A 57,671-nucleotide genomic window follows, 5' to 3' on the forward strand; every position below is an offset into this window, starting at 1 on the left:
ATTTTGGACTGTATTTATGTCCCAGCCCCTTTTCCAAGAAACAACAATATATCATTATCTTAATTTTCCCTTCTATTTTATATTGGGGATAAAGCCAAAAAAGGAAAAAGCAAAGAAAAAAACACTTTACAAAGTGTAAAGTGTTTAATAATCAATAAAAGCCATCTATTAATTATAGTTTAACAACGTTTGCAGCTTGAGGACCGCGGTCGCCTTCAACTACTTCAAATTCTACTGATTGACCTTCTTCTAATGATTTGTAACCTTCTTGGTTAATTGCTGAGAAGTGTACGAATACATCGTTTTCTCCTTCAACTTCGATAAAACCGAATCCTTTTTCAGCGTTGAACCATTTAACTGTACCTTGTTTCATAATTTGTGAAACCTCCAAGACTAAAATTCAATATGCTTATTCGCATATTACAAAAAATACTTACGATAATTAGAGTATTGTAAAACCACAAAAGTAAATCTTGATATCTATATCATTCTAATCACTTTTCAACAGTCTTATGTATATGCTGCAGGTGGGTTAATAACTGTTCATGACTCAATATAAATCCTACGATACCACCCTTAGTTGCAGATCACGCAAAAGCAATGTTATCGGTATGTTCTATATGTGTTTGAGCTAAATATTCTTTGCAATATGGAATAAAACTATTGCTTAAAACCCATTATAGTGCATTCCCCATATCATTGCAATACAAATAGTAAAAAATAATTAGTCAATAATTGGGAGGTCGTAATATACTTCGTTATTATATAATACGATAAAGCTATAAAATATTTGCATATCTTCATCGCAATCTTCACAAAACCCCATATCACAATTATTGTAGAATGCATAAATGTTGTACTTACCTTTTATGAAATTATCAAACTTCATTTTAGACAAACAAATCAGTTCTCTGTATTTTTTAAGCATATCCTCATATTGTTCAAATTGAAATTGTTCATAGATATTATCGCGCCAATCATCGAACAACCACCATCCCTCATAGTCAGCTCTGATTATATTGACTGTCCACACTTTAAAATCCCCTTTTTAGAAAATCATTTCTCTTTATATTTTTAACTATTGAAGAGATAATTTCAAGAAATGTGTTTGTATTTATAGATATTGGGTTGTGTAGTAAATATTAGTTTTTTGCCCTGAAAATTCGTATAATAAAACAAAGAGGTGATCTTATGCAACGTAGAAAAATTCAAGTATTTGGACAAGTACAAGGTGTCGGATTCCGTTATTTTACTGAACGCCTTGCACAGAAATATCATATTACAGGAACAGTACAAAATGTTGAGCAATATGTAGAAATATATGCCCAAGGTGAAGAACAAGAACTCGAACAATTCACACAAGCGATAATCGAGGGTGCTTCCCCTGCTTCCAATGTCACAGACTACAACATTGAACATCTAGATACAGATTCATCTTTAGAAAGATTTAGAACTATTTAAAAAGGAAGATGTAAATTGAGATATTATATTTCTCGAATTTATGGAACACTTGTAGGTGTTCCAGCTGCTATTGTCGCTTGGCTCACAAGTATTTATGCATTCGATATATTATTTGTATATGATTTAGGAATCGGTATTGCAGCATTCTTTGCTTTTTACCTTCCTACTCAATTTTTCACATCCAAAAAATATTTAAATGAAATAGGATTAACACGAAGAGACTTTAGATTTGTGCGTCACCATTTAAATAATGCGCAAACAAAAGTTAGAAAACTACTAAAATCCTTTATCAACGTGCGATCAATAAAAGATTTCAAGCAAGTTAACGAAATTCATAGGTTAGCACGAACGATATATTTTACGGTGAGACAGCAACCACAAAAGTTCTTTATTGTTGATAGCTTTTTCTATTCGCACTTAGACAATGCGTTGAACTTGATTGAAAGCTATACAAGATTGGCAAAAATGCCAGCAAAATCTAAAGAAGAAAAACAAAAGTTAGAACAAACACGTATTACCTTAGATGAAGTTAAAAGAACTTTAGTTGCTGATTTAAAGCGATTAAATGAAGAAGACTATACACGTCTTGATGTTGAAATGGAAATGAATAAAATAGAGCAACAACGTCACTTACAAAGAAAGGAGCATGATTAATGGCTAACGAAAATGAAATGCCGACACATCCAGAGTTACAGAGCCAGATTTCAAATGACCAGACACTCATGGAGGCTAATAAAGATTTCACGCCAGAACAACAAAAGAAAATTCAAGAGTTGGCAAATCAGATTGAACCGATGAATTATGACTCACTGATGAAATTCGGTTCTAATGCACAATCTAGTATGTCGACTTTCGCACATAAAATGCTGACTGAAGTAAAGTCTAAAGATACAGGCCCTATCGGAGATACATTAAATCAATTAATGGTAAAACTTAAAGAAGTACAACCCGAAGACTTTAAACAAGAAAAAGATTCTTTCATAAAGAAAATTTTTAAACGCGCTAAAGCTTCTGCGAATGAAATTTTCTCAAGAATGCAATCAGTTGGCTCTCAAGTAGACCGTATTTCTGTTGAATTAAAAAATCATAAAGATGGATTGAACAGAGATATTCAATTATTAAACGGTCTATATGATCAAAATAAAGACTACTTTGAAGAACTTAATCTTTATATTGTAGCGGCACAAGAAAAGAAACAAGCAATCTTAGAACAAGAATTACCTGAGAAAAGACAAAAGGCATATGAATCAGGCAATCAAATGGATATTCAAGAAGTAGCTGATTTAGAACAATTTGCGGATCGTTTAGATAAACGTATCTACGATTTACAGTTATCTAGACAAATATCACTACAAACTGCACCACAAATTCGTATGATTCAAAATGTGAACCAAACACTTGCCGAAAAAATTCAAAGCTCCATTTTGACAAGTATTCCATTGTGGAAAAACCAAATGGCTATTGCGTTAACATTGATGCGTCAACGACAAGCAATGTCAGCCCAACGTGCAGTTACTGATACTACCAATGACCTGTTAACTGCGAACTCAGAGTTATTAAAACAAAATGCAGTGGATACAGCTGTTGAAAATGAACGTGGAATTGTTGATATTGAAACATTAAAATCAACACACGAGAATATTATTGAAACAGTTGAACAAACATTGCAAATTCAAGCTGAAGGTCGTGAAAAACGTCAACAAGCTGAACAAGAATTGCAACATTTAGAAGCGGATATGAAAGAACGCTTATTAACAATGAAAGAAAATAAAGTACAATAACAAACAAAAACGATTATCTCCCCTACCGTTTTGGTGAAAGATAATCGTTTTTTCTTTTGTATGATTGAACAATATTAATTTTTGGGTAAGTATAACGAGATAAGTTCAAAGGAGTCTGGTAACTAATGACACAACACTTCAATAAAGGTGTTTTGTTTTATCATCAAGCTGCAGGTCAAGGCAACCTGTATAAATCAATTGGACAAGTAACAGAAAGCTTAGTTCAAATGTGTGATGATTTAACAATTAAATTAAGTAAAGAAGAAGGAGATATTAAAAAGTTTTGTGATACTGTAGCACAAAATGATGACCATTCATATGATATCTTCTTTATCTTAGGCGGCGATGGTACAGTTAATGAGTTAGTAAACGGCGTCGTAAAAAATGAGTTGAATATTCCTATCGGCATTATTCCAGGCGGAACGTTTAATGATTTTGCTAAAACATTAAATTTGGCTGCTAGACCTGTACAAGCAGCACAACAATTGCTTGAAGCTAAAGTGAAATCTTTTGATGTATTAGATATTAATGGTCATATTGCGTTAAACTTTGCCGGAATCGGTATGATGGTAGAAAATGCAGAAAATGTAGATTCAAACAGTAAGAAAGTTTTTGGTAAGTTAAGTTATATCTTTACTACTTTAAAAGTAATTGCTGATCCTGAAACCTATAAATATGAAGTTAAAGCAAATGGTGAAAGTTATTCAGGAGAAACATCCATGATCCTCATCGCAAATGGTAATTTTGTCGGTGGAAGCAGAATTCCTTTAGAAGACTTATCCCCTTGCGATGGTAAAATGAATATCTTCCTATTCAAAAATCATAATATGAGTTTAATTAAGGATTTCTTCCACGTGAAAGACAGTATGAATTGGAATGATATCACTGAGAATATCACATTAGTATCCACTGATGAAGCAACTTTAGAAACGACTCCAAATACTAAAATGGACATTGATGGAGAAATATTATTTGATACGCCTGCTGAAATTAAATTGTTAAAAGACAAAGTAAAACTATTGTATGTAGATATAGAAAACGAATAAGCATAGAAAACGGGAGTGTACGTATGATTTGTACACTCCCGTTCTAGATTTATAGAATTATTCTTTTTCGTAAACGATTGGTTTTTGATTTTTTGCGCCTAAGCTGATTAAGTACCCGATAATTACAGCTACAATCGCAATTGGGAACCATTCTAGGCTGTTGCTAGCAAGTGGTAATTTGCTCCAAGCTCCAAAATGAATCCATTCTTTAGCAACCGCTACACTAATTAATGATGTAATTGTAATCACAATAATTGTAAATTGTTGGACGATTGGTTTCATTGGAACAAATCGTGCCATCAAAATTAATAATACAGTTGTAATTCCGATTGGATATAAAATCATCAATACTGGAATTGAAAGTTGAATAACTTGGTTTAAACCTAAGTTAGCAAGTACTAAACTGATACCAGTAAAGACTAATACATAAGCTTTGTAAGAGATTTTAGGGAAAATACTATTAAAGTATTGACTTACTGATACTACAAGTCCACATGCTGTTGTTAAACATGCAAGTGCAACGATAATACCTAATAAGTATTTACCAAACTCACCATAACCAGTTCCGGCAATTGTAGTCAGTAAGTATGTACCGACGTTTTGGTCATGTGCTGCTAAATCTTTTAATTTCTCTGGAGATACAACCATATGGTTACCGATATAACCTAGAGAAATATAAATGAACATTAAACCAGCTGCTGCAATTACACCTGCCATTGCTGTTTGTTTGAAGATTGTATCAGCATGTGTCACTCCTGTTGCTTTAACTGCATTTACTACAATCATAGAGAAAGCAATTGCGGCAATTGCATCCATTGTAAGGTAACCTTGTGTAAAACCTTGAGAGAAACCTGTTAATGTTGATGTATATGCTTCTGTACCATGGCTAGATGGATTACCACCGAAGTCCATAAATCCTTTGATAATCATAGCAATGATTGTAATCAACAATGCTGGCGTTAATAATGAACCGATACGGTCTACCATTTTACCAGGGCTCAAACAAAGATATAATACTACTGCGAAATAAACAACTGAGAAAATAAATAACGCAATTGGGCTGCTTGTATTAATGATCGGTGTAACAGTCATTTCAAATGATGTTGACGCTGTACGCGGAATTGCGAACAACGGTCCGATTGTTAAATAAATAGCCACTAGGAATACTACTGAGAAAATAGGTGATATTTTATTAAATGATCCGATATAACCTTGTTTATCTAAAGCACCTACTACCACACCTAATAACGGAAGCCCGATTCCCGTTAATACAAATGCGAGAATAGCTGGCCAGAAATAATGACCGCTATCTAGTCCTAAGTTTGGTGGGAAGATAAGGTTTCCGGCGCCAAAGAAGATGGCAAACAAGGTAAACCCGATAATCCATGTGTTTTTATTCATTTTGATGTGCTCCTTCTGTTACTATAAATCTTAAATATTGCTTTATTTTAGCATAATGCACTAGGAATTGCCATATAAACTTTCAGAAAATTTAAAAAGTATCACGCGAAATTTGTTACATAATCAGTGAAATATGTCATTTTACTAATTTTAAAACAAAATAATACGCATACAATCAACAAGATAATGTCTTATTGTGTTTTGTATGCGTATTGTATAAGGTCTTTAAACAGACTTCAATAATAGTTTTTTCAATAAAGGTGAAAGTTGACTCGGTAAGTTCTCAACACCTTCTACAAATAAAGCGTATTGTCCATAAATATTATGGATGGTACGTTCAATATCTTCAGTAATTTCTTCTTGACTTAAGAATACGTTAAATATCTCAACACCATATTTTCTAGCTTCTTCAACAGCTTCGTACGTGTCAATAATACCATCTTGATCATAATTATATGCTGAAGGTTCACCATCAGAAAAGATGATTAAAAATTGTTGGTGATGCGGTCTGCTTAATAAGCGTTCACTTGCAATTCTGATTGCGACACCATCCCTATTATCATCTTGTGGCGTTAATTCCATTATTCTAGCGCTGTCTTTTGAACCGATAGAATAATTATAATTGATAATTTCATCAATAATATTAGGTTGCGATTTGTCATCAGCATCAAATGCATCCTCATTAAATGCTAAAACTTCATGTTTTACATTCAGTTTTTTCAAGGTTTCATGGAATAATACGACACCTTTGATTGTTTCTTCCATTTTATCAATCATACTTGCTGATGCATCAACAAGTAACGTGAATGTCGCATCGAAGGAACGACTTAAATCTTGTTTTTTATAGAACATTTTATATTGGTCATCAATAAACCAATTGATTAAGTCTCTTTGTAAACGTCCTTTAGTCAGATTATGACGTTCATCAACTTGTTCACGTTCTATCGTTTTTTCAATGATTTGTGTTAAATCCTTGATTTCGTATTGTACTTCTCGTTCTACTTCGTGATATGCTGCACGATCCTCAGCTGTTATTTCCGGCACATTCCATTTAATTTCCACATTTTCATTGATACCTTTTAAGGCAAAAGGTTGTGATGAAGCACCTGTTTGGCCACCCGACTCATTATTTATGGTCTCATTTGATCCTTTACCCTTTTTAGTCATCATATCTGTCATATCATCAGAAGCATCACCTTCACGTGCGTTGTCATTATCACTGACAGCTTCACTGTTCTCGCCTTCATGGAGTTCCATTTCTAGGTAAGAACCACCTTGCGATTTAGAGTCTTGTGCTTTGGTGTCAGCTTCAGCTGTCTCGATGTCATCATCTTCATCTGTGTCATCTTTACCGTCAACATTTGCTGCATCCACACGTTTAAGGTCATCGAAAGTTTCAGCTTGGATTTCTTTATAAACTTTACGTGGAATGTAATAATACTCATTTAGCATGTCTTCATCTAATAAGTCATCAAGCTGATACATAATACGTTCAGCTAAGAACTTATTGTCTTCTGATGTGTAGTTCATAAAGAAATTAGGCAGATACATATACATACTTTGTAAGATTGGATCTAAATCAGGTCTAATACTAGGCACTTCATAAAAGTCTTCAGTTAATAGTGATTTCTCTAAATATAAGAAGATTAAATCAGTATAAGTTGTTTTTGTGCGATAAACACTGATTTGCGACTCAGTATAGTTAAGACGAATTTGTTTGCGCAAAGCGATTGCATCTTTCATACTTGGGCGAATTTTAACAATCGCATTCAGGACACGCATATCTTCTAATAGCTTGAAGACTTGTTTAAAGAAACTTGGATGTTTAAATTCTTGATTGTCTAATACTTCATTCACAATAAATTCATCCATTAATCGATAACCATAGGTCGCAAGTAAAACATCTGTCTTTAGTCCAGTAATTTCAATATGACTTGGACGGTGTGTCCAGAAGACACTAGCGATTAATTCATTTTCGATCGGATCATAATAAGGGAATTTTTGAATTTTGACATGCGTTTGATTATTTTCCAAAAGTAAGCGTGCAAGGTCTTGCAACATCATCACTTTTTTAGCGTCTAAGATTTCATCATTAAACTTGATAAATCGATTGGTCATAAAAATCCCTCACTAAAAGTTCAATTCTATTGCATTAATAATCGCTTGTTGTTCACGTTCATCTTCTAACTTGTCAATAATCGCACGTTGGATTGCACGTTCAATCGGCATGACTGTTGCTAAATCACTCATATCAATCAATGCACGGATACTTGCAGCTTCTTCAGAAATTTGCCCTTGTTTTGTCATAGTACGTAAGTCTTCATTAAATGCGACAATTTTTGAAATAAGTGCATCATCGTCTAAGCGGCTTTGTTCTTTAATAACTGTTTTTAATGTTTCGCCATCAATATAGTCTACATGAATAACAACGAAACGGTTTTTTAATGCTTCGTTCATCGGTAATGTACCTACATAACCTTCGTTAATTGCTGCAATGACATTAAAACCAGGTTTTGCTTTAATAATTTCACCAGTAAACGGATTTGTAAGACTGCGACGATAGTCTAGCACACCGTTTAAGATAGGAAGTGTTTCAGGTTTCGCCATATTGATTTCATCAATGTATAGAATGTGTCCTTCTTTCATCGCTTGGATAACAGGTCCATCAATAAAGACAATTTCTTGATTGCCATCTGGACTTGTTTGGATAGTTTTGAAACCTAGTAAACTTTCAGCATCTAAATCAACAGAACAATTGACTTGATGCATTGGAATATTAATATCTTCACTTAATGATTCTGCGAGTTTCGTTTTACCTGACCCTGTCGGTCCTTTTAATAAAATGTTTTTATTTAAGCGCATCATTGCATATGCGTCACCAAATACTGTTTTATCGGCATTAATATACTGATGTTGTGCCATTTAAAATTTCTCCTTTTCATACATCAAAAAATAGACCGAGGCACATCATTGTGCCCAAGTCCCTAATCGAATATTTAATTCAAATTGCTTATTAAACTTCTTTAAAATACTCTTTATAATAACCGCCAACTTTACCTGAGTTATCAATGATTTGATAATATTCTTCAGTTTCGTTAACGACATCGTATTGTTTTCCAATAGTCAACATATCAGATACTGTAAATTTTTTAGCGTCTGTATGCAGTACTTCTACCTTTTTAATTGGTTGTTTGTCTTTCCATTCTTCGTGTAACATATGTTCACAATCCTTTCTGTGCAGGTTATGCTTTTTCTAAAGTTAAGATGAATGACAATCCGCTATTTTCTGTAATACGAACTGATTCTGAATCTTGTTGTTCAAGTGTTTGATATGGAATGCCAATTGTTTCTAGCTGTTGGACCGCATTGCGGTATTCTTGTTTAGATTGCGTACTAAATTCGATTTGTTCGACCGAACCATATTCTGGTAAATTAATTGGTTCTGTAGCTTGGAAGATGTGTAATTCTCCACCTAAGCCGCCTTCTCCAATTCGAAATACTTGTACTTTAAAGTCATCATCTGTAGTCGGTGTGTATTCAGCAAAATGATCAAGGCCGAATACTTTAGATAAAATCGATGAAGTCAGCAACATTTCGTTAACTTGAACAATCACTGGTCCAAGTCCTTGGATTTGGTGAAGCGGATTCACCGTACCTTCATCGGTAGGCATACCTAATGGTACACCACTATTATTTTCATTAGAATAGATATCAAAGAATTGTCCGTTACCATCTTTAAATTCAAAATGTTTATTATTATTCATTTCAGTAACGTCACCATATTTGATTTCATTTTGGTCTAAAATTGATTGATACTCTTCTAATCCTAAATCTGATGGTGTTCTTAAACCGACACTTAAGACATGATTATTTTCTGTCGAATAGTTTGGTACTTCAATAAAGTGTATTCTTGTACCCGGACTTAAAAATGCATCACCAAAACGTACTGCATTTTTTGAACCTTGTCTTTCATAATTCAATCCTAAAATATCATGAAATAAATAAATTGATTGTTCTAGATTTCGAGTACCTATTGTGACACTTCGTAAACCTGCCATTTTACCCACACCTTCTTTTGTGATTTCTCATTCATTATAACTTAAATGAAGTGGTTTTTGTATGATGAAGTGTTCAATGAATGAATTCAGTCAAAATAAGGTATAGTAATAGTATATAGGATTAGAAAAGGCATGTTTGATCTGAAAATTTGGATCAAAGGAGATGATTAATAATGCTTACTTTCTGGATATTATTCGCTTTAACGATACTTGTAGCAGCGTACTCCGGTATTAACTACTTCACAGGTCGAATTAAAGAAAATGCGAAGTTTAAAAAGCAACATTTCGGAGTTTTATGTATCGTATTTGTCATCCTTGCGATTATAGAACTTGTCGTTTTCAATATGTTATAGAATTAAAAGCAGCGATGATTGATTTTAATGAGTTAAATCAATCACGCTGCTTATTTTTGTTTCTAAATTCAAAAATCAACATAAAAATACGACGGCAAAACTGCCGTCGTATTAAGGTTTGTAATATGATTTACTTTATAGATTAAGATTCTAATAATAAATCTTCAGGGCTTTCGATAAGCTCTTTGATTGTTTTCAAGAATCCTACTGCCTCTTTACCATCAATAATTCTGTGGTCGTAGCTTAAAGCAAGGTACATCATAGGACGGTTCTCAATTGTATCTTTATCAATCGCGATTGGACGCGTGATGATTGAGTGCATACCTAAAATAGCTGCTTGGCTTCCGTTAATGATTGGTGTAGACATCATTGAACCGAAGATACCACCGTTTGTGATAGTGAATGAACCGTTCATTAAATCACCAAGTGATAATTTGTTGTCGCGTGCTTTAACTGCTAAGTCTGCGATTGAACTTTCGATTTCTGCGAAGTTTTTCTTATCACAGTCACGTACGAATGGCACGATTAAACCATTATCTGTAGATACCGCAATACCGATATCATAGAATTGTTTAGTAATCATGTCTTGTCCATCAATTTCAGCATTCACTGCAGGGTATTTTTTCAATGCTGCAACGGCTGCTTTTGTGAAGAATGACATGAAACCTAATTTTGTTCCATCATGATCTTTGATAAATTGTTCTTTTTTACGTTTACGTAAGTTCATCACATTTGTCATGTCAACTTCGTTGAATGTAGTCAGCATTGCTGTGTTATTAGATACTTCTAATAATTTTTTAGCTGCTGTTTGTTTACGACGAGACATTTTTTCACGAATCACTGGTTTGTTTGGTGTGCTGCTTTGTGGTTTAGCTGGTGCTTCTGATTTCGCTGGCTCAGCTTGTTTTTGGTTACCTTGTTGTTGACGATCAATGTCATCTTTACGTACAACATCGTTACCTTTAGAAGAAACTTCTGCTAAGTCGATACCTTTTTCACGCGCATATTTACGTGCAGATGGTGTTGCATTGACGCGTTGGTCACTAGAAGCACTTTCTTTTTCTTCTGATTTGTCAGCTTCTGCTGGTTCAGATTTTGATTCTGATTTTTCTTCTGATTTGTCTTCAGATTTTGGTGCTTCTTCTTTTTTGTCATCAGATGAAGCTGAAGATGATGAACTGCCGCTGCCTTCCCCTACAGTTGCGATTGCTTGTCCTACTTCAACAGTATCACCAGGTTCTGCTAAGTGTTCTTGTAAAACACCTGCTTCTTCAGATACAACTTCAACGTTGACTTTATCTGTTTCTAATTCGACAACAGCTTCACCTTTGTCTACTGAATCACCTGGATTCTTCAACCATTCAGCTATTGTACCTTCTGTAATAGATTCTGCTAACTCTGGAACTACGATCTCAGACATACTAATTTCCCCCTAATTTTTGTTAAGACTCTCTTCGATAATAGATTTTTGAACGAGTTTATGATTTTCTCCGTCACCTTCAGCTGGCGCAGAACGTTTAATACGACCGCTATATTGCAATTCGTATTGATCGCTAGCGATATCACTTAAGTAAGGATATACGAACAACCAAGCACCTTGGTTTTGCGGTTCTTCTTGAACCCATGCAATTGTTTCAAGGTTTGGCAACTGATCAATAACTGCTTTGATTTCGTCAGCTGGGAATGGATATAAGCGTTCTACCGCAATCAATAAAATCGATTCATCCGGTTCTTTTTGCAGACGTTCCTTCAAATCAATAAACATTTTACCTGAAGCTAAAATCACTTTTTTGACTTTGCTTGCTTCATGCTCTTCTGGCAAGATAGGTTCGAAATGGCCTTGTGTAAATTTATCGATTGTGTCAGCTACAGTTTTATTTCTTAATAAACTTTTCGGTGACATGACAACTAGTGGACGCATTGCATCAGTATCCAAGCTTGCTGCTTGTGCACGTAATAAGTGGAAATAGTTACTAGAGCTAGATAAATTTACGACAGTCGCGTTATTCTCAGCTGAGAGTTGTAAGAAACGCTCTAATCTTGCTGATGAGTGTTCTGGACCTTGTCCTTCATATGAATGTGGTAAGAACAATGTTAGACCTGAGCGTTCGCCCCACTTCGCATAACTGCTGAATAAGAAGTTATCGAACATCATTTGTGCCATATTCGCAAAGTCGCCGTATTGAGCTTCCCAGATATTCATAGTACCCTTGTTTTCAACATTGTAACCGTATTCGAAGCCTACAACAGCTGCTTCAGATAACGGTGAGTTATGAACATCGAATGATGCACGTTGATTTGGTACATGTTGTAAAGGCACATATTCTTCGCCAGTATCAGGGTTATGCAATACCGCATGTCTGTGACTGAAAGTACCACGTTCACTGTCTTGACCTGTTAAACGAATTGGTGTGCCATCTTGCATGATTGTCGCAAATGCAAGTTGTTCAGCTTGTGCCCAATCTACTAAACCATCTTCTTTTTCAAATGGTTCTCTACGTTTTTCTAAAACTTTGTTCAGTTTTTTCAAGACTTCAAAACCTGTTGGATATGTTAATAATGCATCATTGATTGATTTCAATTCTTCGAAATCAAATTGACGATCATCAGGTTGAAGCGGTAAGTCAACATTGTCTGGTTTAGACATATCTTGTGTTGTTGTTTTATCATTTTTATCGATTTTATCATGTGCTGCACGTAGTTCTTTTTGAACATCATCTAAGATGTCATTCTTTTCATCCTCAGAGATAATGCCTTCTTCAACCAATTGGTCACCATAAATGTGATCTACAGTTGGATGCTTACGGATGGCATGATAAGGAATTGGGTTTGTAATAGATGGTTCATCCATTTCGTTATGACCATAACGACGGTAACCGACTAAATCGATAACAACATCTTTGTTGAACTCTTTTCTGAAGTCCATTGCAATATCAATTGCTTCAATTGTTGCTTCAACATTGTCTGCATTAACATGCATAATCGGTACATCATAACCTTTAGCAACATCTGTAGAATATGTTGTTGAGCGACCATCTTGTGGCTCTGTAGTGAAACCGATTCTGTTGTTAGTAATCAGATGCAATGAACCGCCTGTTGAATACCCCTCTAAGTTGCCTAAGTTCATTGTTTCAAAGTTGATACCTTGTCCTGGATAAGCAGCATCACCATGAATTAAAATCGGCATAGATTTGCTGAAATCTGTTTGTACTTTACCGCTTTGATGACGGTCATCTTGTACAGAACGTGTTTTACCTAATACAACCGGTGACACGATTTCTAAGTGACTTGGGTTGTTTGCTAATGAAATGCGTTGTTCTATACCATAAGTGTCTGTTGTTTTCGTACCGCCTAAGTGATATTTAACGTCACTTGTCCATGCTGAACCTGAAGTTAATTCTAGACTGCCGTCTTGTGGTAGGAACTTCATTGGATCAGTATGCATGAATTCAGAAATCATCATTTCATAAGGTTTTTCTAACACATGTGTTAAAACGTTGAGGCGTCCACGGTGTGCCATACCTATTTGAATATTTTGAATTTCTTCTTTAGCTGCACGACTTAAGATTTGTTGCAGCATTGGCACAAGGGTATCTACACCTTCAATAGAGAATCGCTTTGCCCCTACAAAGTTTTTATGAAGATATTTTTCGAAACCTTCAACATGTGCTAATGTCTTGAATAATTCTAGCTTTTGGCTTTTATTTAAGTTTGCTTTATATGGCGTTTCAATACGTCGCTTGAGCCAAGCGCGTTCTTTATTGTTGTTAATGTGTGTGTATTCAAAAGCAATCGGCCCTTTATAACGCTTTTCCATGCGTTGGATTGCTTCGTAGGCATTGTCATAAATATCAGAAAAATGATCTGACACAATGCCTGAAGAAATTTGTTCTAAATCTTCTTTTGTTAAATTGAAATCTTCAAGTGTCAATCTAGGAACATTTTTACGTTCTGGTCGATTGACTGGATAAATATCTGCCTGCAGATGCCCATATTGTCTGATGTTATCGATTAAACGCATAACTTGTTTAATTGTCATATCATCAGAACTTGATGAAGGTGCTGCAGCCACCTCTCTGTTGTCATTGTTAATTGTACTAAATAGAATTTGTAAATCTTCAGAGACAGAAGTTGGATCTTGTAGATATTGATCGTATAAATCAATAATTACCCCTAAGTTAGCTCCGAAATTTACAGGTGCTTCACTAACCTGTGTATATTTCGTCATATTACTCCCTCCACAATATATTGAAACGCTTACAAATAAATAATATCATTAAATGTTCACAAATTAAAGGGAGAATGACGATTTGATGGCATGAAAAAGAGCCGATATGACGGCTCTTTATACACATATATAACCTTAAATATAATATTGTACAATAATAGACGAATTATCATTAAAATGTAATTATACGTTGAAGGTAATTTTGAATGTTGTAAACGTATCAACTTCACTTTCAACTTGAATCGTACCGCCATGTAAATTCACTATATTTTGAGCAATCGATAATCCTAAACCATTACCTCCACGTTGTCTAGAACGTGATTTGTCTACGCGATAAAAACGGTCAAAGATAAAGTCTAAGTCTTTTTTAGGAATGCCTGAACCATGATCGGTAATTTCAATAGTTGCTTGTCTATTTTTAAGTGCAGTACAAATTTCTATTCTTTTCTCTCTTGTATCATATTTAATCGCATTATCCAAAAAGATAAGTAATACTTGTTCAAGTTGATAACGATTAATATTCAGCCATATTGGTTTCACTGACGGTGTAAATGTAAAACTATAATCAGGATGTAATTGTTTGAGAGATTTTAGTCTAGATTTAATCTCGTCATTCACATCAACAGGTTCTACATCTAAAGCATCCTTATAGGTTGATTCTTTCGTTAATAGTAACAACTCTTCTACTAACTTGGTAATACGATTCATTTCTTCGATTGTTATATCTAATGATTCTTCTAAAATTGCTGGGTCTTTCTTACCCCATCGTTGGATAAGATTTAAGTGACCTTGAATGATTTGAAGCGGTGTTCTCAGTTCGTGTGAAGCATCTTCTACGAACTGGCGTTGTTGATCAAATAGTTCTTCAATTTGAATCATCATATCGTTGAATGTATCAATCAAGTCAGTTGTTTCATCGTATTCAGTCGGTAGTTCTAACTTTTCCTGGAAACCATCTCTACGGATTTTACGCATTTTGTTAGCCATAATTGTAATAGGTTTTGCGATTTGTGCAGAAAAGATATAACTGATAGTGGCAGTAATAATAATGGCAATAATACCAAATAACACCGATAAGATGATTAATGAATGCATAACACTATCATAACTTGCGAGCGAATGGATAATCACAGAATAACCATGAAACTTTTCAGTTTCGACTGGATGAGAAACGATTAAAAAGTTTGCATCTTTAATACGTTGCACGTAAACACTGTGATACTGAGAAGGTTCAATACCTTTTGTGCTATTAATAAAATCACTCATAGTCGATGTTTCGGTTATCTTTTGTTTGTCATTATCAAACAGAATCACTTTTTGGAAATTACCGAGTGATGCGTTTAAATCTAAAGGTTTAATATCAACCAAAGATTTCGTCGCAAGTAAAGCAGAAACGTTATCAGCACTTTTTTCTGCATCATTAATTTCACTGTCTCTTAAAGTGATGCTCAAAAAGTAAATGATGACTAAGCTGAAAATGAAAACAATCAAAAACGTAATACTCGTAGTAATTAGCATCCATTGAGTTTTTAATTTTCGTTGCTTCATTTGCGTATCACATAACCGACACCACGTACTGTTTCGATTACCTTTTCTTTACCAAACGGTTTCAATTTATTTCTCAGATAACGAATATAAACATCCACTACATTGGTTTCTACTTCGCTGTCATAACCCCAAACATGATTTAATATTTGTTCACGTTGTAAGACATGATTTAAGTTTTCAGAAAGCAATTGCAACAAGTCATATTCGGTTTTAGTTAATTCAACCTCTTGACCATCAATCGTAACACGAAAGGCTTCTTTATTAATTTGAATGCCTTTAATATCGATGATGTCTTTAGCTGGTTGACGTCTTAATGTTGCACGAATACGTGCTAATAGTTCTTCGATATCGAATGGCTTTACGATATAATCATCTGCACCATAATCTAAACCTGCTACTTTATCGTATGTATCACCTTTTGCTGTGATGATAATAATTGGAGTAGATTTGACTTCACGTATTCTCTTACATATTTCTAAACCATCCATATGTGGCAACATCAAATCGAGTAAGTACAGATCATATTCTTTTTTTAATGCTGTTTCTAATCCTTCTGCACCATCATTTTCAATATCAACTTCATAATTCTCATGTACTAATTCTAATTCAATGAATCGAGCTAAGTTTTGCTCATCTTCTACGATTAATATTTTTGTCATTGAAAGCACCTCAATCATGATTTTATCATAATCAAAACGTTTAAGAACGAATGAAACGAATCAAATGATTAATTGTGACAAAAATATGGAGTTGAATAAAAAAGTGAAATTATTTTTGATTTCTAATTGACAACCATTCTCAATCATGTATAATATTAATTGAAAATGATTATCAATCACAAATGAGACATCCCCCCACATTTCGTTCTTAATTGGATTGGTCATTTTCGATTTATCCCCTTTTATATATGCCCGTAAATACTGACGTTACACTAAAAGTAACGTGACATACTTAACCGATTCTCAATTAAGCAGAATCGGTTTTTTTCTATTATAAATTAAAAAAAGCGAGATTAAGCAGCACTTAATCTCACTTTAATTCTCATTTAGCAAAGGCTTTGAATTTACCTTTGAACAATAATGATACAGATAAAATACATACAGCACCTGCAAGTACACCTGCAATGACATCAGTAGGATAGTGTACACCTAAATAAATTCTAGACATACAAATCATCGCAATCATGAAGATGCAGAATGAAGTCATCATCACACGTGGTGTCCCGTGTAAGTAATGGCTTGAAATTGCAATCAAGCTACCGAAGAAAGATGTAGAACCTTGCGCGTGACCACTTGGGAAACTATAGCCGCCAATTTCTACAAGTCTTAATTTAGTAGGACGCTCTCTATCAATTGTGTTTTTCATAATTGGATTAGAGATACTTGAAACTGCCATCACAATCGCAAAGAATAAAGCTTCTATTTGCATTTTACGCATTAATAAAAATGCGACAACACAAAGTGAAAGGCAGATCATTGACCATACTTCGCCTATCCAAGTTGCACCCATAAAAATACTAGTTGTAATGATGCTGTGTGAGGCATAAATAAAATCATAGACTTCTGTATCAATCCAATTACCGATTCTATTTTGATGGAACACAGCAATCGCGCTGAATATCAATGTAAATACTAGAATCAGTGAAATTCTTTTAGCTCGACTCAACTCAGCTTTCCCTCGTTTCCTTTTGGTTTGTATCTTTAAGAATCTTGTCTAATAAATCTTCTTTAGTAAATAGCTGGTGATAGTTCGACATTTGTTGTTCAATAGTTGAACGATTATTTTCAATCTCTTTTAACGCATCCATGAATTTTTGTTGAGAAGCTTCATCTTCTGGTAATGTTTGCGCATACCCTTTAGATTGGAAATATTTTGCATTATCAATCTGATCGCCACGAGACTGGTCTAATCCTAATGGAATCAGCAACATAGGAATGTTTAATGTTAAGAATTCATAGATTGCATTAGCACCTGCTCGGCTGACTACCATGTCTGTAATCGCGAGTAAATCTGTTAATTCACTCGTCACAAATTCAAATTGACGATAGCCATCTTTTTGAATAGTTGAATCAAGTAGTCCTTTACCAGTTAGATGAATGATTTGATAATCTTTTAATAATTCGTCAAGATTGCGTCGAATTAAATCATTAATCGTTTTACTGCCTAAACTGCCGCCCATGACTAATAACACTTTTTTCTCAGCGTTAAATCCTGTCAGTTGATAACCTTTTTCTTTGTTACCCTGTTTTAAATCATCTCTAACAGTTGCACCGACAAAATCTGCTTTTGCTTTTGGCAGATATTTTAATGTATCTTCAAATGTTGTATAGATTTTATTTGCGAATTTTAGAGAAATTTTATTCGCAAGACCTGGAGTGATATCTGATTCGTGAATAATCACCGGGATATTTAATGAACGTGCCGCGATGACTACAGGTACAGATACAAATCCTCCCTTAGAAAAAAGTAAATCTGGTTTTTGTTTCTTTAAGATTTTACGTGCGTCTAAAATTCCTTTGAGTACTTTAAATACATCCTTGATATTTTCAAATGATAAATATCTGCGTAACTTCCCGCTGGATATCGGGAAATACGGTGTATTTGGTAATTGTGATGAAATCATATCTTTTTCAATTCCATTTTTAGAACCTACATAAAAAGTTTGGTAACCTCTTTCATTCGCAATTGGAATCAAACTTAAATTGACTGAAACATGTCCGACTGTTCCGCCGCCAGTAAATGCAATTTTCGTCATGATAAATACCTCTATTCTTATTTTAAAATTCTATAATAGGCATAGAATGATTCTTCCTTATCGTAAGGAGGATAATTTAAATTGGCTTCGCCTGCTTTATGAAAACCAAATTTTTCAAATAAGTTTTGCGCGCGTTGATTCGCAGCATACGTATCAGTGAGTAACACATCAACGCCGTGATCTAACGCGCGTTCAACAGCAAAGTTAAACAATGCTGTTGCTGCGCCTTTATAATTAGCAGAACCTGCAAGTCTATGAATGACATAAGCATTGGTTCTATCTATCGGCCATTCTAGTTCATCATACCATTTTGATTGATTTTGGTCGATAACAATATAACCATAAATTGTATTCTCCTCTTCTAATACAAATAATGATTTATTTGTAATATCTTCCTCAAAATGCTCTAGTAATGGATAGGCTTCATCCCATTGTGGATTATTATCTTCTGCCATAATTTTTTTGGCTTCTTCTGTCAATGCGGCTACCGCATTTAAATCTTCTTGTGATGCGTTTCTGATCATAAATTGTGCCCCTTTATTTTAATTTTTTGATTAAAGTATCTAACATTTCATCATCTTTATTCGCTTTATCTACTAACTTTTCTGCGAATTTTTGATTCGTTTCTTTATCAAATTTGCCTGTTACTGGTAATTGATTATCTTTTTGGAAATCTTCAACTGCAGATTTGAGTTTTGCATCATAGTCATTGTTTTCTTTTCCAACTTGATAATCCAAAGCTTTTAAACCAATTTTTATAGATTTGACATTTTTATCTTGATCGCCTTCTTTAAACACTTTGTCATCAGGAATCATTGATAATGATTGATACTTAGGAGATGCAATTTCGACATCTGGTTTGATTCCTTTACCATGGATATAAGTACCGTGTGGTGTTAACCATTTCATTTCAGTATATTTTAATAACGAACCATCTGAGTATTCTTGTGTGGTTTGTACAATACCTTTACCAAATGTCTTTTCACCATAAACCTTCGCTTTATTATAGTCTTTCATTGCACCAGTAAAGACTTCAGAAGCACTGGCTGAACCTTCATTGACAAGGATAGATACTTTCATATCTTTTGCTTCTTTTAATGGATCGGTCGGAGTATTCACCGATTCTATTTCTTTCCCTTTTTGCAACTTCACAACCGGTTTATTTTTATCGATGAAGATATTCGACATTTTAACGGCTTCATTTAATAATCCGCCTGGATTATTACGTAAATCTAATACAATTTTTCGTATGCCTTGTTTATGTGCTTTCATAATATTAGTTTTCAATTCAGCGGCTGTATCTTCTTGGAATTTATTAATCGTGAAGACACCAACATCGCCTTCTTTTTTGTATTCAACACTTTTAACGTGGATTTTTTCTCTTTTGATTTTAATGTTTTGCTCTTGGTTGGCACGCTTAATAGTTAACGTAACTTCAGTACCTTCTTTACCACGTACCATTTTGACTACTTCTGTCAGTGACTTACCTTTAATAGATTTCCCATCTACTTTAGTTAAAACATCTTTGGGTTGTACACCTGCTTTTTCTGCAGGAGATCCTTTCATGGGGCTGGTTACACTGATTTCTTTATTACGTTGCTGCATTTCAGCGCCGATACCTACGAAATCACCTGAAACGTCTTCATTAAATGATTTGGTTTCATCTTTTGTCATATATTGTGAATAAGGATCTTTTAATGATTTAACCATACCGTTAATGGCAGCTTCAGATAATTTTTCTGAATCTTGTTTTTTATAGTAATCATTGGCTAATGTTTGATATGTACTTTCAACTTTACTGAATGATTTTCTTTGTGAGTCGTCTAGCCCTGAAAATTTGTGTGCTATCGCGATTGTCGCAAAGACTGTAAGGATAATTGTTAACAACAATGCGAGTATACTAAATGTGATGAATTTCCATCTTTTAATTTTAAAAAACTTAGGTGCCTTTTTTGAGTCTTGTTCATCTGAAGGTTGATTAGTTTCATCATTATGTTGTGTCACTCGGATATGCCCCTTTCTTAAATTACGTTGATGTGCATAAATAAGTTCTAGTTTGAATGGATAATTCATTTTACCAAATTCAGCACGTTCATCAACTTATATATGGCTATATAAAAAATAAAAAGGGCTGGTGCCTCACACCAACCCTACGTCAAAAATTTAAAATTTTAACCATTCCTGATATTCATCAAATAAGTCATCAAATACATACATTGGTGAACTGATAGAAGCTTCAGTCTCTATATAGTCTGACAATGTATGAAAGTCTGACTCATGTTTTGGAAAAGCTAAATCATCAAAAATCTGTTCTGCTAATTGACCTTTTCATCAGGTCTGCCTCGCACAGTAAGCGCAAATTGATAAAATGAATAATCTTTCATTAACCCATTGTCACATCAATTACTTTTGTTTCACTTTTAACTAATTGATCTTGCGGGTGGATATCGATTTTATCTGCTTGATCTGTATTAGTAATAATAATTGGTGAAATGACTGATTTAGCGTTATTTCCAATATAGTCTAAATCAAATTCAACTAGTGGATCTCCAACTTTTACTGTATCGCCGCTTTCAACCAATACATTGAATCCTTCACCATCTAATTGAACTGTATCTAGACCGATGTGAATTAATAATTCTAAACCGTTATCAGCTTTTAAACCTAACGCATGTTTAGTTGGGAAGATATTATCAACTTTACCTTCAATTGGTGAAACAACGACACCTTCGCTTGGATTAACACCAAAGCCATCACCCATCATTTTTTGCGCAAATACTGGGTCTGGAATATCTTCGATTTTAACGTATTCACCAGAAATCGGTGCATAAACCTCGATTGACTTATCTACTTTATCCTCTTTGCCAAATAATTTTTTAAACATATTATTTCTCTCCTTGGTTCTTGAAATGTGGAATCAAATCACCATATCCAAGTTCTTCTAATTTATCATAAGGAATAAATTGTACAGCAGCTGAATTGATACAATATCTTAATCCGCCTGTTTCTTTTGGTCCATCATTGAAAACGTGACCTAAATGGCTGTTTTCAGAACGTACTTCAGTTCTTACCATACCAAATGACTTATCTACAAGTTCAATGATATCATCGTCACTTAGAGCTTTAGAGAAGCTTGGCCAACCACAATCAGAATGAAATTTTTCTTCTGAAGTGAATAGTGGTTTACCTGAAAGTTTATCGATATAGATACCTTTTTCGAAATGATTCCAATATTCATTTTGGAAAGGAGGTTCTGTACCATTTTCTTGAGTAACAAGATATTCCATATCTGTTAATTCATTTTTACTTTTTTTAAGCATTTTGCTCCCCCCAATGTCTTTCTATAAAGTCTTTTCTTCCTGAACCTTTTTGATACTGTTCATAATGCATTGGATTCTTTTTATAATAATCTTGATGATAAGATTCTGCCGGGTAAAAGTTTTTATATGGTTTTACCGGTGTAATCACAGGTTTATTAAAAATCATTTGTTCGTTTAACTGCTGGATTTTAGATTGTGCAGCTTTTTCTTGTTCTTCGTCATGGTAGAAAATGACCGGTTGGTAACTTTCACCGCGATCGAAGAATTGTCCACCATTATCTGTTGGATCGAACGTCTTGAAATAAACATCTAATATATTTTCAAATGAAGTGATTTCAGGATCATATTCAATTTGTACTGCTTCAACATGTCCTGTTGTGTTCGTACATACTTCTTCATAAGTTGGATTTTCTACGTGGCCGCCACTGTATCCTGAGACAATATTCTTAATACCAGGATAAGATGTGAATGGTTTTACCATACACCAGAAACAACCGCCAGCTAATGTTGCATATGCCAAAATATTACCTCCATTCGGCGTTTAGTCAATTCTAAATTTATCATGACTGCACTTTATTTTCTATTAGTTTGCTTTAACCCGATGATTTTCATGAGAATTATCGATTATTGACGCAAGACAACGAATCCTACTGCACCTTGTCCAGTATGTGTTGAAATAACTGGTGTTGTCGTATTGATTTCAACTTCAGTATTATTTTCTTCAATCGCAAATTGTTGTTTAAACTTATCTACAAAATCTAATGCATTTGCATGAGCTAAGCCGATTTTTTTAATCGAATGATTTTCAATGAACTGAGCAAGCTCTTTTTTAATAATTTGAATACTCGACTTTTGTGTACGTGCATTATGAAGGATTTTGATTTGTCCATCATCAAGAATGCCCACTGGTTTTAAACGCATCATATTACCTATCATACCTTTAGCTTTACCGATACGTCCGCCTTTAATCAGTTGGTTTAATTGGCCAATCACTACAAAGAGTTTGATATTGCTTTGTAAATGTTTTAATTTTTTAAGAATTTCTTCTGTTGATAACCCTTCGTTATTCCATTCAACAATATGTTCCAGTTGGAAACCAAGGCCGAATGAAATGGATTTTGAATCAATAACTGTAACTTTTGAATCAGTCATTTGACTAGCTTGATACGCAGTTTGATACGTACCGCTTAATCCAGATGTCATATGAATACTAATGATTTCTGAGCCGTCTTTTCCTAATTCATCGTACATTTCAATAAATTTACCAATAGGAGGTTGGCTGGTTTTGATATCTACATCTTCTTCTATTAACTCAATTACACGTTCAGAAGAAATGTCTTGTTGGTCGATATAAGATTTGCCTTCAATCGTTAAATTAAGAGGAATCACATGAACATCGTGCTCTTTTAGATATGATTGAGGTAAATCTGTTGTTGAGTCTGTGACAATTTTTTTACGCATTTCCATACCTCCTATTACTTTTTACGAACAAGATGTAAGAACGTGTGCGGAATTTTATTGCGTTCATCTTGTTCTCCTTTAACTGAAGATTCAACTTCCCAATCTTCAAAAGTATAAGGTGGGAAGAACGTATCTCCTTGGTATTTATCTTCAATGACAGTGATGTACATGTCATCTACTTTATCGATAAATTCTTCAAACAATGCTTGGCCGCCGAAAATGAAGACATGGCCAGGCAAATCATAAATATCCTCAAAATTGTGTATGACATCTACACCTTCAGGATGAAAAGATTCATCACGTGTTAAAACGACGTTACGTCTGTTTGGAAGCGGTTTGCCGATAGATTCATATGTTTTACGGCCCATTACGAGTGTATTGCCAGTACTTAATTTTTTGACATGTTTTAAATCATTAGGCAAATGCCATGGTAGTTGGTTATCCTTACCGATTACTCTGTTTTGATCATGCGCAACAAGAATAGAAAGCGTCATATTCTTATCCCCTTTCAAAAATTCTAATTGTTTTTATACTGCGATAGGTGCTTTAATACCTGGGTGTGATTGATAATTTACAATCTCCAAGTCTTCATATTGAATATCAAAAATTGAACGATCTGTATTGATTTTTAATTGAGGTGGTTCGTAACTTGAACGACTTAATTGTTTTTTAACCGCATCGATATGATTAGAATAGATATGTGCATCACCGATCGTATGCACAAACTCACCGACTTCTAAGCCGCATTCTTTTGCTACTAAATGTGTTAGTAAACTATAACTTGCGATATTAAATGGAACTCCTAAAAATACATCTGCACTACGTTGATATAATTGGCAACTTAGTTTGCCGTCTTGTACATAAAACTGGAACATCGTATGACATGGCGGTAATGCCATCGTATCAATTTCTGCTGGGTTCCATGCAGATACGATGTGACGTCTAGATGTAGGGTGAGTTTTGATTTGTTCGATGACTGTAGCAAGTTGATCATAATGTTGACCATCTGCACCAACCCAATCTCGCCATTGCTTACCATATACATTCCCTAAATTGCCGTGTTTTTGCGCAAAATCATCATCGTTTAGAATGCGTGATTTAAATTTTTCCATTTCTTGTTGGTAAACTTCGTTGAATGCTTCATCTTGTAATGCACGATGTGCGAAATTCGTCATGTCCGGACCATGATAATCTTCTGATTCAACATAGTTTTCAAATGCCCATTCATTCCAAATATTATTGTTGTATTCTAGTAAATATTTGATATTTGTGTCGCCTTTCATAAACCAAATCAGCTCAGTCGCAATCAACTTAAAGAATACTTTTTTAGTTGTTAATAAAGGGAAGCCTTTACTTAAGTCATAGCGTGATTGATGACCGAATTTTGAAATGGTACCAGTACGTGTACGATCATCGCGTTCGTTCCCGATAGCTAAAATTTCCTTACATAGGTCATGATATGCTTCGTCGAATGAATTCATACCTATCTCCTCCTCAAATCGTATGTATCTCCAATTATAAAAAATGGGACAATTGATGGACTGAGTCAGCCATCAAATATTGTCCCGTACCTTCGATTATGAAATCAATTCAAATTGATTAACAGTTTTCATCAAACATATCTTTGATATCCATACAGATATCTTGAATATCGCGTCCCTCAATATATTCACGAGGCATAAAATGTTTTAATTCTGTACCTTTAAATAAAGCGAAAGAAGGACTTGAAGGTACTTGTTGTATGAACTCTCTCATTTCTTGTGTTGCTTCTTTATCTTGACCTGCAAAGACAGTTACTTTGTGATCAGGCTTTTTATCATTTTGCTCAGCAACTGCTACAGCTGCTGGACGAGCTAATCCAGCTGCACAACCACATACTGAATTAATAACAACAAATGTAGTTTCCTCAGCACCTACATTGTCCATATATTGATCAACTGCTTCTGCAGTTTCTAAACTTTCAAAACCATTTTGTGTTAACTCGCTACGCATACCTTGTGCGAGTTCTTGCATATATGCTTCATATGGATTCATAATATACACTCCTTGTTCATTTATAGTTTATTTTACATGAAATAATCAGAAATGTAATCTAATTAATTTGTTGATTCATCCTAATTCCGCTTATTTATTACGGTTAGCAATTTGTTTCCAAACAGATCCTAGTGCTTCGTCACCTTTTTCAATACGAGAGATGGCCATTTGAATCTGTAACTTCACTTCGTAAGCGTCATCATCTTCATGTGCTTTCAAAGCTGGTAATTGTGCTTCGCCACCTTCATCAAAAATAAACATCGCGGCACGCCAACGCACAATCTTTTGTGGATCATCTAAAGCTTTCTCCATTTCTGGTAAAGCTGCTTTAAATCCTAAATCACTTAATCCATCTCCGGCAGTTCGGCGTACACCAGGATTTTTATCCTGTAAACCTTGGTACATATATGGAAGAACTGACTCATCTTCTACCATACTTGCTAGCACAATAGCTTCGCGTCGAATTGGAATTTTAGGATGATTTAATGCAGTTTCGATAAGAGGATAATCTTCTTTGGTTGGTGTCGGGAAAGATTTCAACATTCTAAGTTGTGCTTTCCAATCTTCTGCCGCATTAAATTCATCAACTGTCACATGTTGATAGTGTGCTGTTGGAACCACAATATCCGTATTTAATGCTTCTTGTTTTAATTCATTAAGTTTATTTTCAGGATATAGTGCGACAAGTTCTTCTTCAACATTATCCATAACTTCTTCTAGTTCGCCATAACGCGTACCTAAATCTTCCCACTTACGCATAAATACTACATTGTCATCATCTTTTTGTGCTGCTAGCATTGTATCGACAAAGTAGTCTGGTAATTGTCTGCGTTCTTCATCCTTAGTAGTAGTGAGTTTAATCTGATACGGGATACCTTTAAATTTGAGCACTTCCGCTTTAATTTCGCCGAAATGTTCATCAGGTGCAGGTGTATCATTTGTTTCAGTTTCAGATTCATTACTAATTGCAGCTGTAATATTAGGCAGTAATGCCTCCCAATCTGCTTTTGGTACTTTATCCACAGCTAAAAAGTCGATGACATGGAAAATGGATTTAACACCTTCAACCTCTAAAAGTCTATTGATAAAATCAGGTTGGCCTTCTTTTACTTTTGTATAGGTGGAGGATTGATTGTCCTCTCTTTTCTTATTCAATACCACTTTCATGGTATTCGGACTTGGTGTCGGTTCAATACGAACGATTTCCATCAAAATAACCCCCAATTATTGTAGTTCGTTACCAAATTGCTTGATTTGTTTACCTACTGAACATTCGTAAATACAAAAATGATGTGCATATGTTTTCCCTTTTGTTTTACGATTATATGTTTTTAATTCACAATTTTTGCAGTAAGTGCTTAATAAATCATCTATGGAATCAAGCGCTCTTTTTTCGGATTTTGAAAAAATAATCGTCACTCCCTTTACATAATTAATAACACCTTAAATGGTTTAAGGACGATTAATTTAGCCTCATTATATCATGCGACACGGTTAACTTCATCTCTCTACTTTGTAGTTGTAACTAAATGGCTATTGCATTTAATGTACGATTTCTATAGAATATATGAGTTGAGTTGCGGTTTCTAAACACCCGCATTAACAAAATTTAGGAGGTTAATTATGTTTTACAATGAAATATTAGGTATTATTGCCTTTCTAGTGACCTTTACATTAATGGTCGCAATGTATCGTTTGTTCGGTAAGCAAGGTTTAATTGCTTGGGTAGCTATCGGAACTGTAATTGCTAACATTCAAGTAATTAAAACTGTAGACATCTTTACGATTTCTGCGACTTTAGGAAATGTAATGTTTGCGTCTATTTATTTAGCGACGGATATTTTAAACGATATCTATGGACGTAAAGTAGCTAAAAGAGCAGTATGGATGGGCTTTAGTTCATCATTAGTAATGATAATTTTAATGCAACTATCATTACATTTTATTCCCGCTCCAGAAGATATGGCACAAAAAGCGCTAAGTACAATTTTCAATATAGTACCTAGAATCGCGTTAGGTTCGATTATCGCTTATATCATCGGACAACATATCGATGTCTTTATCTTCAATGCGATTAAAAAAGTATTCAAGTCAGATCGCACATTTGCAATTCGTGCATATGGGAGTACGACATTAAGTTCTATTATTGATACTGCCCTTTTTGTAAGTATCGCGTTTATTGGTTTGCTGCCAGCAGGTGCAGTCTTTGAAATCTTTATTACGACTTACTTCTTAAAACTACTTGCTACAATCTTTAATGTGCCATTTGGTTACTGGGCTAAATCAATGTACCGAAAAGGTAAAATTCAATCCAAAGATGAAGGTTACTGATTGAGGGTATAGATAATATAATATTTTGATTAAGGATGGAATGATGTATGGCTAAAATATTTTTTGATGCAGCAGTTAAAGGTAATCCAGGACCAGCATCTATTGCAGCAACAATTATTGAAGAGAGTAACCATCAAACTTTCACGCAAGATATCGCACCTACTGACAATCATTCAGCAGAATGGCAAGCTTTTAATTTTGCCTTAGACTGTGCATTAGAATTAAATGTATCTACGGCATTAATTTATACCGATTCTAAGCTGATCACTGACAGTTTAGATAAAGGCTTTGCTAAGAATGAGAAGTTTAAAGGTTATTTAGTTGAAGCAGCGAAGAAAATGAAAGCATTTGATTTATGTCTGATTGATTGGATTCCTAGAGCACAAAATAAAGAAGCCAATCATCATGCGCAACAAGCGCTCTATCAGCAATTAAAATAAAAGAAGCGGGAGGACGTCTCCACAGTTATTAACTGTGAAACGCCCTCCCGCTTTTGTTTTGAATGATTAAAATGGTAAGAATTCTCTTTCAATAAATTTCTTAGACACTTTCAAATCGTGAGTATCTAAGACATTGAAAATATCAATGAAATCCAGATGATACTGCATTTGATTAAATAATGCTGTTACATCTAATGGTACATTAGTGTGGATTTCTGCAAGTTGTTTTGAAAGTTTCAAATCATCTAATTGGCTGATGATTTTCTTTTGTTGTGCCGGTGTCAATTCGTCAATGTGATTGATAACATTTTCTACAGACTGATATTTTAAGATCAATTTATGTGCTGTTTTTTCACCAATTCCTTTGACGCCAGGATAACCATCAGCGGTATCTCCCATAAACGCTTTGATATCGATGAGTTGAAGCGGATGTAATTGATATTCTTCTTGATAGCGTGTTAAATCATAGCGGTTATAAATATTAAATCCTTTTTTAGTCAACCAAACTTCAACATTAGGATTTATACATTGTAAGATATCTTTATCTCCTGTAACGATATAAACTTCGTTATCCTCTGATAAATTTCTGCTTAACGTTCCGATAACATCATCGGCTTCATAATTTTTAACTCCAATATTAACAAACCCAAGTGCGTTTGAAATATCTTGAACTAAATCGAATTGTGGTATCAATTCATCAGGCGGTGCTGGTCTATGTTGTTTATAATCTGCAAACATTTCATTTCGAAACGTTTGTTGCCCCATGTCCCAACATACAGCGATATGTGTCGGTTGAATATCATCTATTGCTGAAAAGATGTGACGAACAAATCCTTGTACGCCATTAGTCGGAACTCCGTTTGAATTTCTCATGAATTGATGATGAATGCTTGTAGCATAGAAATGGCGGAATAATAACGCCATTCCATCTACCAGCAATACTTTGTTTGTCATACTACTTCCTCTTTCTAAGTTAAATAATTTCTTTTAATTGACGGTTAGCCGCATCAATTTGTTGAATCAAGCTATTATCAATTTTAACGCTTAATAATGCGCTTGCTTGTTCATGTATTTCATTTGAAATCTCATTTAATTGTTGATCTGCAATCTTGCCCATCTTAGACACTTGTTGTTCTAACTCTTGTCGTAATTGGTTAATGTTGTTTTGCAACAAGTCAACTGTTTCCATTGTGATTTGCTCTTGTAGTTCTTTTTGTGCTTTCAGTTGCAACAAACGCTTTTTCGTCAATTTTTTCGGAAGATGTTCGAACATTTCATTAAAATCAATATGCATCGTTGTAATTTTATCTTTATCCATTTCAATCTCAAAGTGTGGCTGCAATAAAATATGCAATTGATTCAATTGCTTAACAATAGGTGCAAGTTGATCTTCCAGTTGCTTATTAAAGAATTTTTTAATACGTTCAGCAATTAAAGTTTGTTCCATATACAATCTGCCATGGATTTGTTCAAGATATGTTTTAACTGCATCACGTTTTTCAGCATCAAAGTCATTGTTTTTAGTCATTTGCCCGTTGAATACTGTACGAACTTCATCAAACAATTGAATTTTTAAGCGTTCATTCAAGTGATATACTTGATCTTCAACTTCGTTATAAACATGTTGCTTAGTCGTTTTTAAAGTCGTAGTTGGAATCGCACCTTTTTGTTCAATCTTTCTTACTTCTTGTTGACGCGTTTCCATTTCTTCACGGTTATTTTGATAGTCTTCTGACATTTGTGTATAAGAGGCACTAATTTGTTCAAGTTGCGCTTTCATTTGTTGTTGTAAAACAACCTTAGATTCGACCTCCGCAAAGTAATCTAGACTATCTTTTAGTTTATTTAGCCCTTCATCGCCCTCTTTTAATGCACGTCGACTAGAAACACTATAAATATCAGCAGGCATATTTACTTGTTGTAATGCATCGCTGACATAATCTTCCACAGCTTCTAAATCTTCTGTTGATTCTGCTAAATCTACTGCATTAATAATCATCTTGAATGTTTGATTTTCATTGAGTTGATTCATCTCTTTCATATACTCAATAAATGCTTTGTCGTTATCAGTAAATGAATGATTGAAGTAACTTACGTATAAAATCAAATCAGATGATGTTAATATTTTTTCTGTTTCATTAGAATGACGTTGGTTATTTGAATAAAGCCCTAAAGAGTCTACAATAATTTTATTTTTCAACCAGTCTATCGGTAAGTTTAAATGAACAGTTTCCACAAACGCAGCATACTCATCTTGAGCACTCCATTTTTTTACTTCATCCTGACTGATATCGTGATGGTAACCATCTTGAATCATATTTTGGTATAAATCTAATTGTTCTTTAACCGCATTAACAAAAGCAAGTTGTTCTTTCTTCAATGAATGTTTTAACTCTGTTGTATCTGTTGCTTTAAAGTCCTCTAAACTCTCAAAGTGGAATTTTTGAGATTCAACTAATTGATTTAATTCCGCGAGTAATTGAGGTGCTTGTTTTAAAGTGATTGCACTTGAATTACCATATGAGAGCTCTGTTGTTGCTGCTGTAGTAGGATTTGGTGAACTTACTAAATAATTTTCACCTAGTAACGCATTGATTAAGCTGCTTTTACCAGCACTGAATGTACCGAAGACTCCGATTTTCACAATTTGTTGATCCATTCGTTCAATAGCAGCCTTCAAATCTGATTTGGTTTGTTCAAATAAAGGAACAGGATCAATGATATCGATACCTTGCTTAATTGTTTCAATATCGATATCAGATTTTAACTCAGTTTTTTGTTTAGTTTGGTTCAGTTGTTTTTTCGGTGTTTCTAGCTCTTCTTTTGTATATGTGATTTCTGTACGGTCAATCAATTTATCTAATGAATCATCTAAGTGAATATAATAATGTTGATAATTTCTTGTGATGAGTGATTCACGCAGCTTACGTAACTCAATATATTTTTCATAATCATTTTGATCCGTCTCTTCTTCATCGTCGACATGTTGTGTTTCAGCATTTTCAATAGCACGTTTTAATAGAGGTTCAGATTCTTTTTTAATAAATCGATGAATAGCTTTAACGACATCGTCACAGAAGTTTAATACATAAGCATTACTGATACTCATTTGTTCTTGGTATAAATCTGTGACAAGTGAGGATGGTATTTCATAATGCTGATTTAAAATAGATTGGTTGACGTCTGTTTGGTTGATGAAGCGGGTTAAGAATGACATATCTTCTCGCATAGGCTGTCTGATTTGTTGATTTACAATATCTTGTAACGCTGTCATTACATTTTGTAAACGCTCTTCCCTAGCTTCTTCAGTTTTCTTTTTCTTATTAAAGAATCCGCCAACTTTGAATGTCTTTACTTGGCTCTCTAAGTAGAGACGAATCTTTTCACGCATTTCATGCGGCATTAAGTATGCGTTTTCTAAAATGTTTTTGCGTTGATAATTTAAATATTTATAGAGCTTATCTGGATCATTTAACAACTGTGCTTCTTCACTAACAGATTGATTCTGTTGGAAGTTTAAATAAGCTTGGTCAAATTGTGAAGCATCAATATCTAAGTTTGCTAAAATATCCTGCATTTCAGCTTGAATATATGATTTTTGGTCTTCGGTAATAAACTGTGTGATTCTTTCAATATAGTCTTCCATAGACTCGCGATGTGTATCTTGTTCGATTAAGAAATCAGACAGTGCATTAATTTGATTTTCTGGGTGGTCATACTTAGAAACATAAAATGTTTTCAGAAGTTCTAAGTCCCATTCATCTACCGCGTGCTGAATATTTTGTTTGAAAGCATCGAATGAAAGCTCTTCATCATTATGTTTATCGATTTGATTTATTACGAAGACTACTGGGATGCCTGCATGATTCAAACGTTTCATAAATTGGAAGTTCATTGCGGATTGAACATGGTTATAATCTACTGTATAAAAAATAATATTGCTGGTAAACATGAATTGTTCTGTTGATGCTTGGTGTAATGAAACGTTTGAGTCTACACCTGGTGTATCTTGTAAGGTGAATCCTTTTTTGAATTTATCAGATTCAAAACGAATTTCTACAGACTCTACATCCCCATTTTGTCTGTTTAATTGCTTCACTTCATCATAATTGTTCAAGCGTGTATATTTTTGACCTTCTAAGTTTGCGATAATTTCACTTTTATCAGCGACACTGACGATTGCTGTGTTGCTGGTTGTCGGTACAGGTGAACTTGGTAAGATTTCTTGTTCTAGTAGTAAGTTGATTAATGTAGATTTGCCTGCTGAAAAGTGACCGACAAATGTTAATGTGTATTGATCTAGATAAACTTTTTTAATGACTTGGTTGATAATATGGACCAAATCTTGATGGTTTGATTTTTCGACTTCTTTTTTTAATTTATATAAAATATCTAATTGGTTGTTACTCGTCATAGATTATGTACCCCTTTATAAATAACATTGCTTTAATTGTATACTAAAAGCGCTTTACTCTAAAGGATTAAAATCGATGTTGCGGAGAATAAAAAAGATGCATCTGACTGATATTTAGTCAAATGCATCATAATTTTAAAGACCTGGATTATTCGCATGCTTAATTTGTAAGTAGCGAGATAAGCTGTAAACGATAATTCCAGCCCAAATAAAGATAAAGGTAACGAATTGATTTGTATCAAAAGGTTCTCTGTAAATAAAGATACCTAAAATAAAAATTAATGTCGGACCGATATATTGAATGAATCCCATTAATGATAAAGGAATACGTCTTGCACCTGCAGAGAACGAAATTAATGGAATCGCTGTAATAGCCCCTGAGAACAATAGCCAGAATGTCGGCATGTTGATACCAATGGTTGTTTGATGTGAGATCCATAAATAAACGATATAAATCAAAGCTGCTGGCGTTGTAACGATACATTCAAATGTAATACTGCTTAAAGCATCAATCGGTACAATTTTCTTAAGCAGGCCATAAAATCCGAATGACACTGCTAAAATAATCGAAACAACCGGGAACTCGCCGATTTTTAACGTCATGTATAGCACACCAATAAAAGCAAGGAAAATTGCTAACCATTCTAACTTATTGAATTTTTCTTTCATAAAGATCATCGCAAGTAAAATGCTGACAAGCGGATTAATATAATAACCTAAACTCGCTTGGAGTACGTGATTATTATTTACCGCCCAGATAAATGTGCCCCAGTTTACTGTAATGATATAGCCGGCTAGAATAATAGCCCAAAGTTGTTTGGTTGTTAAGGCTTTAATGCCACTTATAAATTGTGAACTTTTTCCCATTGCCATGATTAATACAACCATAAAAATCATGGATAAAATAATACGATAAGCGAGAATTTCAAACGGACTGATATCATTGAGCAACGACCAATAAATTGGTAATGTTCCCCAAAGGATATAGGCAATTATGGAGTATACTATGCCGCGTTTAAATTCTTGATTCATCCTAGTCACCCCAATTTTTCAAACTATTTACTTTTTCTTAGCCCAATATTGATAATACGTACATTCTATATAACCATTGAAGAGCTTTCTACGTTTTGTTGCTTTTTGTTGTGTTAAAAATTCAAATTCTTTATTACTTGTTAAAATGTACTCTGATAAGTTTTTGTGTTGACGCATCAACTTACTAAGATAGCGATACATTTCTTCAACTTCTTCTCTATCACCAATACGCTCACCGTATGGCGGGTTACCAATTAATGCGATAGGTTGATCGGTATGGATATCTAAAGTATTCACATCTTTGACACCGAATTGAATGACTTCACTCAATCCTACTTCTTCAGCGTTACGTATCGCAATGTCTACCATTTCAGGATCAATATCATATGCATAGACTTCAACTTCTTTGTCGTAATCTGCTTGTTGATCTGCTTCGTCACGCAATTGTTCGTATAGATCATCAGGCATGATATCCCATTGTTCTGAAACGAATGAGCGGTTAAAGCCAGGCGCAATATTTTGTGCAATTAAGCATGCTTCAATTGCGATTGTGCCTGAACCACAGAATGGATCGATTAAAGGTGTGTTGCCATCCCAGTTAGCTAAGCGAATCAACGCAGCAGCTAATGTTTCTTTGATTGGCGCTTCACCTTGTGCGAGTCTGTATCCGCGTTTGTTTAAACCTGAACCAGAAGTATCAATTGTTAAAAGTACTTCGTCTTTATGAATTGCGACTTCCAAAGGATACTTACTTCCTGTTTCATCTAACCATCCTTTATGTGCGTAGGCATCTTTTAAGCGTTCAACAATTGCTTTTTTCACGATTGCTTGAACATCAGGTACACTATGAAGCGTTGATTTAACACTTCGACCCTGTACTGGGAAATTACCATCTTCTGTAATGATTGTTTCCCAAGGTAATGCTTTGGTTTGTTCGAATAGTTCTTCGAATGTTGTAGCTTTAAAGCGTCCCATGACTAATCGGACTCTGTCAGCAGTACGCAGCCATAAATTACTTTTGGCAATTGCAGTTTCATCGCCTTCGAAAAATATTCTTCCGTTTTCCACTGTTGTTTCGTAGCCTAATGCGTTAACTTCTTTTGCAACAACAGCTTCAAGACCCATTGGACATACGGCTAATAATTGATACATATGCGTTGACCTTCCTTCTATTTTTGTTGATTTACTTTATTATTGTAGCAAATTTTGAAGCGGTAATATATGTGTAGTAAGCGAGATATCAAATAAAAAAGCTCTCCAATCTTGGAGAGCTGAACTAGTGAGGATATTTCTATAAGCCATGTTCTGTACCTTAGTACTGATAACGTGCACTAGTAGTCACTCGTACGCCGGTGGTAACCATCTGTCTGGAATAAGTATTTACGCACACTTATTCCCTCATTTATACGTTGAATTCCGCTAAATAAGTGCTCCTACCAAATTTGGATTGCTCACTCGAGGGGTTTACCGCGTTCCACCCTTTACATTTCTGTAAAGGCTCCGTCACTGTGGCACTTTCAAGCTACTTTAATCATATCCAAAAGACTTAGATTATTTCACTGCCGTCTATTAGCCTTGACTTATTGTTTCATCAAGCACGAACACTACAATCATCTCAGATTGTGTGAGCATGGACTTTCCTCTATATTGCTATAGCGATTACCCGAAATATCACTTCTTAAAATTATAGCATGGTTCTTTGTCTATGGTAAAGCTAATCCGAAAAAGCACAACTTTTCAGACTTCGAGCCATAAACTCAGAATAACTATTTTCCAAATACTGCTTTTTCTAAATTAGAGATACGTTTAAGAATATCTACATTACTAGAATTTGTGTTTGAAGAAAAACTTTTGTTTTCTTGTGGTCTAGAAGTAGCTACACGTAAACGTAACTCTTCAAGTTCTTTTTTCAACTTATGATTTTCTTCATTTAATTTAATTACTTCATTATTCATGTCTGCCATTTTTTGATAGTCTGCGATGATGTCATCTAAAAATGCATCTACTTCTTCCCTTCTATATCCACGTGCAAGGGTTTTTTCGAAGTCTTTCTCATAAATATCTTTTGCTGATAATTTTAAAGATACATCTGCCATTTTTTCTCCACCTCATTCGAAACTTTCTTCAGACCACTGTATATCACTGATGAATGTATTGATTTCATCAAACGTTACAACATCATAAGTATAGTTTGTTTGTTCTGCAAAATCAACTAACATCCGCTTAAAGAACTTTGGACTCGCTTCTTGTTCTTCATCATAAATTAGAACAGTCATATCAGTATGGTCTAGGATAAATTGATCTGTTTGTTTGAATTGAAAGGGTCCTTCGTAGGGTGCGTGATGCACTGAATCATGAAAATCAGCTTTTTCAATAATTTGTTGATACTTCAACTGATTTTGTTCATTCCAACGTTCTGTATGATTTTGAAAAGGTGTAATCACACCGAGCTTTAATTCAGGATACTCTTGTTGCAAGTCAAGCACCACTTCAGCTGTCCACATTTCAATTCCTAATTGTCCTTGTATCAATACCCATTCTAAACCTTCCTCAACCAGATTTTGCAATTTATTTTTTAAAAATAATTTAAGGTATTTTACTTCAGGTGCATCATCTTTAAATATATTTAATTCATAGGATTTATAGCCGGTAACATATGCTGTTTTAACCATATTGCGTTTCACTTTCCTTTAAATAGTTTAAGTCATAGTTCACACTTTTCAGTTTATCCATAAAGAGTTTCCGGCTTGCTGAAGCATAATGACATTCGACAGAAAGGCGTTCTAAATTTTCTTTGAGTATTTGATACTTCAACTGATTCATGTATGAAAGCGCAATGATATTTTCTGCATAACCATCCAATTGGTTCAACAAATCATCGATGTGATAAGCAAAAGGCATCACCTCGTTTTTGAAATCATATGCCTTACCTGATCTAGCTTCTTCATATCTTTGTTTCATAATATAGGTTTGTTCTATTAATGTTGAGATAATGGTATACAATCACATTTCGCCTCCCTCACAATTAAATTATCATATATTGATAAGTACGTCATTTCAGAAAACCTTTAAATCCCTATGATAAAAGGGTTCAATATTGTTAAATGGCTTGATTAACGTTAAAATAAGTGACATATACACAAACCAATGTTTGCTTAAATACTAAAGGAAGGTTTTTAAGTAAGCATTGTATTGAAATAAGTTTCGAGAGTTTGCATCTCACTGTAAGTTGTGTATAATTATTACGGTTTAAAAACCTGTTGGTGTGGTGAAACAAATGAATTATCCAAATGGTAAACCATTTAATAGAAATAAGACTAAAGTTGGACGCACAAACCCATTCAATTCAAGTAAAATCAAGTATGGCGGACGTGGGATGACTTTAGAAAAGGAAATCGAATTATCAAACGATTACTACCTTTCAACAGGTAAAGCAGTAATACACAAGAAACCGACACCCGTTCAAATCGTAAATGTTTCTTATCCTAAACGCAGTAAAGCTGTGATTAAAGAAGCATATTTCCGCACCCCATCTACAACTGACTATAACGGTATTTATAATGGCCGTTATATTGATTTTGAAGCAAAAGAAACCCAGAGCAAGACGTCTTTTCCATTACAAAATATTCATGAACACCAAGTTGCGCATATGAAATCATGCTATGAACAAAACGGAATTGTATTTTTACTAATTCGTTTTAAAGCATTAGATGAAGTTTATATGCTGCCTTATCGTTCCTTTGAAAACTTTTGGCAAAGACATCAAAATAACATCAGAAAATCAATTACAGTTGAAGAAATAAGAAAAAATGGTTACCATATTCCTTATCAGTATCAACCACGATTGAATTACCTCAAAGCCGTTGATAAGTTGATATTAGATGAAAGTGAGGACCGCGTATGACGGAAAGAAAGAAGACTTCTCATTCTAAGAATGGAAAGTCTGGTAAAAAACAGAATAGGAATATTAAGAGGACAATTATTAAGATTATTGGCTTCATTTTAATTGCGTTTATTGTCTTAGCCTTAGTTGGTGTTCTTTTATTCGCTTACTACGCATGGAAAGCGCCAGCGTTTTCTGATGCAAAATTAAAAGATCCTATACCAGCAAAGATTTATGATAAAGACGGTAAATTAATCAAGACACTTGATAACGGCCAAAGACGTGCGCACGTGGACTTAAAAGATGTTCCGCAAAATATGAAAGATGCCGTTCTAGCTACTGAAGATAATCGTTTCTATAAGCATGGTGCTTTAGACTATAAACGTTTATTCGGTGCGGTCGGTAAAAACATTACTGGCGGATTCGGTTCACAAGGTGCATCAACATTAACACAACAAGTTGTTAAACGTTCATTCTTAACCGATCAAAAGTCGATTGGCCGTAAAGCACAAGAAGCATACTTATCGTATCGTTTAGAACAAGAGTACAGTAAAGATGAGATTTTCCAAATCTACTTAAACAAAATTTACTACTCTGACGGTGTTTATGGGATTAAAGCAGCAGCTAAATATTACTTCGACAAAGATTTGAAAGATTTAAATTTAGCTGAGGAAGCGTACTTAGCAGGTTTACCTCAAGTACCTAACTTATACAATGTATATGATAATCCTAAAGAAGCGGAATCTCGTAAAGATACTGTATTATACTTAATGCATTATCATAAACGTATTTCTGAACAAGATATGAAAAAAGCGCAAGATACACCAATTGAGAAAAACTTAGTTAAACGTAGTGCTGATGATCGTGCAATTAAGCCAGATAATAAAGATCCTGAGTATAACTCATATGTGAACTTTGTGAAGTCTGAATTAATGGCACATCCTGAGTTCCAAGACAAAAATCTTGGCGACTTAATGAATAGTGGTATTAAGATTTATACTAATATGGACTCTAGCGTTCAAAAAGCATTGCAGAACCGTATTGATAACGGCAATTACTATAAGAACGAAGATCAACAAGTTGGTTCAACAATTGTTGACAGTAAGAGCGGTGGATTAGTCGCAATTTCTGGTGGCAGACACTTCAAAGATGTTGTCGACCGTAACCAAGCAACTGACCCTCACCCTACTGGTTCTTCATTAAAACCATTCTTATCTTACGGACCAGCAATTGAGAATATGCAATGGGCAACAAACCATGAACTTCAAGACGAATCAGAATACATGGTAGATGGCACTACATTCAGAAACTATGATACGAAGAGTCATGGTAATGTCACACTTTATGATGCATTACGTCAAAGTTTCAACATTCCAGCATTGAAAGCTTGGCAACAAACGAAACAAGATGCTGGTCAAGACGCACCTAAGAAATTTGCAGAGAAAGTTGGCTTGAAATATGAAGGTGAAATTGGTCCTTCAGAAGTACTTGGTGGTTCATCATCTGAATTCTCACCTACTGATTTAGCTTCTGCTTTCGCAGCGTTAGCTAATGGCGGTGAATACAACCAAGCACACGGTATTACTAAAGTTGTCGATCAAGAAGGTAATACTACAGAGTTTGATCACAAACACCACAGAGCTATGCATGATTACACAGCATACATGCTTTCAGAAGTACTAAAAGGTACATTTGAAGCTTGGGGTTCTGCTTATGGTCATGGCGTATCTGGTGTTAACTTAGCAGCCAAAACTGGTACAGGTACTTATGGTTCAGAAACTTACCAACAATACAACTTACCTGATAACGCAGCGAAAGATGTATGGATTAACGGTTTCACTCCTAAATACTCAATGTCAGTTTGGATGGGCTTCAATAAAGTTAAAGAATATGGTCAAAACTCATTCGTTGGTCATAACGAACAAGAGTATCCACAATACTTGCTTGAAGATGTGATGTCAGACATCAGTCCTAGAGACGGACAAGACTTCCAACGTCCAGCTTCAGTTAATGGTTCAAGCAAATCTGACTTATACGTTGCTAGCAACCCTGACCACAATACTACAAACCGTAAAGTAAACGGTAATGGTACTACTCAAGGCGGCAGCAGTAATAGCAACAACAGTCAACAACAAGGTTCAAACAATAGAAACCAAAACTTTGGTAACAATAACCAACAAGGACAAAGCAATAATCAACAACAAGGCAACAACAACCAGCAAGGCGATAATCAAAATGGCAATGCATTATCAAGATTCTTTAATCTACATGCCATTTTCAATAATAAAGCTTCATAAATAATAAAAGTGCAGTGACTCAAACTTCTGAGCACTGCACTTTTTTCTATACTTAATAATATGAAAAGACATGTTTGAACAAGAAATTCATACATGTCTTTTATCATTTTCATTTAAATTATTAGCGTTTTTGATGTGCTTGTCTTGCTTTATACGCTGCGTTCATTTTAATGAGTTCACTGATGAGTGTTTTCATCTGACGATAACCCATAAAATGATGTTTTCGTTGATGAATATAATCAAATCGTTCTTGGAAATTAATGGGCACAACTGGATAAGTTTCTAATTTATCGTAATCAATTGTTTCAACATTGTTAATCTGACAAAAATAGTGTTCGATTAAAGTTAAATATTCATCAAGTAACGCTTTTCCTTGGTCTGATGTTAATTGTTTCTTTTTCGCAAAGACATCAATTTGGGCTTCTAAAGCTTCAAAATCAGATTTTGTAATCAAAAAATCACCTCTTATGCTTTAGCTTCTTTTCTTAGTTTTTCACGATATCGTTTCTGCCCTTCTCTACAATCATCGAATAAAGGACAAATATCACATTTCGGTGCACGTGCTAAACAGTGATAACGTCCAAAGAAGATCAGTTGATGATGACTTTGATTCCATCTTTCTTTTGGAATAATTGAACACAGGCGCTCTTCTACCTCTTTGACGCTGTCTTTCCATCTATTAATACCTAATCTTTTAGAAACACGTTCTACATGTGTATCAACTGCTAACGCTGGGACACCGAATGCGACACTTAATACAACATTCGCAGTTTTTCGACCAACACCTGCAAGACTTTCTAAATCTGTACGATTATTAGGTATTTTGCCATCAAATTTATCGATAAGTGATCGGCATAGCTTTTGAATGTTTTTCGCTTTATTACGATATAACCCGATTGAGCGAATATCTTGTTCCAGTTCTTCTAAACTGACATCCAAATAATCTTGTGGTGTTTTATACTTTTTAAATAACTCACGTGTTACTTTATTAACTAATACGTCTGTACACTGTGCAGATAGCAACACCGCAATGGTTAATTCAAATGGATTATCATGTTTAAGCTCACATTCTGCATCTGGAAACATTTCATCAATGACATCTATCATACTTAATGCTTTTTTCTTACTTAACATTATGATTCCTCCTGATTCAACCAGTCAAATTTTGGAATGCTTTTGACTGTATGTTTCATTTGCGGTGTATGGTATTGACTACTGATCTTTTTAGAGTCCTCCACTGTTTTAACGTTGTTTTTCTTCCAATTTAATAGGATTCTATCAATGTATTTAAAGCTCATTTTTTCTTGACTCAATGCTTCATTCACCGCAGCTTGAATCACTGAAATATCATGGTGATCAACGTCAATCCACTGATTTAATGTATCAATTTCAATGGGTGATAAAGGACGGCCAAATGCGCTTTCAATCATTTGGAATAATGACTTAAAGGACTCTTGGTTATTCATTTCACGTTGTTGTGTTTCTTGGGATTTTAAAATTTTACTGAAAGATTGATAAAAACCATCTAGATTCATAAATTCAGCAAAACGTCCTTCTTCATCTTTTTGTACTGTTAAATCTAATAAATCTAATTGAATTAGACGCTGAATAACACCTGTCACTTCGCGTTCCTTCATCGTTGTACCTTTACTAAGATATGAAATAGAAGGTTGTTTATTTGAATGCTCATATTCATAAATTAATTTTAATAAGATGATTAAATCAGTTTCTGATAATCCCATGTCAGCATAGTGATCGAGTAATTCTCTTCTAATAACAACGGGGCGTTTTCTAAGTAATTCTATATCCAAAGTGACCCTCCTTTTTTTGATATTTTACCTATTGAAATGGTCCAGTCATCGTTTACACACATGACTGGACCCATTTATTTTTCATTTAAATCATAGAATTGTTTATGGATATAAACGGTTTAATAAGCGTGGGAATGGTGCTGTTTCTCTAACGTGTTCTACGCCAGAAATCCATGCCACTGTTCTTTCTAAACCTAAACCGAAGCCGCTGTGAGGTACTGAACCATAACGACGTAAGTCTAAATAGTACTCATAGCTTTCTTTATCTAAACCATGTTCTTCGATACGTGACTCTAATAATTCTAAGTCATTAATACGTTCAGAGCCGCCGATAATTTCACCATAACCTTCAGGTGCGATTAAGTCAGCACATAAGACTGTGTCTTCATTGTCTGGATTTGGCTGCATATAGAATGGTTTGATTTTTGTAGGATAATTTGTGATAAATACTGGTAAATCATAATGGTTTGCGATCGCTGTTTCATGCGGTGCACCAAAGTCTTCACCCCACTCGATGTCATCAAATCCTTCTTGTTTTAAGTATTCGATTGCATCATCATATGTGATACGTGGGAATGGTGTTTTAACTTTCTCAAGTTTAGAAGTGTCTCTGTCTAAGATTTTAAGTTCTAAGGCGCAATTCTTAAGTACAGATTGAACAACATGAGCAACGTATTGCTCTTGTGCTTCTAAACTGTCGTCGTGGTTATAGAAAGCCATTTCGCCTTCAATCATCCAGAATTCGATTAAATGACGGCGTGTTTTAGATTTCTCAGCACGGAATGTCGGACCGAATGAGAAAACTTTACCATATGCCATTGCTGCTGCTTCTAAATAAAGCTGACCACTTTGTGATAAGAAGGCATCTTCATCGAAATATTTAGTGTGGAATAATTCACTTGTACCTTCTGGTGCACTTGCTGTTAAAATTGGTGGATCAATTTTAACGTATCCGTTATCGTGGAAGAATTCGTATGTTGCACGAATAATTTCATTACGGATTTTCATCACTGCATGTTGTTTTTTAGAACGTAACCATAAATGACGGTGATCCATTAAGAATTCTGTACCGTGATTTTTTGGTGTAATTGGATAATCATGTGCTTCATGAATAATTTCAATAGATTTAACTTGCATTTCATAACCTAAATCTGAACGATTATCTTCTGTAATTGTACCTGTAATGTACATTGATGATTCTTGATTTAAGTTTTTAGCTGTCGCAAATGTTTCTTCATCTACTTCAGATTTCACTACGACACCTTGCATGAATCCAGTTCCATCACGTAATTGCAAGAATGCAATTTTACCGCTAGAACGTTTGTTTTGAAGCCAAGCGCCAATTGTGACTTCTTGACCAATGTAGTTCTTTGCTTCTTTGATTGTAGTCTTCATTATTCAAACTCCTATACTTCTTTTTGACATTTATTAGAGAATTAATGATTGCTCGAAACTTCTAATTTTATCAAGTTGCTTTGAGCATTTGATTAACTTTTAACCCGTATATATTTTATCAAATAAATGCGTTTTCTTCTAGTTGATAAACTCTATTGTGCGGTTAATCGCTTTAATATTTTACTGAACTTTTGCAGATTACCGATTTGCTGATTGAATGCTTTTAACGTATGCATAAAGAAATGCTGATAATTACTTTTGATTAAGCGGTCATCAAAGGAAACAATGATGCCTTTATCATTTTCGTTTCGAATTAAACGCCCTAATCCTTGTCTGAAACGAATGACTGCATCAGGCAGCACATAGTCTTTAAACGTGGAGACAAACTCTGAATCCATCAACCAGTATTTCGTATTGTTCTGATTCATAAACGGCAGTTTTGCAATCATGACACATTTAATGCCGTCACCTTGAAAATCAAAGCCTTCAAAGAATGTTCCTGTTCCTAATAAGATTGCTTTATCAAAGCTGTTGAATTGTTGCGCTATTTTATAGTTTTGACTATTGTTTTGCTGTGACAAGATAATGTAATCTTCAAAATCAGGTAAGTCATTTAATAATTCTTGAACATGATACATCATTTTGTAACTTGTAAAGAGCACTAAACATTTAGATTCAGTCATATTTACATATTCAGTAATATAACTGACAATCGCGTGCTCATATTTTTCTACATCACGATAATGATAAGGCTCAACATCATTTGGAATAAAGATAGTTGCTTTATTTTGGTTATCAACTACATCGTCAATAATATACGTGTTGAATTCAGCATCTTGGTTGAACCACTTTTTATAAGCTTCAAAGGATCCATTAAAAGTTAACGTGCCTGAAATAAAAGTTAAGGCATTAAACTTGTCTAAAATTTGATGTGAAAGTATATCTTTCACCTTATAATCCTTCACATAAATCGTAATCGTTGATTTCTGTTCTAAATTTTTAATGGATAAAAAGCATGTGTGATCTGCTTTTAAACTTTGTTCAATCGCACGGAAGTGGTCATTGATGTACAGTAAATGTTTACGAATTGATTTGATAGTTTTATGACTCATGCCATTAAAGTATTCTAACGTTAAGTTCAATTTATGGATAATCTCATGGATATCTTTTAATATCGGTGCTTTATCAAATTGATTTACAAAATGAATCTTATGATTATCATCATCATGAATCGTAGAGTCATGGATAATATCGAAGATGGTCGTAAATAATTGTTCATTCAATTCATGAATATCATTTACTGCGGTTTTAAGTCCAAAAACATCAATCGGTGGAATATCTAATCTTTCTAAGATACGTTTTTGTTCAAGACGATCTACTGACTTTAATAGTTTTTCATTTTCTGTCTTACCGATTAAACCTAGTTGATATTTAATATCTGAATAGCTGAGTTCATTTGTGACTTGGTCTAATGCATAATCTGGTAAGCGATGTGCTTCATCGATAATACAGTCTTCAAACAATTGATAAATACTATTTTCTTGAGAAGCATGTATTAAATGCGCATGATTTGTTATACCAATTTGGATATTTTGTGCATTACGTTTTAAGAAATTATAGTAATGAATATCATGACGGACCGGTACATAAGTTTCAGCTTTTTGCTCTAAATACATCTTTTGTCCGCCTTTAAGATTAAGCTCTTGAATGTCCCCTGTTTCTGTGTGGGTAATCCATATCAATAACTGCATTTTAAGCAAAGTTACATCGTAGTTTTGTGTTTCGTCTTTAAGGATTTGACTGATGAGTCCTAAAGAAATATATTCACGTTTACTTTTGATAATCGCCGCATTGATACGGTAACCAAGCACTTTTTCCAACGTAGGTATTTCATATTCTAATAACTGATTTTGCAATAACTTAGTATTTGTTGAAATCATGACATGTTGTTTAGTTTCAATATTATACATCAGTGCTGCAATTAAATACGCAATAGATTTACCTGAACCTAAGGGTGCTTCAATCAATGCTTTATCATTATGCATGAGTTGATCTAAAATAATTTCTGTTAAATAAAGTTGCTTTGGTCGATATATGAACCCTAAAGCGTCAATGACCTTTTTATAAAAGTCTTCAGTTGAACCTTCAAAATCAATGGAAGGTGCTTTGAAATCGACTTGTTTTCTGTATATGATTTGTTCAAATTGAGCGTATTGATTATCTAATGGCTGATCGCCATGATGTCTAACCATTTCAAACAATACATCATGTAACTGATATTTTAAATCTTTGCTTAAGTAATAAAGTTGTTTCAATGTATCAGTCGGTAATGCGTTCAATACATTAAAAGCTTTAACCATTAATTTTGCTGTAGTAGCCGCATCTTCATCAGCGCGATGAGCATTATTCAGTGGAATATTATGATTTTCTGCTAATTCACTTAGCTGATAGCTTTTATCCGTTGGAAATGCAATTTTAAACAATTCTACAGTATCAATCGTTTTTCTAGGGTGATAAGTAATATTACATTTTCTAAATGCATTTTTTAAGAAGTTCAAATCAAAAGAGACATTATGTGCAACAAACACACAATCCTTCAAGACTTCATAAACTTCATCTGCAATTTCATGAAAGTATGGCGCTTGTGTTAACATAGCGTCTTCGATTGACGTGAGTGCCTGAATGAAAGGCGGAATTTCTAAGTCTGTCTTTATTAAAGAGTGGTATGAGCCGACAATTTCATAATTACGTACAAATGTAATACCGATTTGGATGATTTCATCATAATCCTTCTGGTTACCTGTCGTTTCTAAATCTACCACTGCATAAGTAGTTTGACTCACACGATCGCCTCCTTTCTATAAATCTATATCTGCACTCATTAAACGGTGGTTTGTACCTGCTTCATCTACGACTAATAAGAAACCATCTTTATCGATATCTATCGCTTGACCACTGAACTGTTCATCGTTTTCTGTGAATTTCAATGTTCTATGCCAGATATTCGAGTGTGTTCTATATTCGTCTCTAATAGATTCAAATGGTACGGTTAAGAATTGAATATAACGTTTTTTCATATTTTTTAATAATGTATCTAAAAATGCATAACGGTCTACTTTTTGATCGGCATGTTCAAAAATGCTTGTGGCACGATGTGCAATCTCTTCTGGGAATTCGTCTGCATGTTGATTCATATTGATACCGATACCACATATAACAGCTTCTATACCATCACTGTTTGCGGACATTTCCGTTAAAAAACCACATACTTTTTTCGAACCGATATAAATATCATTCGGCCATTTGATTTCAACTTTATCGTTTGAAAATGGTTGGATAGATTCGCGAATTGCTAAAGCCATAAATAAATTAAATGTAGTGATTAAAGAAAAAGGAACTTTAGGACGAAATACTGCACTCATCCATAGACCTTTCCCTTTTGCTGAGTCCCAAAAACGGTTGAAACGGCCACGCCCTTTCGTTTGTTCATTACTCAACACTAACATTGCGTTTTGATGGCCAACCATTTTTTGTTTCGCAGCAAGCTGTGTCGAATCAATCGTATCATAAACATAGACATCATCGAAAAAACCTTGTGCATCCACAATTTGCTCTACAATTCCAGGATACCAAGTATCCGCAAGCTGTTCTAATTGATGGCCTCTATGATTAACAGAGTGAATAACACACCCTTCTGCTTTTAATTGATCTATAATTTTTTTAACAGCAGTTCTCGAAATTTGTAACTGTTCTGCTATCATTTGACCGGATATATATTCTGGTTGATTATCATATAACATTTTAACGACATCTTGACTATATTTAGACATTTGCTTTCACCCATTTTATGATTTCACTTTGTTCATTTTGCAACTCATGATTGATAATCGCGCATTCTATTTTTCTTAGTATATCTTTTAACCATGGGCCGCCTTTTCGATTTAATGTTTCTAATATGATTTTACCATTGATAGCGATATCACTTCTTTTAGAAATCACTAAGTCCTTGTCAATCTCTTTAATTGATTCTTGATTTATTATTAAAGGATGACCTAAATAAATCCTGTTTTCATTCAGTGTTTCATGCATCGACAATATATAAGATAATACAGGCAAGCCGTAGTCGTAAACTAAAAGACGCAATGCTTTTTTATCTGAAAGTGTTTCTAGCTTTTCAAAAATACTACAATACATTTTTACCTTCTTTTTCATATCGTTACTAATTTTTAGTTTTGCTAAAGCACCATTATTTTCAGGTTGTTTAAACATCATTACCGCAAGCATTAATTCTAATGAAATTGGTTCGCAAATATGAATGTGTGACATCTTATAATTTTTGAAAAATGGCACATAATCAAAGAAATTCAGTTCAAGTAATAATGGATAAACGTGTGCGACATCTTTACCATTTAGTAGTTTCGTTAACTCTACTATGATTCTTTCGATGGACAAATAGGCAGTATCAGCCATACGGTTTTTCATCGCATTGTATGTGGCATCTTCTATGTCAAACCCTAATTGCGATTTAAAGCGTAAGCCTCGTAGTATGCGCAAAGCATCTTCAGTAAAACGCTCTTCTGCAGGCCCTACTGTAACAATTCGTTTTTGTTTAATATCTTCATATCCGCCGAAATAGTCTCTAATGGTAAAATCAGTATCCATCGCAATCGCATTCATTGTGAAGTCTCTACGCTCTACATCTTTATATAAATCACGTACAAAATAAACTTCATCTGGCCGTCTATGGTCTTTGTATTCACCTTCGGCACGATATGTGGTTACTTCATAATTTTCATTTCGATAAACCACGTTAATCGTTCCATGTTGTTTACCAATTGGGATCGTATGATCAAATATGGATTCGATTTCATCGGTAGAAGCGCTAGTAGTAATATCAATATCGTGAATAGGACGGTTCATTAAATAATCACGTACCGATCCACCAATATAATAGGCTTCAAATCCATTCTCTTGTATTTGGTTTAAAATAGGTGCAGCTTTTAAAAATAAGTCTTTATTCATGATTTTCCTCTAACATTTGGTTGTAATAATATTCATATTGATCTGCGATTAACTCAGAGTTGAAACGTTCTGTCACATCTTTCAGCATTTGTTCGCGAACACGTTGATACAACGTATCATCCGTTAATAACTTAATCGCATATTCACTCGCTTTATCGCTATCTCCAATATCAACAATAAAGCCTGTTTCTTCATGTTTAATCACTTCTTTAATACCGCCAGCCGTTGAACCGATGGGTACAACACCTGTTTTCATCGCTTCTAATAAAGTTAAACCAAAACTTTCCTTTTCACTTAACAAGAGTACTAAATCAGACATTTGATAAAATTGATTTACAAATTCTTGTTTTCCTAAAAACATGACATCATCTTCAATATCTAGTTCACGTACTAAACGTTTCATTTCCATTAACTCTGGTCCATCACCTAGTAATAGTAATTTCGATGGTATTTGATCATGCACTTTTTTGAAAGTCTCAATAATCGTATCAATACGTTTGACTTGTCTAAAGTTCGAAACATGAATCAATACTTTCTCATCAGGTTTGATACCATAAACTTTTTTCAATGCATCGTTTCGTTTTGTCGGAAAATCAATTTCTCTGACAAAGTTATAAATCGGTATGATTTTTTTATCAGTACCGATGATTTCTTGCGTTTGATGTGCTAATGATTTACTTACACTTGTTACAACGTCACTATTTTCAATACCGAATTTAATCGCATCTTTAAGAGAATGATCAAAACCAAGCACTGTAATATCTGTACCATGCAAAGTCGTCATGATTTTGACGTCTTTACCAGACATTTGACGTCCTAATATGCCGCAAATCGCATGAGGCACTGCATAATGCATATGTAGGATATCTAAATCATATTCACGAATTACAGATGCGATTTTTGTACTTAAACTGATATCATAAGGTGGATATTGAAAAACTGCATATTGGTTTACTTCTACTTGGTGGAAAGTAATATTTGGAAGTGGTTTTCTAATACGAAACGGTAAGTTTGAAGTGATAAAGTGGACATCATGCCCTCTTTCAGCAAGTGTTATCCCAAGTTCAGTTGCGATAATACCTGAACCTCCCATAGAAGGATAACATGTAATTCCTATCTTCATTTCAAACCGACTCTCCTTTATCTCTCTATATAGTTTTATTTACGTTCAAAACGATCTTTATCTCGTGTATTAAATTTATGCATTGTTTCATCAAAACTTTCGGTCATATCGATATCTAAAGAATTTGCGATACATAATAAAACGAACAGGTTGTCTCCGAGTTCAGCTTTAATCGTATTTTCCTCTTCAGTATCTTTCTTTTTCTTTTCTCCATATACATGGTTGATTTCTCTAGCAAGTTCCCCGACTTCTTCTGTTAAACGTGCTAAATTCGCAAGGGGTGAGAAATAACCAGCTTTAAATTGGCCGATATATGCATCGACTTCTTTTTGCATTTCTGACATAGTTTTCATGCATTTCATCTCCTTACATCTTAACTCCTAGTATATCTTATATTTTTTTATTATGCATTTTAAGTGCAATCTCAACAAAATAAAAAACCTTGCTGCGAGAGCAAGGTTTCATTACTTTATTAAATTAATCGCTTGAGCGTGCAATTAAGATAAATCTTAATAATTCTGCAACTGCAACAGCTGTTGAAGCTACATATGTCATTGCTGCAGCACTCAATACTTTGCGTGCATGTTTATATTCTTTGTCATTAACGATATGCAATGATTTGATATTATTCATCGCACGTTTACTTGCATCAAATTCTACAGGTAATGTGATGATTGAGAATAAAACTGCAAATGCCATTAAGAAAATCCCAATCCATAACGCTGTAGAACCGATTGCCATTTGCATCGAAGTTAATACGATACCTGCCATAATTAAAATGTATGACAAGCTGCTACCGATATTAGCTAATGGGAACAATGCGTGTCTGAATCTCAAGTAGAAATAACCTTGAGCGTCTTGAATCGCATGCCCTACTTCGTGTGCCGCAATCGCTGTTGCAGCAACACTTGGACGATTGTAGTTCGCAGGAGATAAACGAATTACTTTTTTAGTCGGGTCATAGTGGTCTGATAAGAAACCTTGACCTTCTAGTACTTCAACATCATTGATACCATTGGCGTGTAATATTTCTTCAGCCACTTCTCGTCCAGTTTTACCACTTGTCGATCTGACTTGTGAATATTTTTCGTAGTTAGATTTAACTTTATGTTGTGCCCAAAGCGGCAAAATCATTAATATTGCAAAATAAATTATCATACTTACTAAAGACAAAATGCTCACTCCTTTATAACATTATTTTACTGAGAACGTAAACTTTGGTCAATTAATTTGCGTCGTATCAAAGGTTTTAAATAAAAATATAAAATGATGCATAGCGTACTTAATATAAACGCAATATATGCAACAAGTTCTAAATGCGTATCGATAAACGGATAGTATGGAAACTGCATAAAGACATAGTCTATTAAGTCATTATGGAATATCCAAATAATCGCAATGAGACCTGCACCTAAAGTGATTTTGAAGCGTGGATAAAATAATATGGCCTCAAATGCCATGATGCCATGTGACACTAATAACATCATCCCGCTGATTGTAATTTCATCGTATTGATAAAATAAAATCAAATTCATGATAACAGCCCATACACCATACTTGATGAGCGTCATAAATGCTAATGCTTCTATGATAGAACACTGTTTATTCAATAAGAACAACAAAATGGCAATACACAAAAAGAGCGAAGCTGTGGGACTATCTGGAATAAATATCCAATAATACCATGCAGCTTCTTTTAACTGACTGCCATACCATATGTAACCGTAAATTGTACCTAAAATATTACAAACTAAAACTAATAAAAGAAATGGGCGTGCATATAACGCCCATCTCCACCACTGCAAGATACTCATCGCTTTCATTCCTTTGTTGGGAAATTATAAGATTTCGCTTTAATCGTATTTAATAAGTGAGACAGTCGATAGAAGTATTCAGGATCATTGATTTGCAAGCTTAAATCTATTGTATTTTGTAGACGGTGAATCAATGATAATTCAGCCTGCGGTGTCGTTGTGACCGCATGCAGATCGCTCAAATGAGACGTATATTCTGGTGAAGTTAACAATTGTGCTAATAAAATTTCATCAATACGTATATCTCTTTTAGGGATATGAATTTTGATATCCAACACAGGCTTATCGTATGCGATAAGACAGAAGATTTCATTGGTATTATGATACTGCTTCTGATCAAGCGTCAGTTTAATTCCAATACTTGAGGTTTCATTCACCGCAAGTTCAAGTGTATTACGATGTGATAATGGTTCATCTACAAAATATACGCTCTCTAAACGCTGAATATCAGACTTGATTAAATTCAATACCCAAACGCTGATCCTAGATTTAAATTCATATTGAAAGAGTAAATAATCAATCAAGTTTTTCTTCTGCAGATTTAAACTTTCATAATCTCTCATTAAAATTCACCAACACCTTAATCGTATTGCAGTCGTTCAGCTTCTTGTTGCCATTCATCATTGTTTGGATCAAGTTCTAATAATTTAGGTAATAATTGTTTAGCTTGTGCAATTTGTCCTGTTTCAATTAAGAAGAAGTAATAATCTCCTAAGAAATCAGGATTATTTTCAAATGTAGGATAAGCGAGATCGAAGAAATGCTGCGCTTCTTTATCACGTTCTTCTGCTCCTAACGCATAAGCTAAGTTCCACATAAAGCGAGGATCTAAATCGTCTTCGCTCGCATATTGTAAGAGCGCGATAATCGATTCATTATCTTCTTTAGTGCGATAATAGCTGCTAAGTTCAATTAAAGGTTCTTGATAAGCATTATCTACTTCTAATGCGTTAAGTAAGAGTTTTACCCCTTTTTCAGCATCTCCTTGATCTAATTCGAGTTTACCTGTTGATAACATTAGCTCTTTGTAGAAAGCATTAAGTCGTAAACCTTCGTGACCGACTTCAATGGCTGACTTATAATCTCTTTGATGTAAATAAAGCTGTTGGAGATAAAAATAGCCTTGAATGTAATCAGGGTCTTTTTCCATTAATGTGCTCATAATTTTAATGGCTTCTTGAACTAATTCATTTTTTTCATATGCTAATGCTTTCTTCATATAGTCTTCTGGGGTCATGTCTTGCTCATGAATGTCGTCATATAATTTAATTGCATCGTCATAGTTACCGCTTTGTAAAGCACTATCTGCAAGTCGCGCATACAAGTTGACCCCGTTTACCATATATTCACCAGTTTCTAGAACTGTTTCATATTCTGCAGACGCACGTAAATATTGCCCATCGAAGTACATCAATTCAGCAAGAGCGAAATGCAGAACGGGATCATTCGGTTCTAACTCAATCGCTTCTTGGACTTTATCAATGGCTACTTCAAGCATATTAATTTGTTGATATAAATCTGCTTCTAACATTAAACGTTCTGTACTCAGGTCTGCTTGGCTCAAATATTCTAAAGCTTCATCTGTCTTATCCTCAGAAATCAATCCATCAATGAAATAAATCAATAATTCTGGTTCGTTTGGATATTTATTGTATAAGGCTCTGAATACTTCTAAACCTTGAGGAGTTAAACCATAGTTATAGAGTGTTTCTCCTAACATGAATAATGTATCGTCATCAGCTGTTGAAATTGCTTGCTCAACTCTGCTGTCTAAGTTATCTATTTTTTGCAGATGAATATCATCAATTAATTTTTGTGTATCTTCCATACTTTCAAATTATCCTTTCTGTGCTATCGATTTAAGTAAAGGTAAGAATTCTGGGAATGAAGTGTTGACTGAATCGAATCGTTTGATGTGAAGCGGTTCAGTTCCTAATAGTGACGCAATTGCCAAGGTCATTCCAATGCGATGATCAGTGTAAGAACTTACCTCTGCTGCATGTTCGAATGTAGATGGATGAATCACAAAACCATCATTGGTTGGATGAACTTCAAAGCCGAGTAAGCCGAGTTCATCTGAAGTTGTTTCAATTCGATTCGTTTCTTTGTATTTTAACTCTTCTGCATCTTTAATCACGCTTGAACCTTGTGCTTGTGTACATAACAAAGCAACGATTGGAATTTCATCGATTGAGCGTGTAATTAATTCACCTGATATGTCAAGTGGTTTTAAATCGGGTGTGTATTTGATGCGTAAAGAAGCTGTAGGTTCCGCCCCTTCAGTCACATTGAAAATTTCAATGTTCGCATTCATTTTCTGTACTATATCTATAATACCAGAACGTGTCTCATTCATTCCTACATTATGAATTGTAATATCGCTGTCTGGTGTAATTAATGCTGCAACAATAAAGAAAGCAGCTGATGAAATATCACCCGGCACTTTAAAATCTCTTGCTTGAATAGAATCAATCGCACGTGGTGTCGTTTCAATTGTCATACCATCAGTTTTAATCGGTATTTGATAATGTGCAAACATGGTTTCCGTGTGGTTGCGTGTAATACCTATCTCGTGGATTATAGAAGACGCATCAGAAAATAAGCTCGCAAATAGAATGGCACTTTTAACTTGTGCACTTGCTACTGGCATTTTATAATCGATGCCTTTAATTTGTCCTTTATTGATAATTAAAGGTGTATAATTGCCATCAATACCGCGAATTGCAGCGCCCATCTCAGTTAAAGGATCAATGACTCTGTTCATAGGTCGTTTGCCGATAGATTCGTCACCAGATAATACAGAATCAATTCCTAATCCACTAAGTAATCCAGCCATGATACGTGTCGTCGTACCTGAATTACCCGTATACAAAGTTTGATGCGGTGTAACGAATTTTTGATAACCTGGAGAATTTACAATTACTTTATCATCTTCAACTTTAAACTCAACACCAAGTTGGCGAAATATTTGAATTGTACGTAGGCAGTCTTCTGCCAATAAAGGTTTATAAATAGTTGATTGTCCTTCTGCTAATGAACTTAACATAATCGCACGGTGTGTCATAGATTTATCACCAGGTACTTCTATTTCACCGCGTAAAGGACCTTGAACATTGATTTCTTCAGTTTTACTCATTAGTTTCACTCACTTTAACAGGTTTTGTAGTTGTTCAAATGCATTTTTGAGCACAGTATTATCAACATGTGTCACCACTGGTTTGCCAATTTCAGACAAGAGCACCATCTGAACGCCATTTTGATCGTTTTTCTTATCTTTTAACATTAAATTTAATAAAGGTTGGAATTCAGCATTTAAAACAACATTAAGCGGATATTCCAATTTTTGCATATAATCTACGAAGTGTTGGATATCATAATTTGTGTCTAAAATGAGATTAGAAACAATGAATTGATAAATGATACCAATCATTACTGCGTGACCATGTGGTATTTTCTCATGATATTCAACCGCATGTCCAAAGGTATGACCAAGATTTAAGAATTTGCGTTTCCCTTGTTCATGTTCATCAGCAACAACGATATTCAGTTTTGTTTCAATACCTTTAAGTAAGAAATCATCTAATTGGTTAAGTTCTGATAATGCAGTTTTATTTGGATAAGCTGCTTCAATTTCACTTAGCGCACTTTCGCCGTTCAATAATGCGTGTTTATATACTTCAGCATAGCCACTGCTGATTTCAACATAAGGTAATGATGTTAAAAAGTCTAAGTCATATATAACAGCTTTAGGACGATGGAAAGCACCTACTAAGTTTTTACCTTGAGGCGTATTGATACCTACTTTACCGCCAACGCTTGAATCATGTGCAAGAATGGTTGTTGGTACTTGTATAAAATCTACGCCACGTAATAATGTTGCAGCTACAAATCCGGCAAAGTCTCCAACCACGCCGCCCCCGATAGCGACTATACACGTATTACGCGTGATTCCCGTTTCTAAAAGTTGTTCGAGCACAGACTCATAAACAGAAAAGGACTTCGTTTGTTCGTTTCCTTCTACTGAAATCATATGTGAAATCTGATTTGATTTGATAGCTGAAGTTGCTTGTTCTATTTTGGTTGGGTGAAAACTTGCTACATTTTTATCAACAATGAAAGCGACATCTCTGTATTGTGACAAAAAAGTACTTAAATGAGTCATTGCATCATTCTGAATAATAATAGGATAGTTATTGTCTTGATATGTTGTCATCAGTTGCATCTTAATCACCTTTGATTTTAAAATTCAATGTTACGTTGTCTGCGTTCTTCTACTTGTGCTTGAAGTTGTTCCATATAGTTTGATTGGAATTCTTCTAATAATGATTTCGTAATTTCAAATGCTACTGCATGTTCACAAACGATACTTGCTGCTGGTACGGCGCAGCTGTCTGAACGTTCAATTGTAGCTTTGAATGGCTCTTTTGTTTCAATATCTACAGAAGCTAATGGTTTATAAAGAGTTGGGATAGGCTTCATCACACCGTTGACTACAATCGGCATACCATTGCTCATTCCGCCTTCTAAACCGCCGAGATGGTTCGAAGCACGTGTATAGCCTGTTTCTTCATTATAAAGAATTGGATCTTGGATTTGACTGCCTGGTTTTTCGGCTGCTTTAAATCCTTCGCCGAAGCTTACACCTTTAAAGGCATTGATACCGACTACTCCTTGAGCAATTCTGCCGTCTAATTTACGATCGTAATGAACATAACTGCCGACACCGACTGGCATATGATCAACAATTACTTGTACGACACCACCAAGTGAATCGCCGTCTTTTTTAGCTTGATCGATTTTATCTCTGATTGCTTGTGCTTTTTCTTCATTGATAACACGAACATCATTACTATCTTCATGAGATTTAATTGTTTCCAAATCATATTCAGCGTCATCTTTGATACCACCGATTTCAACGACACGGCTATATATATCAATACCTAATTGTTTTAATAAAATTTTACATAAGGCACCGACAGCTACACGCGCAGCTGTTTCTCTTGCAGATGAACGCTCTAAGACGTTTCTTAAATCACGATGATTGTATTTAATACCGCCGACAAGGTCTGCATGACCAGGTCTTGGTTTTGAAATTTTACGTTTCATTTGTTCTTGTTCTTCTTCAGAAATAGGAGCAACACCCATAATATTTCTCCAATGTGTAAAGTCGTCGTTTGTCACTACAAAAGTAATTGGGCTTCCTAATGTATAACCATTACGCACACCAGAAACAATCTCTACTGCATCTTTTTCAATTTTCATTCGACGACCACGACCATAACCGCCTTGACGTTTAAACATTTCTACGTTGATATCTTCAGCTGTTACAGCTAAATTAGCTGGAACGCCCTCAACAATTACAGTCAGTTGCGGTCCATGGGATTCTCCAGAAGTTAAAAATCTCATTATGCAATCACTCCATTTCAAATTAGTAATAATAAGTATACCTACTATCATAGCACACGTGAAATATGGACAGAAACAATTAAAATGATTTAATTGTAAAATTTTTCTGACTATTGTAGCGGGTAAAAAATAAAACCAGACTGAATAAGTAATTCAATCTGGTTTACATTGGATAAAATGAATTTAATTTGTATACTCTATATTATTATTCGTATAACCATTCTTCATTGTTGGCTGTGTAAACACTTAGTTCATTAGGTTCGAACCATAAGCTGATTTCTCTTTTCGCAGATTCTGGAGAATCTGAACCATGAATAACATTTCTGCCTACAGTTAAGCCTAGGTCACCTCTGATAGTACCTGGTGCTGCTTCAGTTGGATTTGTTTTACCAATCATATTTCTTGTTACTTCTACTACATTTTCACCTTCAACTACCATCGCAAATACTGGTGCTGAAGTAATAAATGAAACAAGACCTTCGTAGAATGGTTTATCAGCATGTTCACCGTAATGTGTTTCTGCTAATTCTTTGGAAACAGTCATAAATTTACCGCCAACGAGTTTTAATCCTTTTTTCTCTAAACGAGTGATGATTTCTCCAACGATATTACGTTGAACACCATCTGGTTTAATCATTAGAAAAGTTCTTTCCATTTCGCAAATCCTCCTGAAAATAGATGTGTATTTTTATGAATCTAAATAAATACATTTTTAGTTTAACAGTTTATTTAAGCGCTTTCAATATTTTGTGATTGTTTTTTATACATTTCTAGATTCCATACGCTTAATTAGCTTTTTAAACCATGTTGTAGCTGTGTTTTCTTCTAATTCATCTAACAAACGTACTGCTTTTTGTAAATAATGACGACTCACTTGCTTAGATTGGTCGATGCTATCAGATTGTCTAATATAATTAACACAATAAATAAATTCTTCTTTTGAGCTATTTGGTTGTAATGCATCAATCTTTTGTTTAAATGATGGATTATTTCTGATTTCTAATAGCACTGGTAACGTTATATGACCATTCATTAAGTCGCTGCCAACTGGTTTACCTAGTTGTTTCTCAGTACTTGTAAAGTCTAGAATATCATCGACAATCTGAAAACTCATTCCAATATAATGTCCGATTCTTTTCATTTTATTAGCCGTTTTAGTATCTGCATGTGCAGATAATGCACCTAGTTCTGTCGCTAATTGAATCAACAAAGCTGTTTTGCGGTTAATTCGACGTAAATAATTTGTAACAGGTTGGT

General features: G+C 34.4%; 58 protein-coding genes, 1 other RNA gene and 1 pseudogene (1 of these 60 running past the window's edge). 9 read left to right on the plus strand and 51 right to left on the minus strand.

The annotated features are described in order from the left end of the window. Positions 1–172 precede the first annotated feature (172 nt). Together cspA and msaA are read right to left on the minus strand one after the other, a co-directional pair. Positions 173–373: a cold shock protein CspA gene (cspA, locus tag HMPREF2937_RS04405; RefSeq protein WP_001831260.1), complete on the minus strand. Its 201-nt coding sequence runs from the start codon at positions 371–373 to the stop codon at positions 173–175. Positions 374–724: 351 nt separating this feature from the next. Then, positions 725–1,033, minus strand: coding sequence for a regulatory protein MsaA (msaA, locus tag HMPREF2937_RS04410; protein WP_023015218.1), 309 nt, complete (start codon positions 1,031–1,033; stop codon positions 725–727). Positions 1,034–1,191: 158 nt separating this feature from the next. Between msaA and HMPREF2937_RS04415 the strand changes: the two genes are divergently transcribed. From HMPREF2937_RS04415 to HMPREF2937_RS04430, 4 genes are all read left to right on the plus strand, one after another. Further along, on the plus strand, positions 1,192–1,461 hold the full coding sequence (locus tag HMPREF2937_RS04415; RefSeq protein WP_002480918.1) for an acylphosphatase: 270 nt from the start codon (positions 1,192–1,194) through the stop codon (positions 1,459–1,461). 15 nt (positions 1,462–1,476) lie between these two features. Continuing rightward, entirely contained in the window at positions 1,477–2,115 is a 639-nt protein-coding gene (locus tag HMPREF2937_RS04420; RefSeq protein ID WP_002480919.1) for a 5-bromo-4-chloroindolyl phosphate hydrolysis family protein, read from the plus strand. Further along, positions 2,115–3,242 (plus strand): toxic anion resistance protein, encoded by a 1,128-nt coding sequence (locus tag HMPREF2937_RS04425; protein WP_070864112.1) that lies wholly within the window; start codon positions 2,115–2,117, stop codon positions 3,240–3,242. Before HMPREF2937_RS04420 ends, HMPREF2937_RS04425 begins: the two co-directional genes overlap by 1 nt. A gap of 125 nt (positions 3,243–3,367) precedes the next feature. Next, positions 3,368–4,288, plus strand: a complete 921-nt coding sequence (locus tag HMPREF2937_RS04430; protein ID WP_002480921.1) for a diacylglycerol/lipid kinase family protein — start codon at positions 3,368–3,370, stop codon at positions 4,286–4,288. A gap of 57 nt (positions 4,289–4,345) precedes the next feature. Here HMPREF2937_RS04430 and brnQ read toward each other — a convergent pair whose 3' ends face one another. The 5 genes from brnQ to HMPREF2937_RS04455 all read right to left on the minus strand — a co-directional run bounded on the left by brnQ (position 4,346) and on the right by HMPREF2937_RS04455 (position 9,747). After that, on the minus strand, positions 4,346–5,689 hold the full coding sequence (brnQ, locus tag HMPREF2937_RS04435; RefSeq protein ID WP_070848377.1) for a branched-chain amino acid-like transporter carrier protein BrnQ3: 1,344 nt from the start codon (positions 5,687–5,689) through the stop codon (positions 4,346–4,348). Positions 5,690–5,914: 225 nt separating this feature from the next. Beyond that, a complete protein-coding gene (locus tag HMPREF2937_RS04440; protein WP_070864113.1) occupies positions 5,915–7,807 on the minus strand; it encodes a vWA domain-containing protein in 1,893 nt (630 codons plus the stop codon). Positions 7,808–7,819: 12 nt separating this feature from the next. After that, positions 7,820–8,611 (minus strand): ATP-binding protein, encoded by a 792-nt coding sequence (locus HMPREF2937_RS04445; protein ID WP_002480924.1) that lies wholly within the window; start codon positions 8,609–8,611, stop codon positions 7,820–7,822. Positions 8,612–8,702: 91 nt separating this feature from the next. Then, positions 8,703–8,906, minus strand: a complete 204-nt coding sequence (locus HMPREF2937_RS04450) for a DUF6501 family protein (protein ID WP_002480925.1) — start codon at positions 8,904–8,906, stop codon at positions 8,703–8,705. 25 nt (positions 8,907–8,931) lie between these two features. Then, on the minus strand, positions 8,932–9,747 hold the full coding sequence (locus HMPREF2937_RS04455; RefSeq protein WP_002480926.1) for a VOC family protein: 816 nt from the start codon (positions 9,745–9,747) through the stop codon (positions 8,932–8,934). Between the two features lie 173 nt (positions 9,748–9,920). Between HMPREF2937_RS04455 and HMPREF2937_RS04460 the strand changes: the two genes are divergently transcribed. After that, positions 9,921–10,100 carry a hypothetical protein gene (locus tag HMPREF2937_RS04460; RefSeq protein ID WP_002480927.1) on the plus strand — a complete coding sequence of 60 codons (180 nt, stop codon included), beginning with the start codon at positions 9,921–9,923 and terminating at the stop codon, positions 10,098–10,100. Between the two features lie 142 nt (positions 10,101–10,242). Here HMPREF2937_RS04460 and sucB read toward each other — a convergent pair whose 3' ends face one another. From sucB to HMPREF2937_RS13250, 18 genes and pseudogenes are all read right to left on the minus strand, one after another. Continuing rightward, positions 10,243–11,520, minus strand: coding sequence for a dihydrolipoyllysine-residue succinyltransferase (sucB, locus tag HMPREF2937_RS04465; protein ID WP_070864114.1), 1,278 nt, complete (start codon positions 11,518–11,520; stop codon positions 10,243–10,245). A 12-nt stretch (positions 11,521–11,532) separates the two neighbouring features. Next, positions 11,533–14,328, minus strand: coding sequence for a 2-oxoglutarate dehydrogenase E1 component (locus tag HMPREF2937_RS04470; RefSeq protein ID WP_057510512.1), 2,796 nt, complete (start codon positions 14,326–14,328; stop codon positions 11,533–11,535). Positions 14,329–14,511: 183 nt separating this feature from the next. Continuing rightward, complete coding sequence (locus HMPREF2937_RS04475; RefSeq protein WP_023015211.1) at positions 14,512–15,876, minus strand: HAMP domain-containing histidine kinase; 1,365 nt, start codon at positions 15,874–15,876, stop codon at positions 14,512–14,514. Beyond that, positions 15,873–16,535: a response regulator transcription factor gene (locus HMPREF2937_RS04480; protein ID WP_002480931.1), complete on the minus strand. Its 663-nt coding sequence runs from the start codon at positions 16,533–16,535 to the stop codon at positions 15,873–15,875. The genes HMPREF2937_RS04475 and HMPREF2937_RS04480 overlap by 4 nt, the downstream gene beginning before the upstream one ends. A 382-nt stretch (positions 16,536–16,917) precedes the next feature. Then, a complete protein-coding gene (locus HMPREF2937_RS04485; protein WP_002480932.1) occupies positions 16,918–17,541 on the minus strand; it encodes a phosphatase PAP2 family protein in 624 nt (207 codons plus the stop codon). Between the two features lies 1 nt (position 17,542). Next, positions 17,543–18,631: an undecaprenyldiphospho-muramoylpentapeptide beta-N-acetylglucosaminyltransferase gene (locus tag HMPREF2937_RS04490; protein WP_070848373.1), complete on the minus strand. Its 1,089-nt coding sequence runs from the start codon at positions 18,629–18,631 to the stop codon at positions 17,543–17,545. A 17-nt stretch (positions 18,632–18,648) separates the two neighbouring features. Continuing rightward, positions 18,649–19,155 carry a GNAT family N-acetyltransferase gene (locus tag HMPREF2937_RS04495; protein WP_002480934.1) on the minus strand — a complete coding sequence of 169 codons (507 nt, stop codon included), beginning with the start codon at positions 19,153–19,155 and terminating at the stop codon, positions 18,649–18,651. A 13-nt stretch (positions 19,156–19,168) separates the two neighbouring features. Beyond that, on the minus strand, positions 19,169–20,704 hold the full coding sequence (locus HMPREF2937_RS04500) for a S41 family peptidase (protein ID WP_142351404.1): 1,536 nt from the start codon (positions 20,702–20,704) through the stop codon (positions 19,169–19,171). Positions 20,705–20,794: 90 nt separating this feature from the next. Beyond that, positions 20,795–21,015: pseudogene (locus tag HMPREF2937_RS13245) on the minus strand (YozE family protein). Further along, a complete protein-coding gene (locus tag HMPREF2937_RS04505; RefSeq protein ID WP_002480937.1) occupies positions 21,015–21,515 on the minus strand; it encodes a PTS sugar transporter subunit IIA in 501 nt (166 codons plus the stop codon). Before HMPREF2937_RS04505 ends, HMPREF2937_RS13245 begins: the two are co-directional and overlap by 1 nt. A 1-nt stretch (position 21,516) precedes the next feature. Next, complete coding sequence (gene msrB / locus HMPREF2937_RS04510; protein ID WP_002480938.1) at positions 21,517–21,951, minus strand: peptide-methionine (R)-S-oxide reductase MsrB; 435 nt, start codon at positions 21,949–21,951, stop codon at positions 21,517–21,519. Continuing rightward, positions 21,944–22,471, minus strand: coding sequence for a peptide-methionine (S)-S-oxide reductase MsrA (gene msrA, locus HMPREF2937_RS04515; RefSeq protein WP_002480939.1), 528 nt, complete (start codon positions 22,469–22,471; stop codon positions 21,944–21,946). Before msrA ends, msrB begins: the two co-directional genes overlap by 8 nt. Positions 22,472–22,575: 104 nt before the next feature. Beyond that, entirely contained in the window at positions 22,576–23,412 is an 837-nt protein-coding gene (locus HMPREF2937_RS04520) for a DegV family protein (RefSeq protein WP_002480940.1), read from the minus strand. 14 nt (positions 23,413–23,426) lie between these two features. Continuing rightward, on the minus strand, positions 23,427–23,906 hold the full coding sequence (locus HMPREF2937_RS04525; RefSeq protein ID WP_002480941.1) for a dihydrofolate reductase: 480 nt from the start codon (positions 23,904–23,906) through the stop codon (positions 23,427–23,429). A 33-nt stretch (positions 23,907–23,939) separates the two neighbouring features. Beyond that, positions 23,940–24,893, minus strand: a complete 954-nt coding sequence (locus HMPREF2937_RS04530; protein ID WP_002480942.1) for a thymidylate synthase — start codon at positions 24,891–24,893, stop codon at positions 23,940–23,942. A gap of 118 nt (positions 24,894–25,011) precedes the next feature. Continuing rightward, on the minus strand, positions 25,012–25,446 hold the full coding sequence (brxA, locus tag HMPREF2937_RS04535) for a bacilliredoxin BrxA (protein ID WP_002480943.1): 435 nt from the start codon (positions 25,444–25,446) through the stop codon (positions 25,012–25,014). A 90-nt stretch (positions 25,447–25,536) separates the two neighbouring features. Next, positions 25,537–26,655 carry a conserved virulence factor C family protein gene (locus tag HMPREF2937_RS04540; protein WP_070848371.1) on the minus strand — a complete coding sequence of 373 codons (1,119 nt, stop codon included), beginning with the start codon at positions 26,653–26,655 and terminating at the stop codon, positions 25,537–25,539. A 15-nt stretch (positions 26,656–26,670) separates the two neighbouring features. Continuing rightward, positions 26,671–26,865 carry a zinc-finger domain-containing protein gene (locus HMPREF2937_RS13250; RefSeq protein WP_081600395.1) on the minus strand — a complete coding sequence of 65 codons (195 nt, stop codon included), beginning with the start codon at positions 26,863–26,865 and terminating at the stop codon, positions 26,671–26,673. Between the two features lie 204 nt (positions 26,866–27,069). On the opposite strand from HMPREF2937_RS13250, the gene HMPREF2937_RS04545 reads away from it, so the two are divergent. Both HMPREF2937_RS04545 and HMPREF2937_RS04550 read left to right on the plus strand, forming a co-directional pair. After that, on the plus strand, positions 27,070–27,777 hold the full coding sequence (locus HMPREF2937_RS04545; RefSeq protein WP_002480945.1) for a queuosine precursor transporter: 708 nt from the start codon (positions 27,070–27,072) through the stop codon (positions 27,775–27,777). Positions 27,778–27,824: 47 nt separating this feature from the next. Next, positions 27,825–28,217: a ribonuclease HI family protein gene (locus HMPREF2937_RS04550; RefSeq protein WP_023015205.1), complete on the plus strand. Its 393-nt coding sequence runs from the start codon at positions 27,825–27,827 to the stop codon at positions 28,215–28,217. A gap of 66 nt (positions 28,218–28,283) precedes the next feature. On the opposite strand, the gene HMPREF2937_RS04555 is transcribed toward HMPREF2937_RS04550, so the two are convergent. The 8 genes from HMPREF2937_RS04555 to HMPREF2937_RS04590 form a co-directional block, all read right to left on the minus strand. Then, positions 28,284–29,171 carry a 5'-3' exonuclease gene (locus tag HMPREF2937_RS04555; protein WP_023015204.1) on the minus strand — a complete coding sequence of 296 codons (888 nt, stop codon included), beginning with the start codon at positions 29,169–29,171 and terminating at the stop codon, positions 28,284–28,286. 19 nt (positions 29,172–29,190) lie between these two features. After that, entirely contained in the window at positions 29,191–32,631 is a 3,441-nt protein-coding gene (locus tag HMPREF2937_RS04560) for a dynamin family protein (RefSeq protein WP_070864115.1), read from the minus strand. Between the two features lie 135 nt (positions 32,632–32,766). Beyond that, positions 32,767–33,663 carry an EamA family transporter RarD gene (gene rarD, locus HMPREF2937_RS04565; RefSeq protein WP_002480949.1) on the minus strand — a complete coding sequence of 299 codons (897 nt, stop codon included), beginning with the start codon at positions 33,661–33,663 and terminating at the stop codon, positions 32,767–32,769. 27 nt (positions 33,664–33,690) lie between these two features. Beyond that, the gene (locus HMPREF2937_RS04570; protein WP_070864116.1) at positions 33,691–34,815 is read right to left on the minus strand and encodes a THUMP domain-containing class I SAM-dependent RNA methyltransferase; all 1,125 of its coding nucleotides are present in this window, start codon (positions 34,813–34,815) and stop codon (positions 33,691–33,693) included. 137 nt (positions 34,816–34,952) lie between these two features. Next, positions 34,953–35,334, minus strand: an RNA gene (rnpB, locus tag HMPREF2937_RS04575) — RNase P RNA component class B. Positions 35,335–35,429: 95 nt separating this feature from the next. Beyond that, positions 35,430–35,759 (minus strand): cell division regulator GpsB, encoded by a 330-nt coding sequence (gene gpsB, locus HMPREF2937_RS04580; protein ID WP_002480951.1) that lies wholly within the window; start codon positions 35,757–35,759, stop codon positions 35,430–35,432. 12 nt (positions 35,760–35,771) lie between these two features. Next, the gene (locus tag HMPREF2937_RS04585; protein WP_057510508.1) at positions 35,772–36,335 is read right to left on the minus strand and encodes an SLOG family protein; all 564 of its coding nucleotides are present in this window, start codon (positions 36,333–36,335) and stop codon (positions 35,772–35,774) included. Further along, positions 36,328–36,666, minus strand: coding sequence for a DUF1798 family protein (locus tag HMPREF2937_RS04590; protein ID WP_002480953.1), 339 nt, complete (start codon positions 36,664–36,666; stop codon positions 36,328–36,330). The genes HMPREF2937_RS04585 and HMPREF2937_RS04590 overlap by 8 nt, the downstream gene beginning before the upstream one ends. A 274-nt stretch (positions 36,667–36,940) precedes the next feature. Here HMPREF2937_RS04590 and recU point away from each other — a divergent pair, with 274 nt between their 5' ends. Then, positions 36,941–37,567, plus strand: a complete 627-nt coding sequence (gene recU / locus HMPREF2937_RS04595; protein WP_023015200.1) for a Holliday junction resolvase RecU — start codon at positions 36,941–36,943, stop codon at positions 37,565–37,567. Next, the gene (locus tag HMPREF2937_RS04600) at positions 37,564–39,843 is read left to right on the plus strand and encodes a transglycosylase domain-containing protein (RefSeq protein WP_070864117.1); all 2,280 of its coding nucleotides are present in this window, start codon (positions 37,564–37,566) and stop codon (positions 39,841–39,843) included. The genes recU and HMPREF2937_RS04600 overlap by 4 nt, the downstream gene beginning before the upstream one ends. A gap of 121 nt (positions 39,844–39,964) precedes the next feature. On the opposite strand, the gene HMPREF2937_RS04605 is transcribed toward HMPREF2937_RS04600, so the two are convergent. The 18 genes from HMPREF2937_RS04605 to HMPREF2937_RS04690 all read right to left on the minus strand — a co-directional run. Then, positions 39,965–40,297, minus strand: a complete 333-nt coding sequence (locus HMPREF2937_RS04605) for a YpoC family protein (protein WP_002480956.1) — start codon at positions 40,295–40,297, stop codon at positions 39,965–39,967. Positions 40,298–40,308: 11 nt separating this feature from the next. Then, a complete protein-coding gene (gene nth / locus HMPREF2937_RS04610; protein ID WP_002480957.1) occupies positions 40,309–40,977 on the minus strand; it encodes an endonuclease III in 669 nt (222 codons plus the stop codon). Next, on the minus strand, positions 40,977–41,654 hold the full coding sequence (locus HMPREF2937_RS04615; protein WP_002480958.1) for a DnaD domain-containing protein: 678 nt from the start codon (positions 41,652–41,654) through the stop codon (positions 40,977–40,979). Before HMPREF2937_RS04615 ends, nth begins: the two co-directional genes overlap by 1 nt. 102 nt (positions 41,655–41,756) lie before the next feature. Beyond that, entirely contained in the window at positions 41,757–43,049 is a 1,293-nt protein-coding gene (gene asnS, locus HMPREF2937_RS04620; RefSeq protein WP_060804294.1) for an asparagine--tRNA ligase, read from the minus strand. 152 nt (positions 43,050–43,201) lie between these two features. Beyond that, on the minus strand, positions 43,202–45,892 hold the full coding sequence (locus HMPREF2937_RS04625; RefSeq protein ID WP_070864118.1) for a helicase C-terminal domain-containing protein: 2,691 nt from the start codon (positions 45,890–45,892) through the stop codon (positions 43,202–43,204). Positions 45,893–45,907: 15 nt separating this feature from the next. After that, positions 45,908–46,879: a biotin--[acetyl-CoA-carboxylase] ligase gene (locus HMPREF2937_RS04630; protein ID WP_023015197.1), complete on the minus strand. Its 972-nt coding sequence runs from the start codon at positions 46,877–46,879 to the stop codon at positions 45,908–45,910. Beyond that, the gene (locus HMPREF2937_RS04635) at positions 46,872–48,071 is read right to left on the minus strand and encodes a CCA tRNA nucleotidyltransferase (protein ID WP_070864119.1); all 1,200 of its coding nucleotides are present in this window, start codon (positions 48,069–48,071) and stop codon (positions 46,872–46,874) included. Before HMPREF2937_RS04635 ends, HMPREF2937_RS04630 begins: the two co-directional genes overlap by 8 nt. Next, complete coding sequence (bshA, locus tag HMPREF2937_RS04640) at positions 48,064–49,194, minus strand: N-acetyl-alpha-D-glucosaminyl L-malate synthase BshA (protein WP_070864120.1); 1,131 nt, start codon at positions 49,192–49,194, stop codon at positions 48,064–48,066. Before bshA ends, HMPREF2937_RS04635 begins: the two co-directional genes overlap by 8 nt. A gap of 35 nt (positions 49,195–49,229) precedes the next feature. Beyond that, positions 49,230–49,547 carry a nucleotide pyrophosphohydrolase gene (locus HMPREF2937_RS04645; RefSeq protein WP_002480964.1) on the minus strand — a complete coding sequence of 106 codons (318 nt, stop codon included), beginning with the start codon at positions 49,545–49,547 and terminating at the stop codon, positions 49,230–49,232. Positions 49,548–49,671: 124 nt separating this feature from the next. Then, the gene (locus HMPREF2937_RS04650) at positions 49,672–50,352 is read right to left on the minus strand and encodes a zinc metallopeptidase (RefSeq protein WP_096754697.1); all 681 of its coding nucleotides are present in this window, start codon (positions 50,350–50,352) and stop codon (positions 49,672–49,674) included. A gap of 41 nt (positions 50,353–50,393) precedes the next feature. Continuing rightward, complete coding sequence (locus tag HMPREF2937_RS04655; RefSeq protein WP_002480966.1) at positions 50,394–51,008, minus strand: DUF1405 domain-containing protein; 615 nt, start codon at positions 51,006–51,008, stop codon at positions 50,394–50,396. Between the two features lie 5 nt (positions 51,009–51,013). Continuing rightward, complete coding sequence (locus HMPREF2937_RS04660) at positions 51,014–51,571, minus strand: YpiB family protein (RefSeq protein WP_070864121.1); 558 nt, start codon at positions 51,569–51,571, stop codon at positions 51,014–51,016. Positions 51,572–51,588: 17 nt separating this feature from the next. Next, positions 51,589–52,836 (minus strand): tetratricopeptide repeat protein, encoded by a 1,248-nt coding sequence (locus tag HMPREF2937_RS04665; RefSeq protein WP_070848722.1) that lies wholly within the window; start codon positions 52,834–52,836, stop codon positions 51,589–51,591. A 9-nt stretch (positions 52,837–52,845) separates the two neighbouring features. Then, positions 52,846–54,144, minus strand: a complete 1,299-nt coding sequence (gene aroA / locus HMPREF2937_RS04670; RefSeq protein ID WP_070864122.1) for a 3-phosphoshikimate 1-carboxyvinyltransferase — start codon at positions 54,142–54,144, stop codon at positions 52,846–52,848. 9 nt (positions 54,145–54,153) lie between these two features. Further along, positions 54,154–55,230 (minus strand): 3-dehydroquinate synthase, encoded by a 1,077-nt coding sequence (gene aroB / locus HMPREF2937_RS04675; RefSeq protein ID WP_070864123.1) that lies wholly within the window; start codon positions 55,228–55,230, stop codon positions 54,154–54,156. 17 nt (positions 55,231–55,247) lie between these two features. Next, positions 55,248–56,414, minus strand: a complete 1,167-nt coding sequence (aroC, locus tag HMPREF2937_RS04680; RefSeq protein WP_023015191.1) for a chorismate synthase — start codon at positions 56,412–56,414, stop codon at positions 55,248–55,250. Positions 56,415–56,619: 205 nt separating this feature from the next. Then, positions 56,620–57,069, minus strand: coding sequence for a nucleoside-diphosphate kinase (ndk, locus tag HMPREF2937_RS04685; RefSeq protein WP_002480972.1), 450 nt, complete (start codon positions 57,067–57,069; stop codon positions 56,620–56,622). A 105-nt stretch (positions 57,070–57,174) separates the two neighbouring features. Then, positions 57,175–57,671, minus strand: the 3' portion of a protein-coding gene (locus tag HMPREF2937_RS04690; protein WP_070864124.1) for a polyprenyl synthetase family protein. The gene runs 460 nt beyond the window's last position; only the last 497 of its 957 coding nucleotides appear in the window; the start codon falls outside the window, past its right edge; the stop codon is at positions 57,175–57,177.

It is taken from the genome of Staphylococcus sp. HMSC061G12 (assembly GCF_001838465.1).
In the GTDB taxonomy this organism is placed as follows: Bacteria; Bacillota; Bacilli; order Staphylococcales; family Staphylococcaceae; genus Staphylococcus; species Staphylococcus simulans.

Excerpts from the sequence above, each read along its gene's own strand:
- cspA (WP_001831260.1), bottom strand. The coding sequence starts at position 373 with ATGAAACAAGGTACAGTTAAATGGTTCAACGCTGAAAAAGGATTCGGT.
- HMPREF2937_RS04415 (WP_002480918.1), top strand. The coding sequence starts at position 1,192 with ATGCAACGTAGAAAAATTCAAGTATTTGGACAAGTACAAGGTGTCGGA.
- HMPREF2937_RS04425 (WP_070864112.1), top strand. The coding sequence starts at position 2,115 with ATGGCTAACGAAAATGAAATGCCGACACATCCAGAGTTACAGAGCCAG.
- HMPREF2937_RS04430 (WP_002480921.1), top strand. The coding sequence starts at position 3,368 with ATGACACAACACTTCAATAAAGGTGTTTTGTTTTATCATCAAGCTGCA.
- brnQ (WP_070848377.1), bottom strand. The coding sequence starts at position 5,689 with ATGAATAAAAACACATGGATTATCGGGTTTACCTTGTTTGCCATCTTC.
- HMPREF2937_RS04440 (WP_070864113.1), bottom strand. The coding sequence starts at position 7,807 with ATGACCAATCGATTTATCAAGTTTAATGATGAAATCTTAGACGCTAAA.
- HMPREF2937_RS04445 (WP_002480924.1), bottom strand. The coding sequence starts at position 8,611 with ATGGCACAACATCAGTATATTAATGCCGATAAAACAGTATTTGGTGAC.
- HMPREF2937_RS04450 (WP_002480925.1), bottom strand. The coding sequence starts at position 8,906 with ATGTTACACGAAGAATGGAAAGACAAACAACCAATTAAAAAGGTAGAA.
- HMPREF2937_RS04455 (WP_002480926.1), bottom strand. The coding sequence starts at position 9,747 with ATGGCAGGTTTACGAAGTGTCACAATAGGTACTCGAAATCTAGAACAA.
- HMPREF2937_RS04460 (WP_002480927.1), top strand. The coding sequence starts at position 9,921 with ATGCTTACTTTCTGGATATTATTCGCTTTAACGATACTTGTAGCAGCG.
- sucB (WP_070864114.1), bottom strand. The coding sequence starts at position 11,520 with ATGTCTGAGATCGTAGTTCCAGAGTTAGCAGAATCTATTACAGAAGGT.
- HMPREF2937_RS04470 (WP_057510512.1), bottom strand. The coding sequence starts at position 14,328 with ATGACGAAATATACACAGGTTAGTGAAGCACCTGTAAATTTCGGAGCT.
- HMPREF2937_RS04475 (WP_023015211.1), bottom strand. The coding sequence starts at position 15,876 with ATGAAGCAACGAAAATTAAAAACTCAATGGATGCTAATTACTACGAGT.
- HMPREF2937_RS04480 (WP_002480931.1), bottom strand. The coding sequence starts at position 16,535 with ATGACAAAAATATTAATCGTAGAAGATGAGCAAAACTTAGCTCGATTC.
- HMPREF2937_RS04490 (WP_070848373.1), bottom strand. The coding sequence starts at position 18,631 with ATGACGAAAATTGCATTTACTGGCGGCGGAACAGTCGGACATGTTTCA.
- HMPREF2937_RS04495 (WP_002480934.1), bottom strand. The coding sequence starts at position 19,155 with ATGATCAGAAACGCATCACAAGAAGATTTAAATGCGGTAGCCGCATTG.
- HMPREF2937_RS04500 (WP_142351404.1), bottom strand. The coding sequence starts at position 20,704 with ATGAATTATCCATTCAAACTAGAACTTATTTATGCACATCAACGTAAT.
- HMPREF2937_RS04505 (WP_002480937.1), bottom strand. The coding sequence starts at position 21,515 with ATGTTTAAAAAATTATTTGGCAAAGAGGATAAAGTAGATAAGTCAATC.
- msrB (WP_002480938.1), bottom strand. The coding sequence starts at position 21,951 with ATGCTTAAAAAAAGTAAAAATGAATTAACAGATATGGAATATCTTGTT.
- HMPREF2937_RS04520 (WP_002480940.1), bottom strand. The coding sequence starts at position 23,412 with ATGCGTAAAAAAATTGTCACAGACTCAACAACAGATTTACCTCAATCA.
- HMPREF2937_RS04525 (WP_002480941.1), bottom strand. The coding sequence starts at position 23,906 with ATGACGCTTTCTATTCTTGTTGCGCATGATCAAAACAGAGTAATCGGT.
- HMPREF2937_RS04530 (WP_002480942.1), bottom strand. The coding sequence starts at position 24,893 with ATGAATTCATTCGACGAAGCATATCATGACCTATGTAAGGAAATTTTA.
- brxA (WP_002480943.1), bottom strand. The coding sequence starts at position 25,446 with ATGAATCCATATGAAGCATATATGCAAGAACTCGCACAAGGTATGCGT.
- HMPREF2937_RS04540 (WP_070848371.1), bottom strand. The coding sequence starts at position 26,655 with ATGGAAATCGTTCGTATTGAACCGACACCAAGTCCGAATACCATGAAA.
- HMPREF2937_RS04545 (WP_002480945.1), top strand. The coding sequence starts at position 27,070 with ATGTTTTACAATGAAATATTAGGTATTATTGCCTTTCTAGTGACCTTT.
- HMPREF2937_RS04550 (WP_023015205.1), top strand. The coding sequence starts at position 27,825 with ATGGCTAAAATATTTTTTGATGCAGCAGTTAAAGGTAATCCAGGACCA.
- HMPREF2937_RS04555 (WP_023015204.1), bottom strand. The coding sequence starts at position 29,171 with ATGACAAACAAAGTATTGCTGGTAGATGGAATGGCGTTATTATTCCGC.
- HMPREF2937_RS04560 (WP_070864115.1), bottom strand. The coding sequence starts at position 32,631 with ATGACGAGTAACAACCAATTAGATATTTTATATAAATTAAAAAAAGAA.
- rarD (WP_002480949.1), bottom strand. The coding sequence starts at position 33,663 with ATGAATCAAGAATTTAAACGCGGCATAGTATACTCCATAATTGCCTAT.
- HMPREF2937_RS04570 (WP_070864116.1), bottom strand. The coding sequence starts at position 34,815 with ATGTATCAATTATTAGCCGTATGTCCAATGGGTCTTGAAGCTGTTGTT.
- gpsB (WP_002480951.1), bottom strand. The coding sequence starts at position 35,759 with ATGGCAGATGTATCTTTAAAATTATCAGCAAAAGATATTTATGAGAAA.
- HMPREF2937_RS04585 (WP_057510508.1), bottom strand. The coding sequence starts at position 36,335 with ATGGTTAAAACAGCATATGTTACCGGCTATAAATCCTATGAATTAAAT.
- recU (WP_023015200.1), top strand. The coding sequence starts at position 36,941 with ATGAATTATCCAAATGGTAAACCATTTAATAGAAATAAGACTAAAGTT.
- HMPREF2937_RS04600 (WP_070864117.1), top strand. The coding sequence starts at position 37,564 with ATGACGGAAAGAAAGAAGACTTCTCATTCTAAGAATGGAAAGTCTGGT.
- nth (WP_002480957.1), bottom strand. The coding sequence starts at position 40,977 with ATGTTAAGTAAGAAAAAAGCATTAAGTATGATAGATGTCATTGATGAA.
- asnS (WP_060804294.1), bottom strand. The coding sequence starts at position 43,049 with ATGAAGACTACAATCAAAGAAGCAAAGAACTACATTGGTCAAGAAGTC.
- HMPREF2937_RS04630 (WP_023015197.1), bottom strand. The coding sequence starts at position 46,879 with ATGTCTAAATATAGTCAAGATGTCGTTAAAATGTTATATGATAATCAA.
- HMPREF2937_RS04635 (WP_070864119.1), bottom strand. The coding sequence starts at position 48,071 with ATGAATAAAGACTTATTTTTAAAAGCTGCACCTATTTTAAACCAAATA.
- bshA (WP_070864120.1), bottom strand. The coding sequence starts at position 49,194 with ATGAAGATAGGAATTACATGTTATCCTTCTATGGGAGGTTCAGGTATT.
- HMPREF2937_RS04645 (WP_002480964.1), bottom strand. The coding sequence starts at position 49,547 with ATGAAAACTATGTCAGAAATGCAAAAAGAAGTCGATGCATATATCGGC.
- HMPREF2937_RS04650 (WP_096754697.1), bottom strand. The coding sequence starts at position 50,352 with ATGATAATTTATTTTGCAATATTAATGATTTTGCCGCTTTGGGCACAA.
- HMPREF2937_RS04655 (WP_002480966.1), bottom strand. The coding sequence starts at position 51,008 with ATGAGTATCTTGCAGTGGTGGAGATGGGCGTTATATGCACGCCCATTT.
- HMPREF2937_RS04660 (WP_070864121.1), bottom strand. The coding sequence starts at position 51,571 with ATGAGAGATTATGAAAGTTTAAATCTGCAGAAGAAAAACTTGATTGAT.
- HMPREF2937_RS04665 (WP_070848722.1), bottom strand. The coding sequence starts at position 52,836 with ATGGAAGATACACAAAAATTAATTGATGATATTCATCTGCAAAAAATA.
- aroA (WP_070864122.1), bottom strand. The coding sequence starts at position 54,144 with ATGAGTAAAACTGAAGAAATCAATGTTCAAGGTCCTTTACGCGGTGAA.
- aroB (WP_070864123.1), bottom strand. The coding sequence starts at position 55,230 with ATGCAACTGATGACAACATATCAAGACAATAACTATCCTATTATTATT.
- aroC (WP_023015191.1), bottom strand. The coding sequence starts at position 56,414 with ATGAGATTTTTAACTTCTGGAGAATCCCATGGACCGCAACTGACTGTA.
- ndk (WP_002480972.1), bottom strand. The coding sequence starts at position 57,069 with ATGGAAAGAACTTTTCTAATGATTAAACCAGATGGTGTTCAACGTAAT.